Origin of the sequence: Kurthia senegalensis (assembly GCF_000285595.1) — a bacterium.
GTDB lineage: Bacteria > Bacillota > Bacilli > Bacillales_A > Planococcaceae > Kurthia > Kurthia senegalensis.
The window spans coordinates 1-44,957 of record NZ_HE611074.1 but is presented as its reverse complement, the minus strand read 5'-3'; the positions used below and the strand labels follow the sequence as shown (position 1 = coordinate 44,957).

The 44,957-nt window shown below is 38.8% G+C and carries 44 protein-coding genes, 2 tRNA genes and 3 pseudogenes; 45 read left to right on the top strand and 4 right to left on the bottom strand.

The annotated features are described in order from the left end of the window. The first annotated feature begins 220 nt into the window (after window positions 1-220). Genes tmk through rsmI form a run of 9 tightly spaced genes read left to right on the top strand, consistent with a single transcriptional unit; the run spans window position 221 to window position 5,875 of the window. Complete coding sequence (tmk, locus tag KSHG_RS15230; RefSeq protein WP_010309185.1) at window positions 221-853, top strand: dTMP kinase; 633 nt, start codon at window positions 221-223, stop codon at window positions 851-853. A gap of 54 nt (window positions 854-907) precedes the next feature. Beyond that, complete coding sequence (locus KSHG_RS15225) at window positions 908-1,237, top strand: cyclic-di-AMP receptor (RefSeq protein WP_010309181.1); 330 nt, start codon at window positions 908-910, stop codon at window positions 1,235-1,237. A gap of 18 nt (window positions 1,238-1,255) precedes the next feature. Continuing rightward, on the top strand, window positions 1,256-1,693 hold the full coding sequence (locus KSHG_RS15220; RefSeq protein ID WP_010309178.1) for a YaaR family protein: 438 nt from the start codon (window positions 1,256-1,258) through the stop codon (window positions 1,691-1,693). A gap of 49 nt (window positions 1,694-1,742) precedes the next feature. After that, window positions 1,743-2,750, top strand: a complete 1,008-nt coding sequence (gene holB / locus KSHG_RS15215; protein WP_010309175.1) for a DNA polymerase III subunit delta' — start codon at window positions 1,743-1,745, stop codon at window positions 2,748-2,750. Then, on the top strand, window positions 2,743-3,558 hold the full coding sequence (locus KSHG_RS15210) for a PSP1 domain-containing protein (protein WP_010309171.1): 816 nt from the start codon (window positions 2,743-2,745) through the stop codon (window positions 3,556-3,558). The genes holB and KSHG_RS15210 overlap by 8 nt, the downstream gene beginning before the upstream one ends. Window positions 3,559-3,581: 23 nt before the next feature. Further along, window positions 3,582-3,956 carry a DNA replication initiation control protein YabA gene (gene yabA / locus KSHG_RS15205; RefSeq protein ID WP_026022631.1) on the top strand — a complete coding sequence of 125 codons (375 nt, stop codon included), beginning with the start codon at window positions 3,582-3,584 and terminating at the stop codon, window positions 3,954-3,956. Between the two features lie 51 nt (window positions 3,957-4,007). Beyond that, a complete protein-coding gene (locus tag KSHG_RS15200) occupies window positions 4,008-4,757 on the top strand; it encodes a tRNA1(Val) (adenine(37)-N6)-methyltransferase (RefSeq protein ID WP_010309165.1) in 750 nt (249 codons plus the stop codon). Beyond that, window positions 4,741-5,037, top strand: a complete 297-nt coding sequence (locus KSHG_RS15195; RefSeq protein ID WP_010309163.1) for a GIY-YIG nuclease family protein — start codon at window positions 4,741-4,743, stop codon at window positions 5,035-5,037. Before KSHG_RS15200 ends, KSHG_RS15195 begins: the two co-directional genes overlap by 17 nt. Further along, window positions 5,009-5,875, top strand: a complete 867-nt coding sequence (rsmI, locus tag KSHG_RS15190; RefSeq protein ID WP_083844914.1) for a 16S rRNA (cytidine(1402)-2'-O)-methyltransferase — start codon at window positions 5,009-5,011, stop codon at window positions 5,873-5,875. Before KSHG_RS15195 ends, rsmI begins: the two co-directional genes overlap by 29 nt. A 253-nt stretch (window positions 5,876-6,128) precedes the next feature. Here the strand turns inward: rsmI and KSHG_RS15185 are convergent, their stop codons facing one another. Continuing rightward, window positions 6,129-6,407, bottom strand: a complete 279-nt coding sequence (locus tag KSHG_RS15185) for an AbrB/MazE/SpoVT family DNA-binding domain-containing protein (protein WP_010309155.1) — start codon at window positions 6,405-6,407, stop codon at window positions 6,129-6,131. Window positions 6,408-6,769: 362 nt separating this feature from the next. On the opposite strand from KSHG_RS15185, the gene metG reads away from it, so the two are divergent. From metG to mfd, 18 genes and pseudogenes are all read left to right on the top strand, one after another. Next, the gene (gene metG / locus KSHG_RS15180; RefSeq protein WP_010309151.1) at window positions 6,770-8,740 is read left to right on the top strand and encodes a methionine--tRNA ligase; all 1,971 of its coding nucleotides are present in this window, start codon (window positions 6,770-6,772) and stop codon (window positions 8,738-8,740) included. A gap of 295 nt (window positions 8,741-9,035) precedes the next feature. After that, a pseudogene (locus KSHG_RS17200) lies at window positions 9,036-9,817 on the top strand (TatD family hydrolase). A 132-nt stretch (window positions 9,818-9,949) separates the two neighbouring features. Further along, window positions 9,950-10,666, top strand: a complete 717-nt coding sequence (locus tag KSHG_RS19035; RefSeq protein ID WP_010309143.1) for a 3D domain-containing protein — start codon at window positions 9,950-9,952, stop codon at window positions 10,664-10,666. Between the two features lie 157 nt (window positions 10,667-10,823). After that, a pseudogene (gene rnmV, locus KSHG_RS17195) lies at window positions 10,824-11,386 on the top strand (ribonuclease M5). Then, complete coding sequence (gene rsmA, locus KSHG_RS15160; protein WP_010309134.1) at window positions 11,379-12,257, top strand: 16S rRNA (adenine(1518)-N(6)/adenine(1519)-N(6))-dimethyltransferase RsmA; 879 nt, start codon at window positions 11,379-11,381, stop codon at window positions 12,255-12,257. The pseudogene rnmV and the gene rsmA overlap by 8 nt, the downstream one beginning before the upstream one ends. 137 nt (window positions 12,258-12,394) lie before the next feature. Beyond that, window positions 12,395-12,655, top strand: a complete 261-nt coding sequence (gene veg / locus KSHG_RS15155) for a biofilm formation stimulator Veg (protein ID WP_010309131.1) — start codon at window positions 12,395-12,397, stop codon at window positions 12,653-12,655. A gap of 180 nt (window positions 12,656-12,835) precedes the next feature. Further along, window positions 12,836-13,690: a 4-(cytidine 5'-diphospho)-2-C-methyl-D-erythritol kinase gene (ispE, locus tag KSHG_RS15150; protein ID WP_010309128.1), complete on the top strand. Its 855-nt coding sequence runs from the start codon at window positions 12,836-12,838 to the stop codon at window positions 13,688-13,690. 67 nt (window positions 13,691-13,757) lie between these two features. After that, entirely contained in the window at window positions 13,758-14,585 is an 828-nt protein-coding gene (purR, locus tag KSHG_RS15145) for a pur operon repressor (RefSeq protein ID WP_010309126.1), read from the top strand. Window positions 14,586-14,588: 3 nt separating this feature from the next. After that, the gene (locus KSHG_RS15140; RefSeq protein ID WP_010309123.1) at window positions 14,589-14,963 is read left to right on the top strand and encodes a RidA family protein; all 375 of its coding nucleotides are present in this window, start codon (window positions 14,589-14,591) and stop codon (window positions 14,961-14,963) included. A gap of 194 nt (window positions 14,964-15,157) precedes the next feature. Next, window positions 15,158-15,454 (top strand): septation regulator SpoVG, encoded by a 297-nt coding sequence (spoVG, locus tag KSHG_RS15135; RefSeq protein ID WP_010309120.1) that lies wholly within the window; start codon window positions 15,158-15,160, stop codon window positions 15,452-15,454. A 460-nt stretch (window positions 15,455-15,914) separates the two neighbouring features. Further along, window positions 15,915-17,270, top strand: coding sequence for a bifunctional UDP-N-acetylglucosamine diphosphorylase/glucosamine-1-phosphate N-acetyltransferase GlmU (gene glmU / locus KSHG_RS15130; protein WP_010309115.1), 1,356 nt, complete (start codon window positions 15,915-15,917; stop codon window positions 17,268-17,270). Between the two features lie 39 nt (window positions 17,271-17,309). Further along, window positions 17,310-18,269: a ribose-phosphate diphosphokinase gene (locus KSHG_RS15125; protein WP_010309111.1), complete on the top strand. Its 960-nt coding sequence runs from the start codon at window positions 17,310-17,312 to the stop codon at window positions 18,267-18,269. Between the two features lie 151 nt (window positions 18,270-18,420). Further along, a complete protein-coding gene (locus tag KSHG_RS15120) occupies window positions 18,421-19,053 on the top strand; it encodes a 50S ribosomal protein L25/general stress protein Ctc (protein ID WP_010309108.1) in 633 nt (210 codons plus the stop codon). A gap of 267 nt (window positions 19,054-19,320) precedes the next feature. Beyond that, on the top strand, window positions 19,321-19,752 hold the full coding sequence (locus tag KSHG_RS18160; protein WP_328285320.1) for a YceG family protein: 432 nt from the start codon (window positions 19,321-19,323) through the stop codon (window positions 19,750-19,752). After that, window positions 19,727-20,235, top strand: a pseudogene (locus KSHG_RS17190) (TerD family protein); the annotation flags it as partial. The gene KSHG_RS18160 and the pseudogene KSHG_RS17190, both read left to right, overlap by 26 nt. A 71-nt stretch (window positions 20,236-20,306) precedes the next feature. Continuing rightward, a complete protein-coding gene (locus KSHG_RS15100) occupies window positions 20,307-21,050 on the top strand; it encodes a TerC family protein (RefSeq protein WP_010309098.1) in 744 nt (247 codons plus the stop codon). 142 nt (window positions 21,051-21,192) lie between these two features. Next, window positions 21,193-21,756: an aminoacyl-tRNA hydrolase gene (pth, locus tag KSHG_RS15095; protein WP_010309094.1), complete on the top strand. Its 564-nt coding sequence runs from the start codon at window positions 21,193-21,195 to the stop codon at window positions 21,754-21,756. Window positions 21,757-21,833: 77 nt separating this feature from the next. Then, on the top strand, window positions 21,834-25,352 hold the full coding sequence (gene mfd / locus KSHG_RS15090; protein ID WP_010309091.1) for a transcription-repair coupling factor: 3,519 nt from the start codon (window positions 21,834-21,836) through the stop codon (window positions 25,350-25,352). A gap of 61 nt (window positions 25,353-25,413) precedes the next feature. Here mfd and KSHG_RS15085 read toward each other — a convergent pair whose 3' ends face one another. Beyond that, the gene (locus tag KSHG_RS15085; RefSeq protein WP_010309087.1) at window positions 25,414-25,689 is read right to left on the bottom strand and encodes a hypothetical protein; all 276 of its coding nucleotides are present in this window, start codon (window positions 25,687-25,689) and stop codon (window positions 25,414-25,416) included. 101 nt (window positions 25,690-25,790) lie between these two features. Between KSHG_RS15085 and KSHG_RS15080 the strand changes: the two genes are divergently transcribed. The 5 genes from KSHG_RS15080 (at window position 25,791) to KSHG_RS15060 (ending at window position 30,297) form a co-directional block, all read left to right on the top strand. Further along, window positions 25,791-27,389, top strand: coding sequence for a putative polysaccharide biosynthesis protein (locus tag KSHG_RS15080; RefSeq protein WP_010309082.1), 1,599 nt, complete (start codon window positions 25,791-25,793; stop codon window positions 27,387-27,389). Window positions 27,390-27,407: 18 nt separating this feature from the next. Beyond that, on the top strand, window positions 27,408-28,862 hold the full coding sequence (gene yabN / locus KSHG_RS15075) for a bifunctional methyltransferase/pyrophosphohydrolase YabN (protein WP_010309078.1): 1,455 nt from the start codon (window positions 27,408-27,410) through the stop codon (window positions 28,860-28,862). Beyond that, entirely contained in the window at window positions 28,862-29,152 is a 291-nt protein-coding gene (locus tag KSHG_RS15070; RefSeq protein ID WP_010309074.1) for an RNA-binding S4 domain-containing protein, read from the top strand. Before yabN ends, KSHG_RS15070 begins: the two co-directional genes overlap by 1 nt. A gap of 175 nt (window positions 29,153-29,327) precedes the next feature. After that, window positions 29,328-29,717: an FtsB family cell division protein gene (locus tag KSHG_RS15065; RefSeq protein ID WP_010309070.1), complete on the top strand. Its 390-nt coding sequence runs from the start codon at window positions 29,328-29,330 to the stop codon at window positions 29,715-29,717. A 142-nt stretch (window positions 29,718-29,859) separates the two neighbouring features. After that, the gene (locus KSHG_RS15060) at window positions 29,860-30,297 is read left to right on the top strand and encodes a S1 domain-containing RNA-binding protein (RefSeq protein ID WP_010309066.1); all 438 of its coding nucleotides are present in this window, start codon (window positions 29,860-29,862) and stop codon (window positions 30,295-30,297) included. A gap of 99 nt (window positions 30,298-30,396) precedes the next feature. Here the strand turns inward: KSHG_RS15060 and KSHG_RS15055 are convergent. After that, window positions 30,397-30,468, bottom strand: a tRNA-Glu gene (locus KSHG_RS15055). A gap of 5 nt (window positions 30,469-30,473) precedes the next feature. Next, window positions 30,474-30,550, bottom strand: a tRNA-Met gene (locus KSHG_RS15050). Window positions 30,551-30,769: 219 nt separating this feature from the next. Here KSHG_RS15050 and tilS point away from each other — a divergent pair. The 13 genes from tilS (at window position 30,770) to lysS (ending at window position 44,502) form a co-directional block, all read left to right on the top strand. After that, window positions 30,770-32,170 carry a tRNA lysidine(34) synthetase TilS gene (gene tilS / locus KSHG_RS15045; RefSeq protein WP_010309062.1) on the top strand — a complete coding sequence of 467 codons (1,401 nt, stop codon included), beginning with the start codon at window positions 30,770-30,772 and terminating at the stop codon, window positions 32,168-32,170. 29 nt (window positions 32,171-32,199) lie between these two features. Beyond that, entirely contained in the window at window positions 32,200-32,742 is a 543-nt protein-coding gene (hpt, locus tag KSHG_RS15040) for a hypoxanthine phosphoribosyltransferase (RefSeq protein WP_010309059.1), read from the top strand. Window positions 32,743-32,874: 132 nt separating this feature from the next. Then, window positions 32,875-34,917, top strand: a complete 2,043-nt coding sequence (gene ftsH, locus KSHG_RS15035; protein WP_010309056.1) for an ATP-dependent zinc metalloprotease FtsH — start codon at window positions 32,875-32,877, stop codon at window positions 34,915-34,917. A gap of 149 nt (window positions 34,918-35,066) precedes the next feature. Then, window positions 35,067-35,969, top strand: a complete 903-nt coding sequence (gene hslO / locus KSHG_RS15030) for an Hsp33 family molecular chaperone HslO (RefSeq protein WP_010309053.1) — start codon at window positions 35,067-35,069, stop codon at window positions 35,967-35,969. 178 nt (window positions 35,970-36,147) lie between these two features. Continuing rightward, a complete protein-coding gene (gene cysK / locus KSHG_RS15025) occupies window positions 36,148-37,086 on the top strand; it encodes a cysteine synthase A (RefSeq protein WP_010309051.1) in 939 nt (312 codons plus the stop codon). Window positions 37,087-37,231: 145 nt separating this feature from the next. Then, window positions 37,232-38,647: an anthranilate synthase component I family protein gene (locus tag KSHG_RS15020; protein ID WP_010309048.1), complete on the top strand. Its 1,416-nt coding sequence runs from the start codon at window positions 37,232-37,234 to the stop codon at window positions 38,645-38,647. Beyond that, window positions 38,628-39,206 carry an aminodeoxychorismate/anthranilate synthase component II gene (pabA, locus tag KSHG_RS15015; protein ID WP_010309043.1) on the top strand — a complete coding sequence of 193 codons (579 nt, stop codon included), beginning with the start codon at window positions 38,628-38,630 and terminating at the stop codon, window positions 39,204-39,206. Before KSHG_RS15020 ends, pabA begins: the two co-directional genes overlap by 20 nt. Continuing rightward, window positions 39,207-40,037, top strand: coding sequence for an aminodeoxychorismate lyase (pabC, locus tag KSHG_RS15010; protein ID WP_010309041.1), 831 nt, complete (start codon window positions 39,207-39,209; stop codon window positions 40,035-40,037). A 20-nt stretch (window positions 40,038-40,057) separates the two neighbouring features. Then, window positions 40,058-40,861 carry a dihydropteroate synthase gene (folP, locus tag KSHG_RS15005; RefSeq protein WP_407635309.1) on the top strand — a complete coding sequence of 268 codons (804 nt, stop codon included), beginning with the start codon at window positions 40,058-40,060 and terminating at the stop codon, window positions 40,859-40,861. Between the two features lie 10 nt (window positions 40,862-40,871). After that, window positions 40,872-41,237 (top strand): dihydroneopterin aldolase, encoded by a 366-nt coding sequence (folB, locus tag KSHG_RS15000; protein ID WP_010309036.1) that lies wholly within the window; start codon window positions 40,872-40,874, stop codon window positions 41,235-41,237. After that, a complete protein-coding gene (gene folK / locus KSHG_RS14995) occupies window positions 41,238-41,753 on the top strand; it encodes a 2-amino-4-hydroxy-6-hydroxymethyldihydropteridine diphosphokinase (protein WP_010309033.1) in 516 nt (171 codons plus the stop codon). A 106-nt stretch (window positions 41,754-41,859) separates the two neighbouring features. After that, complete coding sequence (gene dusB / locus KSHG_RS14990; protein ID WP_042232350.1) at window positions 41,860-42,840, top strand: tRNA dihydrouridine synthase DusB; 981 nt, start codon at window positions 41,860-41,862, stop codon at window positions 42,838-42,840. Between the two features lie 177 nt (window positions 42,841-43,017). Then, complete coding sequence (gene lysS / locus KSHG_RS14985; RefSeq protein WP_010309027.1) at window positions 43,018-44,502, top strand: lysine--tRNA ligase; 1,485 nt, start codon at window positions 43,018-43,020, stop codon at window positions 44,500-44,502. The last annotated feature ends 455 nt before the right edge of the window (window positions 44,503-44,957 follow it).

Sequence of the window (44,957 nt, the reverse complement as noted above, 5' to 3'; positions counted from 1 at the left end):
CTAGGCACACTAAACACCGACTGTTGGTCGGTGTTTTTTTATTTTCTTTCTTTCCTTTCGTTATTTTTGTTACTATTAAGAGGAGGGAGAAAATGAAAAGAACGATAAAAAGCATTTTCGCTGTAGCTTTATTAATTGTAGGGTTATTTATAAAACCAAGAAAAGTAAAATAAGGGTATACTAATAATAGATTAACTTGAAATTGAAAGAGGTTTAACGAATGAAAACGACACCATTTATTACATTTGAAGGTCCAGAAGGCGCCGGGAAAACGACGGTTTTAAAAGAGATTGCTCAAAAACTACAACAATTGAACATTGACGTTTTGACGACGCGTGAACCTGGGGGGAGTGTGATTGCTGAGAAAATCCGGAATGTTATTTTGGATAAAGCTCATACAGAAATGGACCCTAGAACAGAGGCTTTATTGTATGCAGCTGCAAGAAGCCAACATTTTGCTGAGAAAGTAGAACCGGCTTTAACTGCCGGAAAAATGGTTCTTTGTGATCGTTTTATTGATTCATCATTAACGTACCAAGGTGTAGGACGTAATTTAGGAATTGATGCTGTAAAAGCAATCAATGAGTTTGGAATCGGTGATCGTATGCCGAATGTGACAGTATTGTTTGATTTGGAGCCTGCTGTTGGACTAGCACGTATTGAGGCGAATACAGGACGAGAAGTGAATCGTTTAGACAAAGAGAGTTTAGCGTTCCATGAGTCTGTACGCCAAGCTTATTTGCAACTTGCAGCACGTTATCCAGAGAGAATTTGTATTATTGATGCAAGCCAACCATTAGAGAAAGTAGTGGAAGCAGCATGGGAATGTATCGAACCCATTGTTAAAGGGTGAAGCCTGTTTTTACTTTATGATATAATAATTTAAAACAATCAGGAGTGAGTGCCGATGAAACTAGTAGTTGCAGTAATACAAGATCAAGATAGTAACCGTCTTTCAAATGCTTTAACGAAAAATAATTTTCGTGCAACGAAATTAGCGAGTACAGGTGGATTTTTAAAATCTGGGAACACGACTTTTTTAATTGGGACAGAAGACTCACTCGTACCGAAAGCATTAGACGTTATTCGTGATAACTGTCGCTCTCGTGAACAAATGGTTGCCCCGATTTCACCTATGGGTGGAAATGCAGATTCGTATATTCCATATCCTGTAGAAGTAGAAGTTGGCGGCGCAACAGTGTTTGTATTACCTATTGAACAATTCCATCATTTCTAGAGTGGAGGAGTATTGTAAGTGAAAATTAATCAAGACTTGCACGTCGGACGTAATCAACCACGCACGCAACATATTCAACAACAACCGGCGAATAATTTCGGGAGTCTTGTTGTAAAACAAGGTCAGAAAATGCAAACAGAGCAATTAACACGCTTGTTAGGAGATATATCAAGTGCTGGAGAGAAAATTGTAAAGTCTCGTAATTTACGTGATTTAGCAAAATTTAAAATGCTCATTAAACGGTTTTTAAAAGAGTCGGTTTCATTCGGAATGGAATTAAAACAGTCTCATACGTGGAATCGATTCGGTGAAGGTCGTCGTTTGAAAATTGTTGATACAATTGACGAAAAGCTAATAGAATTAACGGAAGATCTTTTAAATGAAGAAAAGGATTCTGTCGAACTGTTAGCGAAGATTGGGGAGATTAAAGGTTTATTAATTAATCTCTATACTTAACCCGTGTATTCGTTTAACGAATCACGGGATTTTTTAAAAAGGTGATTAAATGGAAAAAACAGTCGAACAACTTAAACAACTTCAACCGATTGTCATGCAGCAATTACAAAGAATTGTTCGTAAAAATAGAATCGGACAAGCGTATATTTTTGAAGGTAGTAACAAAGCAGCCGTAGAAGATGTTGCGTTGTTTTTTGTGAAGGTCGCCTTATGCGAAAATCCAATAAATGAAGAGCCTTGTAATGAATGTCGCAACTGTCATCGAATTGATAGCGGTAATCATATTAATTTGCATCACGTACATCCAGAAGGCCAATTTATTAAAGTAGCAGCGATTGAGCAACTACTTGATGAGATGGTCAAAAAAGGGATGGAGTCGGGGCGTAAAATTTATATTATTCATGAAGCTGAGCGAATGAATCCGAAATCAGCTAATAAAATACTGAAATTTTTAGAAGAACCTGAAGGCTCTGTCACAGCTATTTTGATTACGAATAATAGCAATGCGATTTTGCCGACAATTCGTTCTCGTTGTCAGCACGTTGCATTTCAGCCGATTCCTCGCCATCTTTTGTTAGCTCAACTGAAAGAAACTGGAATTAATAGCTCTATGGCTGCGACAGTTAGTGCAATCACAACGGATTTTGAAAAAGCAATTGCACTCTCAGAAGCAGATGAGTTTGCACATGCTAGAAAAACAGTGTTAAAATTAGTAGAAGCCATATTGTCTAAAAATATTCATGAAGCTTTGTTAATTGTTCACGATGAATGGCTTCCAAGTTTTAAAGAAAAAGACCAAATGGAATTAGCATTAGACCTGTTATTATTTGCTCTGCGTGATATCGTAGCAGTGAAGGCCAATCCACAAGCAACGTGTACGTATCCAGATATGATTCCATTTTTCACATCGATAGGATTACGTTTAACTTACGGTCGTTTATCGAATATGTTACAACACGTATTGCACGCACGCAAAGTGCTGTACAGTAATATGAATCGTACGCTGTTAATGGAGCAGCTAATGTTGAATTTGCAGGAGGGAAAATCCTTTGTATAAAGTCGTAGGAATTCGCTTTAAAAAAGCGGGTAAAATATATTATTTTGATCCTGGTGACGAACAACTAGAGCTAGGTCAATACGTGATTGTAGAAACAGCAAGAGGTATCGAATACGGAAAAGTTGTCGTACCTATTAAAGAGGTAGATGAAGAAGATGTCGTACTTCCACTTAAAAAGGTCGTACGTGTTTCAACAGATCGTGACCACGTTCAAGTGTCTCAAAATATTGAGGATTCAAAACGTGCGTTTGAATTAGCAACAGAAAAAATTGTGTTTCATAAGCTTGAAATGAAACTCGTCGATGTAGAGTATACATTTGATCGTAATAAAATTATTTTTTACTTCACAGCTGAAGGTCGTGTCGACTTCCGTGAGTTAGTAAAAGATTTAGCGTCGGTTTTCCGTACGCGTATTGAATTACGCCAAATCGGTGTACGTGATGAAGCGAAAATGTTAGGTGGGATTGGTCCATGTGGTCGAATGTTATGCTGTTCAACATTTTTAGGTGATTTTGAACCGGTGTCTATAAAAATGGCGAAAGATCAAAACTTATCATTAAATCCATCGAAAATTTCAGGTTTGTGCGGTCGTTTAATGTGTTGCTTAAAATACGAAAACGATGAGTATGAGGAAGCACGTGCGAAACTTCCAGACATAGGTCGTACAATTAATACACCAGATGGTAAAGGGAAAGTCATAGGTTTAAATATTTTAGAATACTTACTACAAGTCGAGTTATTTGAAGATCATCGTGTGTTAGAATATACATTAGGTGAGATCGAAGACTTTGAAAAAAGTTCAGTCTAATAGGGGAATATGAGGTGGCTTGCGTGAAGGACCGTAATTTCTTAGATACAGTTATGGAATTCGAACAGCAACTTGAATCCATGCAAACGCAATTTGAAGCGTTGAAAAAATTCGTTGCGCTAATGATGGAAGAACATCAAACGCTACAAATGGAAAATCATTATTTGCGTACACGTTTAGAAGAAGTGCTGTCTCAACAAGAAACATTACCTGCATTAGCGACATTGAATGCAGCAGAAGAACATAAAGAAGAAGTTATTGACGTTGGAGAAGGATATGACAATTTAGCTCGTTTGTATCATGAGGGCTACCACGTATGTCACGTACATTTTGGTACGTCTCGAAAGGGTGAAGATTGCTTATTCTGTCTATCGTTTTTTGATAAACAAAATGACTAAAAGACTGTCCCACTTTGTGGCTCAGTCTTTTAGTTTGTCGGAGGGTAATTTATGGAACAATGGTTAAAAGGTGATGAACGCCTGGATTATTTACTTGCGGAGGAATTACGCATTATACAAAGTCCGTCGGTGTTTTCATTTTCACTGGATGCCGTATTGCTGTCACGTTTCGTAAACGTGCCACATCATAAAGGAAAAATCGTGGATTTATGCGCTGGCAACGGGGCGATTCCTTTATTTTTAAGTGCACGAACGAAGGCAAATATTGTCGCTGTTGAGTTGCAAGATCGCTTAGTTGATATGGCGACTCGTAGCGTGGCATACAACGAGTTAGAACAACAAATCCAAGTGATTCAAGGAGATGTTCGTACAGTTTCAAATGAATTAGGTGTAGAGAAGTATGATGTCGTTACGTGTAACCCACCGTATTTTCTAGCGCATGAAGCAAGTGATAAAAACTTGAAAGAACATGTGAAAATTGCACGTCATGAAATTTATTTGAAATTGGATGAGATGATTTATACGTCGAGTCGACTTTTAAAACAAGGCGGTAAAGCAGCGTACGTACATCGTCCAGAGCGTTTATTAGACATCGTTACGGCGATGCGTGCGAATCGAATTGAACCGAAACGTATGCGCCTCGTCTATCCGAAGATGGGGAAAGAAGCGAATACACTTTTAATAGAAGGTATTAAAGATGGGAAGCCAGGATTGAAAATATTACCTCCTCTTTACGTATATGATAATCAGAACGAATATACAGATGAAGTGAAAGAGATGCTGTATGGCGACAACGAATAGAGAAGTAATGTATGTGTTACGTTGTAGCGATGATACATTGTACACGGGGTATACGAACAATCTTGAAAAAAGAATTGCGACACACAATGCAGGAAAGGGAGCAAAGTATACGAAAGCGAGGCTACCTGTTGAATGCATTTACGTCGAAACATTTGAAACGAAGCATGACGCGATGCGTGCGGAGTATTATTTTAAAAAAAGAACGCGCAAGCAAAAATTAGCCTATATAGAAGAAAGGGGACAATACAATGATTCAATCACAAATGAGCGCTCAACATGAAACAGGGGCACTTTATTTAGTCCCAACACCGATCGGCAATTTGGAAGATATGACGATGCGTGCATTACGTATTTTAAAAGAAGCGGACGTTATTGCAGCAGAAGATACGCGTAATACGAAACGTTTATGTAACTACTTTGAAATTGAAACACCTTTAACGAGTTATCATGACTTTAATCAAGAGCAAGGTGGCGAAAAGCTACTGCATTTATTGAGAGAAGGAAAAACCGTTGCACTCGTAAGCGACGCAGGAATGCCTTGTATTTCAGATCCAGGGAAAGATATTGCGATGAAAGCGATGGCAGAAGGCTTTGCAGTCGTACCATTACCAGGTGCAAATGCAGCTTTAACGGCTTTAATCGCATCAGGATTACCTGCACAACCGTTTTTATTTTATGGATTTTTAAGTCGTCAAAAGAAAGAGCGTAAAGAAGCGTTAGAGAAGCTTGCAAAACGTCATGAAACAGTTATTTTTTATGAAGCACCACACCGTTTGAAAGATGCTTTGAAAGATATGCAAAGTATTTTAGGCAATCGTCAAATCGTATTAGCACGTGAATTAACGAAGAAATTTGAAGAATTTTTACGTGGTACGATTGAAGAAGCATTAGAATGGGCTACGGAAAGTGAAGTTCGTGGAGAATTTGTTGTCATTGTTGAAGGTGCAGATGAAAGTGTTGTAGAAGAAGAAACGACATGGTGGTCTGCGTTAACGGTCGTCGAACATATTGAAAAACTAATCGAACAAGGTCAAAGTTCGAAAGAAGCGATTAAAGAAGTATCAAAAGCACGTAAATTATCAAAACGTGACGTGTATCAAGCATATCATGTTGGATAATGAAGCGAACGAACAGGCGATGAGTTGTATGCTCGTTTTTTATTTAAATAAGAAGAAATATGAAAAAAGCAACCGATCAATTTAGTTCGGTTGCTTTTTTACATAACGTAGCCCCGACGAATCGGCGAAAATTCATCGGGGCCTCTATTTATAAAACTCACATGTCATACAGTTAAATGGTGTTAATTAAATTTATTTAAGGGTTTTGGGAAATGGGATATTTTATTTGGGATTGTTGTTTGTTACTCTATTACTATTTAGAAAGTTTGCTTTGAATTTCTTTAACAAGAATTTGTGCACCTTCAGGGCTAAGGATTAAGTTACCGCCTGCTAAACGGAAGTTATCATCAGATACTTCACCAGTAACTGCACAAGTCATGTTTGGTAAATATTTTTTCAAGATGATTTTGTCATCATCCACATAGATTTCTAAAGCATCTTTTTCTGCAATTCCTAATGTACGGCGTAATTCGATTGGAATAACGACACGTCCTAATTCATCAACTTTACGTACGATACCTGTAGATTTCATTGTAAAATTCCTCCTAGTTGTAATTGTAATTTATATGGTAGTTCGTCAAAATTCGACATCATTTCTTTGTCTGGAAATAATCATACCAACTAATACCATAAACGTCAAATATTTTTGTCTCCTAAAAACAAATTTTTTTTGCAGAATTTGGTTACATAAAGGTATTTAATGCACATTTTTTTTGATTTAATTAGCCATATAATGTCTTTTTCGACAGTTTTCATGCTGAATAAAGTAAAAACTGCTTTTTTGTATATTCGACAAAAAAAGACATGAATTTCGACATAATAAACTTTCATTGCTTCAAATTACGTACTTAGATAGAATAGTAAGTATACTGTATAACACTGGAGGAAGTTTTCGTGAATAATAAAAAAGAAACATTTTATATCACAACACCAATTTATTACCCTAGTGGCAAGTTTCATATTGGCACGGCCTACACAACCGTAGCTGCTGATACGATGGCTCGCTACAAACGTCTTAAAGGATTTGATGTGCGATTCCAAACAGGTATGGATGAACACGGTCAAAAAATTCAAGAGAAGTCAGAAGAAGCGGGATTAGCCCCAAAAGCTTATGTAGATGAAATTGCTGTAGCTGCTAAAAAATTATGGGAACAAATGGATATTTCATACGATGACTTCATTCAAACGACTGAAGAACGTCACACGAAAGCTGTTCAAAAAATCTTTAAAAAATTCGTCGATAATGGTGATATTTACAAAGGTGAATACGAAGGTTGGTATTGTACACCTTGTGAATCATTCTTTACTGAAACACAATTAGAAGATGGCAACTGTCCAGACTGTGGTCGTCCAGTGCATAAAGTGAAGGAAGAGTCTTACTTCTTTAATATGAAGAAATACGCAGATCGCTTATTAGCATATTATGAAGAAAACCCAGGTTTCATCGAGCCAGAATCTCGTAAAAACGAAATGATTAACAACTTCATTAAACCAGGTCTTGAAGACTTATCTGTATCACGTACGTCATTTGATTGGGGTATCCCTGTATTAGGCGACGAAAAACACGTAACATACGTGTGGGTTGATGCATTAACGAACTACATTACAACATTAGGTTATGGCACAGATAACGATGGTGAATTCCAAAATTACTGGCCTGCAAATGTGCACGTTGTCGGTAAAGATATCGTTCGCTTCCATACAATTTACTGGCCAATTTTCTTAATGGCACTTGATTTACCATTACCTAAAAAAGTATTTGCACATGGATTCATTATGATGAAAGATGGAAAAATGTCTAAATCAAAAGGGAATGTCGTATATCCTGAAATGTTAATCGAACGTTACGGCTTAGATGCGACACGTTACTTCTTATTACGTGAATTACCATTCGGATCTGATGGTGTGTTCTCACCAGAGTCATTCGTCGAACGTACGAACTTTGACCTTGCTAACGACCTTGGTAACTTATTAAACCGTACAGTGTCTATGATGAATAAATACTTCGATGGTGTTATTCCAACAGAAGGTTTAGTCGCAACGGAATTCGATACGGCCCTTGAAGAAACAGCGAAAGAAGCCTTAACAAAATTCGAAGAAAATATGGAAAAAATGCAATTTAGCGTTGCGTTATCTGATATTTGGACGCTCGTATCACGTACGAACAAATATATTGATGAAACGTCACCATGGGTTCTTGCGAAAGATGAAGCACTTAAACCACAACTTGGTACAGTAATGTACAACTTAGCGGAAAACCTTCGTCGTGTGGCTGTAATGATCCAACCGTTCATGACACAAGCACCGAAAGAGATTTTACGTCAATTAGGTTTAAGCGAAGAGCTTCTTGCTTGGGATACGTTAACAGCAGGAAATGTTATTCCAACGAATACGAAAGTAATCGAAAAAGGGGAACCAATTTTCCCTCGTTTAGATAACGAAGTAGAAGTTGCTTACATTCGTGAGCAAATGCAAAGTTCTGTGAAGACACCGCAAGTTGAAGAGAAAAAAGAAGTTGTTGCGGAAGACGTTGAACATGAAGAAGAAATCACAATCGATGACTTCATGAAAGTTGAACTTCGTGTCGGGACAGTATTAGCAGCTGAAAAAATGAAAAAAGCAGATAAGCTTTTAAAAATTCAAGTAGACCTTGGCTATGAACAACGTCAAGTCGTTTCAGGCATTGCTGCTTATTACACACCTGAACAATTAGTAGGTCAAAAAGTGATCGTCGTTGCAAACTTAAAACCAGTTAAATTACGTGGTGAATTATCACAAGGTATGATTTTAGCAGGTAGCGTCGGCGACACATTGAAACTTGCACAAGTTGATCCAACTTTAGAAAACGGCGCGCGCGTACGTTAGTTTCTTCTATATAAAAACAACGAGAGTGTAGCAGGTAATTAAACTGTCGCACTCTCGTATTTTTTTGAAAAAACACGCAAAAAAATAATAATTATTAATATTCTAACGATTAGTAAAGTAGGAATAAAAGATTAATAAATAATACTTAAGTGAGTTAAATATAAGTATTAATCATTAAAAATGAGTATATAAATAAACTTATTTTAATATTTGTAACAAAAATGTAATTTTAACGTTATTCATGAAATCATTTTAGTAGGTAAAATAATTTTTACGAAGAATAGGAGCATGTCCCATGTTTATTGACACACACGTACACTTAAATGCCGAACAGTACAACGAAGATTTAGAAGCGGTAATCGAACGCGCTTTAGAAAATGGTGTGAAGCAAATGATCGTTGTCGGTTTTGACCGTCCGACGATTGAGCGCGCTTTGGAACTTGTTGAACAATATGATTTTTTATACGCTGCGATCGGTTGGCATCCTGTTGATGCGATTGATTGTACGGAAGAAGATTTAGTTTGGATAGAACATTTAGCGATGACGAATGAAAAAGTCGTCGCAATTGGTGAGACAGGATTAGATTATCATTGGGATAAATCACCGAAAGATATTCAACAACGTATTTTTCGTCAACAAATCCAATTAGCAAAACGTGTTAAACTCCCGATCATTATTCATAATCGTGAGGCAACAGGAGATTGTGTACAAATTTTAAAAGAAGAACATGCAGAAGAAGTGGGCGGTGTCATGCACTCGTTTAGCGCAAGTGTTGAAATCGCACATGATATTATAAATAAATTGAATTTTTACGTCGGTTTAGGTGGTCCGGTAACGTTTAAAAAATGCCAAAACACCAAAAAAAAGTGGCGACTGAAATTCCACTTGAACATATTATTTTAGAAACTGATGCTCCGTACTTGGCACCTCACCCAAATAGAGGTAAAAGGAACGAGCCGTCATACATCCCCCTAATCGCACAAGAAATCGCCGATTTGAAAGGGATTAGCCTTGAAACAGTTGAGCGTGTAACGACTGAAAATGCACAACGTTTTTACAAAATAAAATGTGACTAAAGGACCAAAACCTCAAAACTCGCTGAAGTATTGATATGAAGGGGTTTTACATTTTATGTCATTATAGAACTTTGTTGACAACTATCGACGAGGCTCTATATAATCCAACGAGTGAATAAGGAGGTATTTTTCATGAACTTCAATAGCATGAAAAAATTGTTCCCGGAATCATTTAAAAATTCTAAAACGTATATGCTTTTAGCAGCATGTACAGTTATGATTGCGTTAGTAGTTGCCACACTGTGGACGACTACAACTAATGAACAAGCAAGCAAAAATACAACAGAACAAAAATATAAAGACGATCAAAGTTATGCAAATCGTTTTGCTGGTGAAAGCATCTCAACAGTTGCTTCTAAACGTACTTATAAAACGACAGCATCTTTAAATGTTCGTACAGGTCCAAGTGTTAAATATCGCATAAAAACTAAAATTCCTAAAGGCAAAAAAGTTACATATTTAGCTAACAGCAAAAATGGCTGGGCAAAAGTATCGTACAAAGGTAAAAAAGGTTATGTGAATAAAAAATATTTAAAAACAGTTAAGAAAGTAAGCGATAGCGGTTCATCATTTTACGTGACTTCAACAGCTTACACAGCTTACTGTGCAGGATGTTCAGGACGTACAGCAACAGGCATTAACCTACGTGCTAACCCATCTAAAAAGGTAATCGCAGTTGACCCGAGAGTTATTCCGCTCGGTTCACAAGTGTATGTAGAAGGTTATGGTATGGCTATAGCTGGAGATACTGGTGGCGCAATTCGCGGTAAAAAAATCGATGTATTCATGTCATCAAAATCAAAAGCTTTAAACTGGGGACGTCGTACAGTTAAAGTAACGGTTTATTAATAAGCAAGATGAATAATGAAAAGGAGTGCTACATTTTAATGTGGTGCTCCTTTTTTCATGAAGAGAAGAGAAACTTTCTATTTTCGTTAGGACATATTATAATAAGCATATTGATTATTTTTAGACCGTAGTAAAAAAGAAAAGAGGCTTCCCATAAGTGGATATTAAAGAAATCATTGTCGTGGAAGGCAAAGATGATACGACCGCAATAAAACGTTCTGTCAACGCAGATACGATCGAAACGAACGGTTCTGCTATTTCGGCAGAGTGCCTACAACGTATTCAGCATGCACAAGACGTAAGAGGTGTTATCGTATTCACAGATCCAGATTATCCAGGACGTCGTATTCGTGCCATTATCGAAGAGCGTGTAAAAGGAATTAAACATGCTTTTTTACCGAAGAAAAAACAATTGCTAAAAACGGTAAAAGTTTAGGCATTGAGCATGCGAAACCAGAAGACATTCGTTATGCGCTTGAAAATGTCTATACAGCTCAAACAGATGCACCGGCATGTACGATTACGTTAGATGATTTATTAGCAGCGCGTTTGATGGGACATCCATCAGCTAAACGACGTCGCGATCGCTTAGGTGAAATTTTAAATATAGGTTCTACGAACGGCAAACAGCTCGTAAAACGTTTAGAAATGTTTCAAATTACAGAGCAACAATTCGGCGCAGCTATTGCGCAACTAAACCAGGAGGAACAGGATGCATAAAGATATTGCTACACCGATTCGTACACAAGAGATTTTAAAGAAATATGGTTTTTCATTCAAAAAAAGTTTAGGGCAAAACTTTTTAATTGATCCGAACATTTTACGTAATATCGTTGGTCATGCTGACTTAACGAAAGAAAGCGCAGCGATTGAAGTAGGACCTGGTATCGGCGCACTAACGGAACATTTAGCTCGCCAAGCAGGGAAAGTAATGTCGTTTGAAATTGACCAACGTTTATTACCTGTACTAGAAGATACGTTAAGCCCCTACGACAACGTAACAATCGTTCCTTCAGATGTTTTAAAAGCAGATGTTAAAACGCTTTTAGAAACGGAATTAGCAGGTTATAAAGACATCATGGTTGTAGCGAACTTACCATATTACGTAACGACACCGATTTTAATGAAATTATTAAACGACCAATTACCATTGCGTGGGTTTGTCGTTATGATGCAAAAAGAAGTAGCGGATCGTATTTCTGCAAAACCAGGTACGAAAGCATACGGTTCTTTATCGATTGCTGTTCAATATTACTGCACAGCTGAAGTAGCGATGATTGTACCGAAAACGGTATTCATGCCACAACCGAATGTTGATTCAGCTGTCTTAAAATTAATTCGTCACGATCAACCTCCAGTAACAGTGAAAGATGAGAAATTCTTCTTCGAAGTGACACGTGCTTCTTTTGCACAACGTCGTAAAACATTGTTGAATAATTTACAATCACAATTGCCAGAAGGAAAAGCAAAAAAAGCCCAAATTTTAGAAGCTTTGGAATCTGTAAACATTGAACCTTCTCGTCGTGGGGAAACGCTATCAATTGCGGAATTTGGGGCTTTGGCGGATGCTTTACTGCCATATTTCGGTTAAAAGGCGATTTTATAAAAAAACAGCTCAAAAATGTTAGAAATTAATTGACATAGAAAAAATAGATTGTTAAAATGTATATTTATGTTGACGAAATATCAAAAATTTGGTATACTGTATTACAGTGAGGTGTAAGCATAATGCCAAAGACATTAGCAGACATTAAGATTTTATTAGATAGTCATTTAGGTCAACGTATGCAATTAAAAGCAAACGGTGGTCGTAAAAAAACGATCGAACGTGTAGGCGTATTACGCGAAACTTATCGTGCAGTATTTGTCGTAGACCTCGATCAAGAAGAAAACGCTTTTGAACGCGTTTCATACAGCTATACAGACATTTTGACAGAAGCAGTAGAAATTACATTCGAAGACGACACGAAATTAGCCGTTGCCGAATAACTTGTAATTATATTTATTTTTCGGGCACTTATAAAACTTTCTTTCGTTAAAGACAGTTTTATAAGTGTTTTGTTTTGCCTATAAATTTTACGTGTTATTTTCTATCGCATCCGAACCGATGTGGTAAAATAATATTCAGTGATAAGGGCAAACTTGCCAGTATGAAAGTGAGGTATGCATATGCTTTACGTAAAAGCACCTGCAAAGATTAACTTAACGTTGGATGTATTACATAAACGTCCGGACGGTTACCATGAAGTGGAAATGATTATGACGACGGTTGATTTAGCCGATCGTGTCGGTTTAGAGTTGCGTGAGGATACAGACATTCTCATTCATTCTACTAATAATTTTGTGCCGGATGACCAACGTAACTTAGCATATCAAGCGGCGAAGTTACTACAAGAACGGTTTCACGTAACGAAAGGTGTCGCTATTACAATTGATAAGCAAATTCCTGTCGCTGCAGGCCTTGCTGGAGGTAGTAGTGATGCAGCAGCTACATTTAAAGGGTTGAATGAGTTGTGGGAGTTAGGTTTAACGATTGATGAATTAGCAGAGCTTGGAGCTGAAATCGGCTCAGATGTGTCATTTTGCGTTTATGGGGGAACGGCAATTGCACGTGGTCGAGGAGAGAAGATCGAACATATTTCAGCACCGCCGAGTAGCTGGGTAATTCTTGCGAAACCTTCTATTGGGGTATCAACAGCGGCCGTATATGGCGGGTTGAAGTTAGAAGACGCTAAACATCCAAATACCGCTCGTATGGTAGAGGCAATTGAGACGAATGATTATGATAAAATGTGTGGTACACTAAGCAATGTATTGGAAAGTGTCACGTTACAATTACATCCCGAAGTATCAAGCATTAAAGAACAAATGCAACGTTTTGGAGCAGATGGTGTATTAATGAGTGGAAGCGGCCCTACGGTGTTTGCACTCGTTCAAACAGAAGCTCGTACGACACGCATTGTCAATGGACTTAAAGGTTTTTGTGATGAAGTATATGCTGTACGTTTGTTAGGCGATCGATAGTGCTTGCTTAAAAGCGTATATTTATGGTATTTTTTGTATAAAACATTCGTATTTAGGAGAGGATTTCATGAAATGGAAGCGTAGTGAACGTCTTGTAGACATGACGCATTATTTATTGGAGCATCCACAACAATTGATCCCCCTTACATTTTTCGCTGAATCATATCAATCAGCTAAATCTTCTATTAGTGAAGATTTATCGATTGTGAAAGATACATTTGAAGAAAGAGGGATTGGTCATTTAGTTACGGTCCCGGGTGCGGCAGGTGGTGTGAAATACATCCCGAAAGTTCCTGAAGTAGCAGCTAAAAAGGTCATTGATGAATTAATTTCAGAATTAAGTCATTCAGATCGCTTGTTACCAGGTGGATACTTATTTATGACAGATTTACTCGGAAACCCTGAGTTAATGAATAAAGTCGGAAAAGTATTTGCTTCTGCTTTTTGTAACCAAGAAATTGATGTTGTGATGACGGTCGCAACGAAAGGTATTTCAATTGCACATGCAATTGCACGTCATTTGAACGTACCAGTCGTTGTCGTACGTCGAGACAATAAAGTAACAGAAGGTTCCACTGTAAGTATTAATTATGTTTCAGGTTCTTCTCGTCGTATTCAAACGATGGTATTATCGAAACGTAGTATGAAGAGTGGACAACGTGTTTTAATTACCGATGACTTTATGAAAGTTGGCGGTACGATGAACGGGATGAAAAACTTATTAGAAGAGTTTGATTGCACATTAGCAGGGATTGCCGTGCTAGTAGAAGCAGAACATCCTGATGAGCGCTTAGTGGACGATTATTATTCACTTGTGAAGTTAAAAGACGTAAGCGAAAAAGATCGCACGATTGAGTTAACGGAGGGTAATTATTTTTCGAAAGGTGGAAACTAAGTAATGAAAGAAGTAGCAACGAAAAATGCACCAGCGGCCATTGGACCGTATGTACAAGGCGTCATTGTGAACAATCTTTTTTATAGCTCAGGTCAAATTCCATTAACAGCGGAAGGCGACTTAGTTGAAGGTTCTATTACTGAACAAACAAACCAAGTCTTCGAAAATTTAAAAGCCGTTCTTGCGGAAGCAGGTTCTTCTTTAGACCAAGTCGTGAAAACGATGGTATTCATTTCAGATATGAATGAATTTGGTAAATTAAACGAGGAGTATGCACGTCATTTTGGTGCGCATAAACCTGCACGTAGCTGCGTAGAAGTTTCACGTTTACCGAAAGATGTAAAAGTTGAAATCGAAGTTATTGCACTCGTGAAATAAATGAAAAATCGCCTTAATGGCGATTTTTTTTATGCGTAAAATTAAAATGAGTAGATTGCATTTTCTTTCTACGTTATATTTTTTTAATATTTCGAAAATATTTTAAAAAAAGAAGGAAAATAATGGTTTTAAGCCGAATATAAGAGTAGGAAATAGTTTATTTTGTGCATCTTAGAGAAAAGGCGGTGGAGAATATGGAAATTACAGACGTAAAAGTACGTCGGGTCCAATCAGAGGGACGTATGAGAGGAATTGCTTCAATTACATTTGATGGGGAGTTTGTCGTTCATGACATTCGTGTAATTGAAGGGAACGAAGGGTTTTTCGTAGCGATGCCGAGTAAAAAGACGACGACTGGAGAATTCCGCGATATTGCGCATCCGATTAATTCACACATGAGAAATAAAATTCAATCGGCTATTTTAGAGCAATACGAGCAAACGGAATTAATTGAGGAAGTTGAGCAAACAGCGACACCAGTTGGTGAGTAATTTTTACGCATACTCCGTATCAGGCAAAGGAAGTACATAATCTGTGCGGGAGCACGATTAAATCCATAGGAGGTAGATGCCAGTAGGTATTTGCTTCCTATGGATTTTTTCATATGTCTAAAGCCTTTTGAAAGGGGGAATGAAAAAACAACATCGTTGTTTCGACATCGTCCGTATGAATGTATAGTTACGTTATTTTTAGATGGCTGAAAATAAAATTCTATAGATGGATAAAGTTCATAAAAGTTTAAAAGATATGAAATATTTCTTTAATGATAGAAAATATGTACTTGAAATACTGATAGTATCCGTTTTTTATTGAGAGAAAAGGATTAAAAAAACAAAAGGATTTAATTTTATGATGTATGACATCTTTTTGTCAAGTCTTAAAGCCTTGAAAAGTAACGAATTTTGCTATATAGTCATAAGAGAAAATCAGCAAACTGGAGGACTTAATGTCATGACAAATATTTATGCGGTTATTTTGGCTGCTGGCCAAGGCACACGTATGAAATCCAAATTATATAAAGTTCTTCATTCTGTATGTGGAAAACCAATGGTAGAACATGTAGTAGACCACATTCAAACGCTAGATGTCACACGTACAGTTTCAATCGTTGGACACGGGGCAGAAAAAGTAAAAGAACAACTTGGTGATAAGAGTGAATATGTATTACAAGCCGAACAGCTTGGTACAGCTCATGCCGTTCAACAAGCTGAGCCTTTACTTGGCAACCTTGAAGGAACGACGATTGTTATTTGTGGGGACACGCCATTGATTCGTCCAGAGACAATGGAAGCGTTAATTGCCCATCATGAAGCTCAACAAGCAAAAGCAACGATCTTAACGGCAATCGCTGAAGATCCGACTGGTTATGGACGTATTTTACGTTCGGAAGACGGTCAAGTTTCTCAAATTGTTGAACATAAAGATGCGACAGAAGAACAACGTTTAGTCACTGAAATTAACACAGGTACGTACTGCTTTGATAACAAAGCGTTATTCGCTGCATTGCAATTAGTCGGCAACGACAATGCACAAGGTGAATATTATTTACCAGATGTTATTGAAATTTTAAAAAATCAAGGAGAAGTAGTCGCTGCATCTGTATGTGACGATTTCTCTGAAACACTTGGTGTCAATGATCGTTTCGCGCTTTCTCAAGCTGAAACGATTATGCGTGCGCGTATTAATGAAAAACATATGCGTAATGGCGTGACAATTATTAATCCTGAAAACACATATATCGGTACAGACGTAACGATTGGTTCTGACACGATTCTTTTACCAGGAACAATGTTAGAAGGAACTGTGTCAATCGGTGAAGATTGTCTAATCGGACCGAATACACAAGTGAGCGATAGCCAAATTGGCGACCGCACATCTGTGAAAAATTCGGTTGTAGAAGAAAGTACAATTGGAGACGACGTTGCAGTCGGTCCTTTTGCACATATTCGCCCTGCATCGAATGTATTAAATAAAGCGAAAGTCGGCAACTTCGTTGAACTGAAGAAAACGACTTTAGGTGAAGGTAGTAAAGCGTCTCACTTAACTTATTTAGGTGACGCTGAAATTGGTTCTGACGTTAATATCGGTTGCGGTACAATTACAGTAAATTATGACGGTGTGAACAAGTTCAAAACGATCATTAAAGACAAATCATTTGTCGGCTGTAATGCAAACTTAATGGCACCTGTTACATTAGGTGAAAATTCATTAATTGCTGCAGGTACTACCGTGCACAAAGACGTACCAGACAATGCGCTTGCTATTGGACGTTCTCGTCAAGAGAACAAAGAAAACTACGTGAAATAATTAAAATTAAAATAATTTATAACTAAACAGGAGGCCATCATGCCGTATCAATATGCTAACTCAAATTTAAAAATCTTTTCTCTAAATTCTAACGAACCACTTGCTTCTGCGATTGCAGAGGAAATGGGTGTAGAGCTAGGTAAAAGCTCTGTAAAACACTTCAGTGATGGAGAAATTCAAATCAGCATTGAGGAAAGTATTCGTGGTTGTGACGTATTTATCGTGCAGTCTACTTCAGCTCCAGTAAATGAAAACCTAATGGAGTTATTAATTATGGTTGATGCTGTGAAACGTGCTTCTGCACGCACAGTAAATGTAGTAATGCCTTATTATGGCTACGCTCGTCAAGACCGTAAAGCACGTTCACGTGAACCAATTACGGCTAAATTAGTAGCAAATCTTTTAGAAACAGCTGGCGCTACTCGCGTCGTTCTTTTAGATTTACATGCTCCACAAATCCAAGGTTTCTTTGATATTTTAATCGATCACTTAGTAGGTTCTTCATTACTATCTGATTACTTCAAAGAAAAAGGTTTTGAAGGCAATGACTTAGTCATCGTATCTCCTGATCACGGTGGTGTTACTCGTGCTCGTAAAATGGCTGAACGTCTTAAAGCCCCAATTGCGATTATTGATAAACGTCGTCCAAAACCAAATGTTGCAGAAGTTATGAACATCGTTGGTAATGTAGAAGGCAAAACGTGTATCTTAATCGATGATATCATCGATACTGCAGGCACAATTACAATCGGTGCTGCTGCCCTTAAAGAAGCAGGCGCTAAAGAAGTTTACGCTTGCTGTACTCACCCAGTACTTTCTGGTCCAGCAATCGAACGTATCGAAAACTCTGTTATTAAAGAATTAGTCGTTACAGATTCAATTCAATTATCAGAAGAGAAAAAATCACCAAAAATTCACCAACTTTCTGTTTCAAAATTATTAGCTGATGCAATCGTACGCATTTACGAAAACAAATCAGTAAGTAAATTATTTGATTAATATATAAACGTATTTTACGAAGGGAGCGTGGGCATTTGCCTACGCTCTTTTTGTCTGTTTATGTTTAAATGCTACTCATTTAGGGAATTAATTATTTGTAACACAAAAAGATAAATGTTTTTTGAGACGTAATTTGAAAGGGGAAATTTTCATGGGAACATCAGTAACAGCAAAAGTACGCGAAGCGCACAAGCGTTCAATTAAAACGGAACTGCGAAAGTCGGGGTACGTGCCAGCAGTTGTCTACGGTTTCAAAACCGATTCTACCCCAATCGCAGTCGATGCAAAACAATTAGAAAAAACGATCCGTATCGAGGGTCGTAATGCGATCATTACACTCGATGTTGAGGGCAAAAATGTGAATGCAGTATTAAAAGAAGTACAAAAAGATCCGGTACAAGGCAAACTGGTCCACTTAGACTTTTTAGCAGTAAGCATGCGTCAAGAGTTAGAAGTAGAAGTGCCGGTCGTTACAGTAGGCGTATCGCCAGGCGTTAAAGAAGGCGGCGTATTACAACAACCAATCCGTGAAATTAAAGTATCAGCTAAACCAAATGATCTTCCTGAATCTGTGGAAGTAGACATTTCTGCGTTAGCTATCGGCGATACATTAACTGTTGGTGAAGTACGCGATAAATCAAAATATACGATTCTTAATGAAGATGAGGACGTATTAGTAACTGTTTCTGCACCAGTATCAGAAGCAGAACTAGAAGCTGATTTAGAAGCGACTGAACCAGTAGCCGATAACGGAACTGTGGAAGATGAGGACAAAGCAGAATAAGTTGCATAATTGAAAGAGCATATTTTCAATTTGCACTTTTATACATGCGCAGTAGCGCTTAAACGAAAAGGACTTGCTTCGGCAAGTCCTTTTTCTTTTGTTGAAACATATAGTTTGAAAATAGCTACCATGTTAAAATCCATTCACCTCTTTTTGTATGAAATGTATACGGATTCGACTAGTTTTTCACGTAGAATGCTTTTTATAGTTTTACGAAAAAATTTCAATACTATATAACTAAAGGAACTACGAAAAATAATAGCACGAATGATTTGTATAAAGCATATTCGTATTGGGGTGTCGAACATGCGTTTAATTCCACATAATTATGAAGAAGGTACGAAAAAGTGGCAAGAAGTCATAAATGACAAATTATTTATGCGACCAGTTTATATAAAAGAACAACAGTCCATTGAATATTCTCGTGTAGCGAAACAAATTTTAGGTGTTTATACGACAGCGTATGATATGCAAGAATATTTGGATACGTTAACGAATTCGAGCATACAATGGACGTTGCTTTTTGAAAATTTACCGAAACAAATTGATGCGACGAAACGGACGGACATCGTGAATATTTTGCAGATGCACCGAGAAAATCCGATTTCTTTAAATCGTTTTATGGCATTTTTTGCAGGGAAGCAACTTTTGCCATTAATGGACACAAAATATCGTAATCGGTTTAGGCTGGGACGTTAAAACATTCGATGGAGGGCCGAGTTTGATTTAGACGCATCTGCATTTCTTTTAAATGACCAAGGCAAATGTCGCCAAGATTTAGACTTCATTTTTTATAACAACTTAGTAAGTACAGATGGTTCTGGTGAGCATACGGATGATAACCGTACCGGAGAAGGAGACGGCGATGATGAACAAATTAAAATTCATCTGAATAAAGTGCCAGCAGACGTTCAACGAATCGCGATTACTGTCACGATTCACGATGCGGAAGCACGTCACCAAAACTTCGGTCAAGTTGAAAATGCATTCGTTCGTTTACTGGATGAAGACCAAGGCAGTGAAGTGTTACGATTCGATTTAGGAGAAGACTTCTCGATCGAAACGGCTGTCGTATTTTGTGAGCTTTATCGCAATAATGGCGAATGGAAATTCAATGCAGTCGGTTCAGGCTATCAAGGTGGTTTAGCATCACTCGTTTCAGCATACGGCCTATCTGTTTAGTGAAAGCAAAATAGCGTTGCGATTCGGTTTTATTCCGAGTAGGTAAGCTAGAACGTTCTGGAGGAACATATATGGAAATATTACAAAATATACTTAACACATATGCTCTATTTTTTGACTGGCAACATTGGGTCGAGGTTTTATCGAATCCAGTCAACTGGGGATTAATTTTATCATTAGTTGTCATTGAAGGATTACTTTCAGCAGATAATACACTTGTCCTTGCAGTACTCGTAAAACATTTACCAGAAAAGCAACGTAAGAAGGCATTACTTTACGGGATGATCGGTGCGTACGTATTCCGCTTCATCTTCATCGGCATCGGCGTATACTTAGTTAAATTCTGGTTTATTAAACTTTTTGGTGCCCTTTATTTAGGGTGGATTTGCTTATCATTCTTCTTGAAAAAACAAGAGGAAGACGAGGCGAAAGAGTTCAAAAAAGATACGTGGCTCGTACGCGTATTCGGAACGTTTTGGGCAACGGTCGTTATGGTGGAGTTAATGGATATCGCTTTCTCAGTCGATTCTATTTTAGCTGCATTTGCCGTATCTTCAGAAGTGTGGGTACTACTAGTCGGTGGTATGCTCGGTATTTTAATGATGCGTACAATCGCAGGTGTATTCGTTACATTAATTGATAAAATTCCAGAGTTGGAAACGACAGCATTCGTTTTAATCGGGATCATTGCGATTAAAATGTTATTAAGTGTATTCCATATCGAAGTATCACATTATTTATTCTTCCTTGTTTTAATTTTGGCGTTCCTTGGAACATTCGTCGTCCATTATCGCAATAAGAAGAAAGAAGCATAGTGAAAAGAGGGAGCCGTTCAAAGGCTTCCTCTTTTTTAGTGTGCTTTTATAAAGGAAGCGGAAGTGTCATTTTCGCCAAAGAATACCCTCTATGATAGAATATAAAATGATTAGCAACTCAAAAGGAAGAGGTCTGAGCTTTATGAAATTATTTATTGGCCTTGGAAATCCAGGGAAACAATATGAACATACACACCACAATGTCGGTTTCGATACGATTGATGCATTAGCTGATAAGTGGGGGATGACATTGAATCAAGAGAAATTCAATGCTGCCTATGCGACAGCGCATCGTCCAGAAGGAAAAGTAATGTTAATGAAACCATTAACATACATGAACATCTCAGGAGAAGCAGTTCGTCCGATGATGGATTACTTTGATATTGATGTAGAAGACATCGTCGTAATTTATGATGACATGGATTTAGATAAAGGGAAGTTACGTTTACGCCAAAAAGGAAGTGCCGGTGGACATAACGGAATCAAATCGTTAATTCAACATTTAGGTACACAAAACTTTAACCGCGTGCGCGTCGGTATTAGCCGCCCACCTCAAGGAATGAAAGTGCCAGATTACGTATTATCTCGCTTTTCAAAAGAGGAAATGCCTGCGATGCAAGAGGCTTTTTCTACAGCAGCAGATGCGTGTGCTTTCTTTTTAGAAAAACCGTTCGCAGAAGTGATGAACAAATACAATCAAAAATAACATATCGGAGAAATGAGCTTTGGCCACTAGAAGCGGTCAGAGCCTTTTTCTGTATTTAGAACTAGGAGGTACACAAGATGGAGGCATTACGTAATTTACTCGTACAAGATTCACATATGAAAAATTTCATAATGGATTTGTCAGAAGGAATGACAGAAACACTCGTGACCGGTTTGTCGGGTAGCGCGCGTCCAGCGATGATCGAAACGATGTACCATGAACTGGAAAAATCGATTTATATTTTGACGCCGAACTTATTACAAGGGCAAAAAATGTACGATGATTTAGTGAAATTAATTGGAGAACAGGACGTTCATTATTATCCAGCAGACGAATTCATCGCAGCGGATATGGCAGTAGCAAGTCCAGAATTACGTTCAGCGCGTATCGAAACGTTGGATCATCTTGTGCAAGGAGAGCGCGGCATTTATATTATTCCGATTGCGGGTATGCGCAAAATGATGCATTCGAAAGAGCAATGGTTGAAATTACGTGTCACAGTTGAAGTGAGTGAAGATGTCGATATTGATGCACTACTTCAACAACTTGTCGTAATGGGCTATGAACGTAGCGATATGGTGACGACGCCAGGAGAATTTGCGGTACGTGGAGGCATTATCGATGTGTATCCACCGTATATGGAAATGCCTGTACGAATTGAATTATTCGATACGGAAGTGGATTCAATCCGTACGTTTTCTGCAGACGACCAACGTTCAATTGATACGCTTGAAAAAATTACGTTATTACCAGCAGCTGAATTTATTTTGACTGTGGAAGAACGTAAGTCGTTAGCGACTCGATTAGAAACGGCATTAGCAGCAAGCTTGAAAAAAGTGAAGAATGAAGAAACGAAACAATTGTTAGTCGAAAATATTCAAGGGGATATCGCTTTATTACAACGAGGCGAACTACCGGAATATACGAATCGTTACGGTTCTTTATTGTATGAAAATCCAGTGTTTTTAGGCGATTACTTTGATGCGAATGGACTCGTTTTATACGATGAACTCGGTCGTGTACAAGAAGTGATGGAAGCGTGGAGTAAAGAAGAAGAGGAATGGTTTTTATCATTAATCGAAGACGGTAAAATGGTGCATGCGGTGAAACCTTCCTTCACATTAAAAGAAATTATGGCAAACATTTCGCAACAAACGCTGTATTTCACATTGTTTGCGCGTACGTTTTCTGGTGTGCGTTTTCATAAAACGGTTGCTTTTTCATGTAAACCGATGCAACATTTCCACGGACAAATGGCGATGTTGCAAAATGAAATGGAACGTTGGCTGAACAGCAGCTTTACGGTTATGTTCATGACGGAAGATGCGGAACGCTTACCGAAAATCCAATCGATGTTTGAAGATTACGATTTACACGTGCAGCTAGGTGAACCGAAAGGCACGGGCATCTTTGCGGTTGCTGGTAATTTATCAGCTGGTTTCGAATTGCCATTGCAACGCATCGCAGTCGTGACAGAGGAAGAATTATTTAAACAAAAACCGAAGAAAAAAACACGTCCTCAAAAAATGACGAATGCAGAACGAATTAAAAGTTATACGGAAATTAAACCAGGTGACTACGTCGTTCACGTTCATCACGGGATCGGTAAATATATCGGCATCGAAACATTAGAAGTCGGGGGTAAACATAAAGATTACTTAAACATCGTTTACCGTGCGGATGATAAGTTGTTCGTTCCTGTAGATCAAATTGATTTGATTCAGAAATACGTAGCAGCGGAAGATAAAAAGCCGAAGCTACACAAACTCGGTGGCACAGAATGGCAAAAAACGAAACGTAAAGTATCGTCTGCCGTACAAGATATTGCGGATGATTTAATTAAATTGTATGCGAAGCGTGAAGCGGAAGTAGGCTTTGCTTATTCACCGGATAGCGATGAAATGCGTCAATTTGAACTCGCATTCCCTTATGAAGAAACGGACGATCAATTACGAACGATTCGTGAAGTGAAAGCGGATATGGAACGAGCACGTCCAATGGATCGCCTCGTTTGTGGTGACGTAGGATACGGGAAAACGGAAGTAGCTATTCGTGCGGCGTATAAAGCGATATTAGATGGTAAACAAGTAGCCTTTTTAGTGCCGACGACTATTTTGGCACAGCAACATTTTGAGACGTTACAAGAACGTTTCCAAGACTTTGCTGTAAATGTTGGGATGCTTAGTCGTTTCCGTACGAGAAAGCAACAAAATGAAACGATTAAAGGATTAAAAGAAGGTACGGTAGACATCGTCGTTGGGACGCATCGTCTCTTATCGAAAGATGTTATTTATCAAGATTTAGGATTGCTTATTGTCGATGAAGAACAACGTTTCGGCGTGACGCATAAAGAGCGTATTAAAACATTACGTACGAACGTCGACGTCTTAACGTTAACCGCGACACCAATTCCTCGTACGCTGCACATGTCGATGGTCGGTGTGCGTGATTTATCTGTCATTGAAACACCACCCGCAAACCGCTTCCCAGTCCAAACGTACGTTATGGAATATAACGGTGCACTCGTACGCGAGGCTATCGAGCGTGAAATGGCTCGCGGTGGGCAAGTGTTTTACTTACACAATCGCGTAGATGATATGGCTCGTGAAGTAGAAAAAATTCAAGCACTCGTACCCGAAGCCCGCGTTGGACATGCACACGGTAAAATGACCGAACGAGAGTTAGAATCGATGGTTTACGGCTTTTTAGAAGGTGAATACGATGTGCTCGTGACGACGACGATTATTGAAACGGGTGTCGATATTCCGAATGCGAATACGCTGATCGTGAACAATGCAGATCATATGGGGCTTTCTCAGTTGTATCAATTGAGAGGGCGCGTTGGACGTTCAAATCGTGTCGCGTATGCGTACTTTATGTACAAAATAGATAAAGTGTTAACGGAAGTATCAGAACAACGCTTACAAGCTATTAAAGAGTTTACAGAGCTAGGCTCAGGATTCAAAATTGCGATGCGTGATTTATCGATTCGTGGTGCAGGGAACTTACTCGGTGCACAACAACATGGTTTCATCGATTCTGTCGGTTTCGACTTGTATTCTCAAATGCTTGAAGAAGCAGTGAAAGAACGCCAAGCAGAAAGCAAAGGCGAAGTCGTTGTGAAAGAAATTGATCCAGAAATCGTGTTACCTTACGATGCTTATATTCCAGACGAATACATTCCAGATGGCTATCAAAAAATTCAAATGTACAAACGAATTAAAGCGATTGACGGAGAAGAAATGTATACGGAAATGCTCGATGAATTACACGACCGCTTCGGTGATATGCCGAGTGAGACAGAGCGTCTAATGCGCATTGCTTTAATGCGTGCGTATGCGATTCAAGTGGGTGTGGAATCAATTAAAGAGAAAAACAAAATCGTTCGCATTCAATTTTCAAAAGAAGGCACGAACCAAATCGACGGAGCGAAAATCGTTTCCGATTCGATGCAATTTGGTCGTGCAGTCGGCTTTTTATATGAAGGCAATCAGTTAGCATTGACAGTCGATGAACGCAAAATAACAGGATTGTTGCCATTTGATTTATTAGAGAAATTAATGAAATCGTTACCAGATGCTTTAAAAGAAAAATAAATGCGTATAAAAAAGAAGGCAGTTCGCTCTAGGCGATGCCTTCTTTTTTTTCATGAAGATGTTACTTTTTATAATTCATTTCGTTTAATAAGTCTAAGTTGTGATTACGTTTTGGCAGTTGTTCAAACGATTCATCGCGCTCTTCTGAAAGAAGTTCACGACGCCCATCGGGTAGTAACCGATATCGACGAATGTAGCCATCTTTCTTCTCTGTAATAATACGAGAGGCACTAGCCGCTTGTAAAGAGGCGGCGAATACGTTGGACGATTGGCGATTTGAAGCTGTACGGTTATACGAAGTCGTATTTTGAAAAGAACTTACTTTTTGAAGACGCATATACATCACTCCTTTTCTTACACTATCGGCAACGACACTTATTTTTTCAGACGAACATGATATATTATAAGGACGAATCTTTTTTAGAAAGGAACGACATTATGGCACAACAATCGGGGATGAAAAGCTATGTTAGTGGCGTCGCTTTATTGACGCTCGCGATGTTATTCGTGAAAGTGTTAAGCATGGTGTACCGCATCCCGTTTCAAAATTTAGTTGGAGATGAAGGGTTTTACATTTATCAACAAGTGTATCCGTTCGTCGCATTTTTTGTAACGTGGACGGCGAGCGGTCTTGCGATTGCTGTCTCGCGTATTTTGGCGGAAAGTCCACACACGTCTAAAACGCTTATTCCGATTATTTTCCGTTATTTAAGCGTCGTTGGCATCGTGCTATTCATTTTATTATTTAGTTTTTCTTCACTTTTTGCGGAAATGATGGGCGATTTACAATTGATGCCGCTGTTGAGAATCGGTAGCTTCGTCGCGTTAACGATTCCATTTTTAGCAGTTTATAAAGGGATTGCACAAAAAAATGGTGATATGAAAACACTCGCGACGTCACAAGTAGTCGAACAAACCGTTCGGGTCTTCCTTATTTTATGTAGTGCCTACGCGTTAGTATATTGGCATCAATCACTTTATACGGTAGGAGCTTTTGCAACGTATGCGACCGTATTAGGCGAAGTTGTCGGTATTTTATGGTTGATTTGGTACGTACAAAATAAGCAAACGACGGATCAAAAACAACGTCTTCCTCGAAAAGAAAAATTACATATCGTGAAGCGATTAACGATTTATAGTATTGGTATTAGCTTAAGCAGCTTACTATTGATTTTATTTCAACTCGTCGACTCTTTCACGGTTTTTGAGCAGTTAAAAGACTCAGGGATGGCGATAATAGAAGCAATGGAAACGAAAGGCATATACGACCGCGGACAACCGCTCGTGCAAGTCGGTCTCGTCCTTGCTTCATCATTAGCGATGGCAGTTGTACCGCTTATTACGATTGAAATGAAGAGACGTCGCGTACGAGAAGCAGAAAAATATATGCGTCTGACATTTAATGTGTCCGTGATGATTGGGGTTGCAGCCACTGCAGGATTAATCGCTGTTATGCCGTATATGAATACGATGATGTTCAAAACAGATGTGCTTTCAGGCGTCCTTAGTTTATTCGTAGTACAAATTGTTTGGCTATCGATTATTATGCCGATGATGGCGGTTCTGCAAGGTTTAGGTTATACAAAACATCCTTCTCTATTGCTCATTGCCGGTTTAATCGTTAAACTTTTATGTAATGAACTATTTGTAGCATCGTTTGGAATTATCGGTGCCGCTGTTGCGAGTAACCTCGGATTAGCGCTTAGTGCAATCGGGTTGTTGTTGTTTTTGAAAAAAGTAACGACCGTGCAATTTTTACAAAAATCTTTCGTCATAGGATTAAGTATTGCTACAGTTGGCATGTTGATTTCCGTCGGTATTTGGGAGATGCTTAGCATTTATGCAACGAATCAACTCGGAATGCACGAACGATGGCAAGCGACAATCGTGGCGTTAAGCGGCGTAGGCATTGGCGCATTCGTATTTTTACTCATTGCTACAAAAAGGGAAGTATTATCTGTACGTGACTGGTTTGTACTACCGTTTGGTAGGAAAGTAGCTGCCTTCCAGCTTTACGTCAATCGCAATAAAAAATAGAGAAACAGGTGAATGAATATGCATCAAATTACAGTTATAGGTTTAGGAGCAGGGGATTTTGAACAATTACCGATGGGCGTTTACAAAACATTAAAAAACGCTGAGAAAATTTACGTTCGTACGAAAGAACATCCCGTGTTAGATGAATTAGCAAAAGAAGGCGTAGCGTTTGAAAGCTTTGATTTAATTTATGAAAAACACGATGAATTTTTACCCGTTTATAAAGAAATCGTGGATACATTAAAAGGCTACGCGGCTCATGATGATGTAATTTATGCCGTTCCCGGACATCCACTTGTTGCAGAAATGACGGTTGAGTTGTTAATTGAAGAAGAGAAACAAGGCAATGTTCAGCTGAAAATAGAAGGTGGACAAAGCTTTTTAGACGCTGTTTTTGCAACGCTTAAAATTGATCCGATTGATGGATTCCAATTAGTCGATGGCGCGACTTTTTCAATCCACCATGTGAATATGTACAATCATTTATTAATTGCACAAGTGTACGATCAATTCAGTGCTTCTGAAGTGAAGTTAACGTTAATGGAAAAATATGCACCAGAATATCCGGTTACAATCGTGACAGCTGCAGGTTCAAGTGCAGAAGAAGTCATTACGGTACCGCTACATGAGTTAGATCACGTGGCGAGCATCAGTAACTTAACGACGGTATACGTACCACCTGTGAAGGAGCGTAAAGAAGCGCTTCGTGAGTGGTCTACTTTCCGTGATATTATGTCGACAATGCGCGGTGAGAACGGCTGTGATTGGGATAAGGCACAAACGCATGAAAGTATGAAACGTTATTTATTAGAAGAAATGCACGAAGCAATCGAAGCAATTAATGAACAAGATGATGAGCATATGATTGAAGAATTCGGCGATTTATTAATGCTCGTATTCATGCTTGCACAAATTGGCGAAGATGATGGTTACTTCAACTTAGAAGATTTACTTGAAGGAGCTGCTTCGAAAATGATGCGACGTCACCCACACGTATTTGGTGATGTCGTCGTAAATAGCGTGGAAGAAATCAATGCAAACTGGGAAAAAATCAAAAAAGAAGAGCATGCGAATGATGATACGGCAACACCAATTTTAGACGGTGAATACCGTGAAGCATCGTCTCTTCAAACGTCATACAATTACCAACGACGTGCGGCAAAACTTGGATTTGAATGGCCAGAAGAAAATCAATTTTGGTGGAAATTCGAAGAAGAGTTAAGCGAATTTAAAGAAGCAGTAAAAAATGATACGAATAAAGTAGAGGAGTTTGGCGATGTGTTAATGACATTAGTAAACGTTGCTCGACTTTACAAAATATCAGCAGAAGATGCGATGTTATTCGCAAATGCAAAATTTGCAAAACGTTTCGGTGCACTTGAGAAAAAAATTCAAGCAGAACAAAAGCAATGGGAGGACGTTTCAATTGATGAAATGTTAGAACTATGGGCAATTGTGAAGGAGGAAAAATAATGCGTTTAGATAAGTTTTTAAAAATATCTCGTTTAATTAAACGTCGTACACTTGCGAAAGAAGTGTCAGAGCAAGGACGTATTACGATCAACGATAAAGTAGCGAAACCGAGTACGAAAGTAAAAGCCGGTGACGTATTAGCGATTCGTTTCGGTCAAAAAATCGTGACGGCTCGTATTGAAATGTTGAAAGATATCGTGAAAAAAGACGAAGCACATTTGATGTACGAAATTTTAAAAGAAGAAAAGTTAGAAAAAGTAGAAGTTGCTTTTATTGACGACGAAGATTAAAAAAGATGAACCCGATTATACGTAATCGGGTTTATTTTTTTGTAGAAACGGGAAAAACATAAAAAATATGAATTTTAGACACAATTCATATTTCCTATTTTTACAAATTTCATTGATGATACTTAAAGTTTTATATATTATCCGATATAATGATTGCGAAAGAGAGTTGATACATATGACGAACAACAAACAACAAAAAAAACCTCAACCATTGCACCCGGAATATGTGAAGAAGCAACAAAAGAAAGCTAGGGGCGAAAAGAAACAATTTCATATCGTACGAAACCGTTTAGCTGTCATGCTTGGGTTGTTTGTTGTCATCATTGCAACGCTCGGTTATTCATGGCATGAGCAGAAACAAACATTAGAGCAAAAAGAGCAACAAAGAGTAGCTGTTGAGCAAGAATTAAAAGACCAAAAACAGCAAAAAGAAGAGCTTGAAAATGAAATTAAACAATTAAATGATGATGAATATATTTCACAATTAGCACGTGAAAAGCTATTTTTATCTAAGAAAGGTGAAGTTATTTTCACCCTTCCTAAAGATGATGGAAAGAAAGACTAAAATTTAAATTCAGTAAATTCGTGTTGTTGACACGCTATTTTTGTTAGTTATAATTAGTAGGTAGTTGTGTATAATACACACAAAAACGATTATATTGATGGACTTACGAGTCGCTTAAATTCTAAGGAGGAGCATTTTTTTTATGTCAATCGAAGTAGGCAGCAAAGTACAAGGTAAAGTAACAGGTATTACAAATTTCGGAGCGTTCGTTGAACTTCCCGACAAATCAACAGGTCTTGTGCATATTAGTGAGGTTGCTGACAACTATGTAAAAGACATCAACGACCATTTAACAGTTGGTGACGTAGTTGAAGTTAAAGTGATGAACGTAGAATCAGATGGCAAAATTGGTCTTTCTATTCGTAAAGCAAAACCAGAATCAGAACGTCCGCAACGACCAGAACGTCCACAACGATCACGTAACAACAATCGTGGGGGTAACCGTAATGAACACCGCCCACAACAAGAAAACTTTGAGCAAAAAATGGCACGTTTCATTAAAGATAGTGATGAACGCTTAGCTACTTTAAAACGCGCAACAGATTCTAAACGCGGTGGCCGTGGCGCTCGTCGTAGCTAATAATTAAATAAATTTTACTGTGAAGTTATGACTTCACAGTTTTTTTATACGATAAAATCAAAAAAAGAAGCACTTGCGTGAGCAAGTGCTTCTTTAATATGACCCCTACGGGATTCGAACCCGTGTTACCGCCGTGAAAGGGCGGTGTCTTAACCGCTTGACCAAGGGGCCGTTATTGGTGGCGGCCGAGGGGATCGAACCCCCGACCTCCCGGGTATGAACCGGACGCTCTAGCCAGCTGAGCTAGGCCGCCATTAATAACAACAAAAATAATATTACAAGAGAAACGAAATGACGTCAATTGTTTTTTGAAAGAAAAAATATTTTTTTAAATCAATGGGTATTTTTTTACATTTATTAGGGTATTAATGGCGTAACGAGCGACTTTATCACATGAGATAGGATCGATACGTAGCCATATGAAGATGATTTTCTGAATAAATGCTAGAATGGTAGCGAGGTGAAGAGAGTCATGAAACTTGAAAAGCAAGCGTATGAATACGTGCGCCAATCTCATTTACTACAACCGAATAAATCGGTTGTAGTCGCTTGTTCTGGCGGAATCGATTCCATGGTTTTGCTACATTTCTTACTTGAGAATAAAGCACTCTTTCAAATTAAACATGTAGCAGCGATTCATGTGAATCACATGTTGCGCGGAGAAGATTCGATGCGCGATGCACAATTTGTAGAAGCGTTTTGTGAACGGGAAAATATTCGTTTTTATAAAAAGGCTATTCCGATTCCTCATATCGTTTCGAAAGAGCAAGGAAACGTGGAGGCGATTTGTCGCAGAGAACGCTATGGCTTTTTTGAGGAAGTGATGAAAACGAATCAATACGATTATTTAGCGATGGCTCATCACGGAGATGATCAAGTTGAAAATGTATTGATGGCTTTGACGAAAGGGTTACATAGGAATGGTATTTTAGGTATGCCGAATGAACGTCCATTTTGTGAAGGAATGTTAATTCGACCATTTTTATCGTGTACGCGTCATCAAATTGAGGAATATGCAACGCGTCATCAAATTGCGTTTCAAGAAGATTATACGAATTCAGAAGATGAGTATTTACGCAATCGTATGCGCCATCACGTCGTTCCATTATTAAAGAAAGAAAATCCAAAAGTAGTCGAAGCGATTCAAGTGTTCACCGAACGTAAAAAGGAAGATGAGCATCTTTTACAACAGCTTGCGATGCAAAAATATCATGAATTGATATTCACTCCGAAAAATGGAATGCTCGGAATCCATTTAATTGGCTTCAGAAGGCAACCCGTTGCTTTACAAAGGAGAATCATTCAACTACTATTAAATTATCTTTATAAAGATATTGCGATTGTACAAAGTTATACGTTAACGGAAAATATTTTACAACTTGCCATGATCGTGGAAGGCAATAGTACAATTCATTTGCCGAAAGACTTCAAGATGCATCGTCAATATGATCAACTCATTATTGAAGCATCTCAAGAGGAGCCACAAGCGACTTTGTTGCCGACAGTTTCTTTTAATGAATGGATTTCACTGCCACATCATTTAAAACTATACATAGCGACCGAGCAAAAGGTTTCTTTTGCGGAGGGACGCATGTATTACGCAAACTCATCAGAAATTGGCCGCGCATTTCAAGTTTGCACTCGTCAAGAAGGTGATCGAATCGTCGTATTAGGCATGACGAAACCAAAGAAAGTTTCTCGTATTTTAATCGATGAAAAGATTCCGGAAGCAATGCGTGATACGTGGCCAATATTGAAAAAAGAAGATGGCGAGATTATCGCCGTCATCGGTTTGCGCGTGAGTCATTATTTTTCGAAAACAAAGCGACCGACAGACGATTTATTGTTAGTTGTCGACCGTGACACTTTGTAATGCTATATACAATCAAGGAGGAACAGACAGTGCTTCAAAACGACATTGAAGAAGTATTAATTTCAGAAGAACAACTGCAAGAAAAAATTCAAGAATTAGGTGCGCAATTAACAGCGGAATATCAAGATAAATTCCCTCTTTTAATTGGTGTATTAAAAGGTGCTATGCCTTTCATGACCGATTTAATGAAACGTATTGATGCATATGTAGAAATCGACTTCATGGATGTTTCAAGTTACGGTAACGCAACTGTATCATCAGGCGAAGTAAAAATCTTAAAAGATTTAAACACAAGTGTTGAAGGTCGTGACATCGTCATCATTGAAGATATCATCGATAGCGGCTTAACTTTAAGCTACTTAGTAGAACTATTCAAACACCGTAAAGCAAAATCAATTAAAATCGTAACATTATTAGATAAACCAACTGGACGTAAAGTAGATCTACATGCTGATTTCGTCGGCTTTGATGTACCAGACGCATTTGTAGTTGGTTACGGATTAGATTATGCAGAACGCTATCGTAATCTTCCATATATCGGTGTACTTAAAAAATCTGTTTACTCATTCTAATAAAAGAATGTGACGGATAACGTTCAATTGCTTGAAAGTTCGCGATTTTGAGAGCTTTTCATTTGTACGTAAAAATCGGCATATGATAAGATTTATTATAGTTTTTCTGTTTACCTTATGAGGAGGCTAGGGATGAATCGAATATTTCGATACACCATACTTTATTTATTAATTTTCCTTGTGATTGTTGGTATTTTTGGGACATTTAACAACAAAAATCAACCGACGAAAGAATTATCATATCACGAGTTTGTAACGGCATTAGATAAAGGACAGTTGAAGGAAGCGACTATCCAACCAGACAATTTAGTGTACGTTGTTAAAGGTACGTTAGAAGGATATTCAAAAGGTGAAAGCTTCGTAGCGAACGTCCCTGTAGACGATCAAGGCTTAATGGATGATATCCGTAAAGCAGCGAAAGACAACACAAATATTGACTTCGAGCAAGCACCTGAAACGAGTGGTTTTGTTCAATTCTTTACTGGGATTATCCCATTTGTGATTATTTTTATTTTATTCTTCTTCTTAATGAACCAATCTCAAGGCGGTGGAAACCGTATGATGAGCTTTGGGAAAAGCAAAGCAAAACTGTATGACGATCAGAAGAAAAAAGTTCGTTTTACAGACGTTGCAGGTGCAGATGAAGAAAAACAAGAACTTGTCGAAGTTGTTGATTTCTTAAAAGATCACACGAAATTTGAAAAAATCGGTGCACGTATTCCGAAGGGGATCCTATTAGTGGGCCCTCCTGGTACCGGTAAAACATTACTTGCACGTGCTGTCGCTGGTGAAGCTGGCGTACCATTCTTCTCGATTTCAGGTTCTGACTTCGTGGAAATGTTCGTCGGTGTCGGCGCAAGTCGTGTACGTGACTTGTTTGAAAATGCTAAGAAAAATGCACCATGTATTATTTTCATCGATGAAATCGATGCTGTCGGTCGCCAACGTGGCGCCGGTGTTGGTGGTGGTCACGATGAACGTGAACAAACATTAAACCAATTACTAGTTGAAATGGATGGTTTCGGTCCGAACGAAGGGATTATTATTATCGCTGCGACGAACCGCCCAGACATTTTAGATCCAGCATTGCTTCGTCCAGGTCGTTTTGACCGTCAAATTACGGTTGGACGTCCAGACGTAAAAGGTCGTGAAGCAGTACTTAAAGTGCATGCTCGCAAAAAACCTTTAGATGAAACAGTTGATTTGAAAGCAATTGCCCAACGTACACCAGGTTTCTCTGGTGCTGATTTAGAAAACTTACTAAATGAAGCAGCACTCGTTGCAGCACGTAGTAATAAAGAAAAAATCGACATGGGTGATATTGATGAAGCAACAGACCGCGTCATTGCGGGTGTTGCGAAAAAAGGTCGCGTCATTTCTAAGAAAGAACGTAATATCGTTGCGTATCATGAAGCAGGACACGTTGTTGTCGGTTTAACGCTTGATGAAGCAGAAAAAGTTCACAAAGTTACGATTGTTCCTCGTGGACAAGCGGGTGGTTATGCAGTAATGCTTCCGAAAGAAGATCGTTACTTTATGACAAAACCAGAATTACTTGATAAAGTAGCTGGTTTACTTGGTGGTCGTGCAGCCGAAGATATTACTTTCGGCGAAGTATCAACAGGTGCACACAATGACTTTGAACGTGTGACAAGTATTATTCGCTCAATGGTTACTGAGTACGGTATGAGTGATCGTATCGGTCAGTTGCAATATACGAGCAAACAAGGGGCTGGCGGTAACATGTTCCTAGGTGGGGACAGTAGCTCAGCATTCTCGGATGCCATTGCAAAAGAAATTGACGAAGAAATGCAACGCATGGTTAAAGAACAATATGCTCGTACGAAAGATATCTTAATAGAGCGTCGCGATTTACTTGAACTAATCGCTCAAACGTTGTTAGTTGAAGAAACATTAGATGCTGAACAAATTGAACATCTTGAAAAATATGGTAAATTACCAGAACGCACATATTCAAGCACGCACACAGTAAACTCTACGAAAGCAGATGAAGTGAAAACAGAGTCTACTGAAGAAGATGTTACAGGTGGCGAAGTCGTAACAGAAGATCAAGTGACTCTTACGAAGAAACCTGATCCTTCTGTGAAAGACTTACCGAAAGAAAATGATGCTACTGGAACAAATAATAACGGTATTCAAGAAGAACGAGATTAATTAGTACGTTGAAAGCGACCGAGACGTTAGCGTCTCGGTCGCTTTTTGTATGAAAGGTTTGCTCAAACAGTTTCTTTTGTAATGAAAAGAAATTATGATATGATTCATTCAGAGTTTACGTAATTCTTATAGAAAAGAGGAATTTTAGCATGTCAGATTATTTAGTAAGAGCTTTAGGCTTCGGTGGTAGCGTTCGTGCATTTGCCGTTCGTACAACAGATACTGTAGGTGAAGCTCAACGACGCCATGATACATGGCCAACAGCATCAGCAGCCCTTGGTCGTACGATGACCGCAGCGGCAATGATGGGTGCGATGCAAAAAGGTGAAGACCTTTTAACGATTAAAGTACAAGGCAATGGAGATATGCGTGGCATTGTCGTCGATGCGAACGCAAAAGGTGAAGTTCGCGGTTACGCTGTGAATCCACACGTTCATTTCGATTTAAATGCACAAGGTAAATTAGACGTACGTCGCGCAGTCGGTACAGAAGGTACATTATCTGTCGTGAAAGATACAGGTTTACGTGATTATTTTACAGGACAAGTTGAATTAATATCAGGTGAACTAGGCGAAGATTTTGCTTACTATTTCACAAAATCAGAACAAACACCATCAGCAGTAGGTCTTGGTGTTCTTGTAAATACAGACGATTCAATTCTTGCAGCAGGTGGCTTTATCGTTCAAGTAATGCCAGGTGTTGATGATGAAACAATTACAAAAATTGAAACCGCATTATCTAATATTGAACCCGTTTCAAAAATGATTGAAAAAGGTTATTCGCCAGAAGAGATTTTGAATGCCGTATTAGGTGAAGACAATGTCGACTTTTTAGATACATTACCGATTTCATTCAATTGTTCTTGTTCAAAAGAACGTTTCGGAGAAGCTTTATTAAAAGTCGGAGAAGCTGAAATACAATCAATGATCGATGAAGATCACGGCGCTGAAGCAGAATGTCATTTCTGTATGGAAAAATACCAATATTCAGAAGCTGATTTACAAGAACTTATTGATCAAATTCACGTATTAAAAACGCAACAAGCGGAATAGTTATTTTCAAAAAAGATGCCTTCGTTTTAAGAGCGAAGGCATCTTTTTTTGCTATTTTCTAATAATACAGTTCTTATCAGAGAATTCGTACTTTTCCGTTGACAATTATAAAAGTGCAGAGTAGAATTGAAATATATAAAACCTATTACATTACTAGGGATTAGGAGTGGAAGAAAAAATGACAAACAAAATTGTAAATTCAGTTGCTGATTTAGTAGGGAACACACCGTTAGTAAAATTAAACCATGCTACAGGTCCAAACGATGCAAACGTATACGTTAAATTGGAATACATGAACCCCGGCTCATCTGTTAAAGACCGTTTAGCATTAGCAATGGTTGAAAAAGCGGAAGAAGAAGGTATCCTAAAAGCAGGTAGCACATTAATCGAACCAACTTCAGGTAACACTGGTATTGGTCTTGCAATGATTGCTGCAGCAAAAGGCTACAAATCAGTTATCGTAATGCCAGATACAATGTCTTTAGAACGCCGTAACTTATTACGTGCTTACGGTGCACAATTAATTCTTACTCCTGGAGCAGATGGCATGAAAGGTGCAATCGCAAAAGCGGAAGAATTATCTAAAGAAAATGGTTGGTTCTTACCACAACAATTCGAAAACCCAGTCAATGCAGTAATGCACTATAATACAACTGGTCAAGAAATCGTAAACGCATTTAAAGAAGAAGGTCTTTCAGTAGATGCCTTTATCGCAGGTGTTGGTACTGGTGGTACAGTATCAGGCGTTGGTAAAGCATTAAAAGAAAACTTCGATGGCGTTGAAATTATCGCTGTTGAACCTAAAGATTCACCAGTTCTTGAAGGTGGTAAACCAGGTCCGCATAAAATCCAAGGAATTGGTGCAGGTTTCGTACCAGCAACGTTAGATACAGACGTTTACGATTTAGTAATCGGCGTTGAAAATGAAGATGCTTTCGAAACATCTCGTCGCGTAGCAAAAGAAGAAGGTATTTTAGGTGGTATTTCTTCTGGTGCAGCAATTTGGGCTGCTGTTGAAACAGCTAAAAAATTAGGTAAAGGTAAAAACGTTGTTGCGGTACTTGCATCTAATGGTGAACGTTACTTATCAACTCCTCTATACCACTTCGACGATTAATCATCCGTCGTTTTCAAAAAATGGGTCGTGCTCAAGCGCGATCCTTTTTTTATGTAGGAAAACAGTATTCATCGAAGTCTTTTATGTTATATGATGCACGTATGTAAGAAAAATAATAGAAATTTATTGTTGGAGGTAGCTAGACTTGAGTATCGTGCAATCAAAAGCCTTTTCATTAACGCCTGACGCCTTTTTTTACGGATATCAAAAACAAACAGAAAATCTGACACATCATCTTTTTTTAGAAAGTGGTCGTGGAGGGAAGCAGTCGATCGCCGCTTGGAATCCACTCGCTGTCGTGCAATCGATAGAAGGGGGCATTCATATTAAGTGGCGCGATGGACAAGAAGAAGTGAAGTACGGCGAACCACTTCAACTCGTAGAAGATTTAGTCGCTATTTACGGAACGACGTGTCCACACGATTATTTTTACGGTGGGGCATTGGGATTCATTAGTTACGACTACGTTCGCCAAATCGAAAACATTCCGTCGATTGCGAAAGCGGATATCGCCGTACCGGATCTTTATTTTTACATCGTCGATCATTGGGCCGTACGAGACGTTACGACGAATGAGACCCGTGTGATGAAACTAGCAACGTGTACAATCGACGTTGAACGAGTAGCGCAGTCGTATGAAGAAGCGGCAGCGAGTGGTTTAGCAATACGTAAGTTTCATACGTCACACGCTCTACCTGTTGAAATGGACCAACGTCGCTTAAAATCGATGTCTGGAAAGCAGTTTGAAGAAGCGGTACTAAAAATCCAACAATACATTACGGCGGGCGATGTATTCCAAGTGAATTTATCTGTGCGCCAAGAAGAAAAATTACGCGCATCGTCGATGGACGTATATGAAGCGCTCCGTACGTTCAACCCGTCGCCGTATATGTGTCATATGGCATCACCGTTATTTTCGATTGCATCAGGTTCTCCTGAATTGCTCATTCAAAAATACGGAAATGCTTTATCGACGCGCCCAATTGCAGGAACCCGTCCTCGAGGTGCGAATGATGAAGAAGACTTTGCGCTAGCGAAAGAATTAATTGATAACGAAAAAGAACGGGCAGAGCATGTCATGCTCGTAGATTTAGAACGGAATGATTTAGGACGCGTATCGGAGTACGGCTCTGTGCATGTCGATGAATTCATGGTTATCGAAAAATATTCCCACGTGCAGCATATCGTATCGAATGTAAGAGGAACCGCACGAAAAGATCAAACGAATGCCGACCGAATTCGTGCTGTTTTCCCAGGAGGAACGATTACGGGTGCACCGAAAATTCGTACGATGGAAATTATAGAAGAATTAGAACCAGTCAGAAGGGGTTTGTATACCGGTTCGATTGGCTGGCTCGGCTTTAATGGTGATTTTGAAATGAATATCGTCATTCGAACAGCGTATATTCAAAATGATACGGCATACATTCAAGCGGGTGCAGGTATCGTTATTGATTCTAAGCCGGAAAAAGAATATACGGAATCTCTCAATAAAGCGAAAGCGATGTGGCAAGCAAAACAAATGGCGGAGGTAGTAGACGATGATTTTAATGATCGATAATTACGATTCTTTTACGTACAACTTAGTGCAATACTTCGGCGAACTCGGACAAGAAGTACGCGTCGTACGAAATGATGCGGTAACGATTGAAGACATAACGACACTTGCGCCAGATATGCTCGTCATTTCGCCAGGACCTTGTACACCGAATGATGCGGGAATGAGTTTAGAAATTATTAAAACTTTTGCGGGGTGTATTCCACTGTTCGGCGTTTGTTTAGGGCATCAAGCGATTGCGCAAGTATTCGGAGGAGACGTCGTTCGAGCAGATACGTTAATGCACGGCAAGACGTCCCCGATTTTTCATGAAAATAAAGGCGTACATAATGGCTTGAACAATCCGTACAACGCAACGCGCTACCATTCGTTAATCGTGAAAAAAGAAACGTTGCCAAAATGTTTAGAAGTGACGGCTTGGACGAAGCAAGGAGAGATTATGGGCATTCGTCATAAACAAATGGCAGTCGAAGGTGTTCAATTCCATCCGGAGTCGATTATGACAGAAGGTGGGAAAGCATTATTACAAAACTTTATTGAAACGTACGTGGAGGGGAATTAAATGTGGTGTTTTCATAATGGGGATTATGTAAAAGAAGAAGATTTGCGTATTTCACCGTTTGATCACGGTTATTTATATGGATTAGGTATATTTGAAACGCTTCGTACGTATGATGGCATACCACTTTTATGGCATGAACATTTTATACGTATGGAAGAAGCATTAAAGGCATATCGCATTCAACTCCCTTACACGGAACAGCAACTGCGAGATGTTATAATAGAATTAAATGTGCGAAATGGTACAGAAGACGGTTATTTTCGTGTGAACGTTTCAGCTGGAGAGGCGGGAATTGGACTTGCGCCAACAACGTATCCGTCGCCGAACGTCATTATTTTTCAAAAACCACTTCATTTGCCACCACGTGGTACAGAAAAAGAAGCGGTTTGGCTTGAAACGGTACGCAATTCGCCTGAACAAGCAACGCGCTTCAAATCACATCACTATGCGAACAATGTCGTTGCTCGATTTGAAGTTCCTTCACTTGCAGACGTCGAAGGGTTCTTTTTGAACGAGGACGGGCTAATCGCAGAAGGAATTACGTCTACGATTTTTTGGGTGAAAGATAGTATCGTGTATACACCGTCTCTTTCGATGGGGATTTTACCGGGCATAACGAGAGCGTGTGTGATGCAATTAGTTGATGTCGTCGAAGGTGAATTCCACAGAGAAGCGTTACTCCAAGCGGATGAGTGTTTCATAACGACGTCGATTCAAGAATTGATTCCGATTCGTCGGTTAGGAACGAAGCAGTTCGCCGGGAATCAAGGAGCGGTTTATCAAAACCTTCATGCACGTTATATAGAATGGATAAAGGGGTCTTCATTTTGAATTTACAACACTATAAACGAATGACAATCGATGGACATCTCCTCGATTTTGGGAAAGAAACGTACGTAATGGGTATTTTAAATGTTACACCGGATTCATTTTCAGACGGTGGTCAATTTAATACGGTTGAGAAAGCCGTTGCTCATGCGAAACAAATGGTTGCGGACGGTGCGAAAATTATCGATATTGGCGGGGAGTCAACACGCCCTGGACATACGCCGATTACAGCGGAAGAGGAAATCGCACGAATCATACCAGTTATTCGAGCGATTCGTGCAGAACTCGACGTTTTATTATCGATCGATACGTTTAAAGCAGAAGTAGCGCAAGCAGCTGTTGAAGCGGGTGTCCATATTATTAACGATATTTGGGGTGCACAAAGAGATCCTGCAATTGCGAAAGTCGCTGCTGATCAAAAAGTGCCGATTATTTTAATGCATAATCGAGTAGACGAACAGTACGGGGACGACTTTTTTGCGACCGCGCAAGCAGATTTACGAAAGAGTATTGAAATTGCGAAGCAAGCAGGTGTTCAAGATGAGTACATTTGGCTCGACCCAGGTATCGGCTTTGCAAAAACGCGTCAACAAGATTTAGAAATGATGCGTCATTTAGAACAATTGTGTGAGATGGGCTATCCGGTATTGTTAGCGACTTCCCGTAAACGTGTTATTGGGGAAGTGCTAGACTTACCGAAAGAGGAACGTATGGAAGGCACAGGTGCAACTTGCTGTTATGGCGTTGCAAAAGGTTGTCATATCGTACGTGTTCATGACGTATTGCCAATTGCGCGTATGATGAAAATGATGGATGCATTGAAATAGGAGGAGTAACATGGATTATATTCACATTAAAGATATGGAATTTTACGGCTATCACGGCGTACTCGAGCAAGAAACCGTTCTTGGACAACGCTTTCGTGTCACGCTTGCAATAGCAGTTGATTTACAACATGCAGGAGAAACGGATGATTTAACGGATACGGTTAGCTATGCGGAAGTATTTGAGATTTGTCAAAAAATCGTAGAAGGCAAACCATTTCAATTAATTGAAGCAGTCGCAGAGCATGTTGCAAAAGCGGTTCGCGAAGCTTATCCGACAGCGGTGAAAGGTATTCGAGTAGAAGTGATTAAACCTGATCCGCCAATTCGTGGGCATTACCGTGAAGTAGCGGTTGAAATAACGAGAGGTGATTTTTAAATGGTAACGGCATACATTTCTCTTGGCTCCAATATGGGCGATAAAGAACAAGCGCTGCAGCACGCTGTTCAACTACTGCAAAAGAACGAATACGTTAACGTAACAAAAGTTTCTTCCATATATGATACGGATCCGGTTGGATACGAAGACCAAGATGTTTTTTTAAACATCGTTATTGAAGTAGAGACGACGTTGAGTGCACAGCAACTACTCGTTACTTGCCAAGAAATTGAACAACAATTAAAACGTGTACGCATTATTCGTTGGGGTCCGAGGACCATTGACCTTGACATTTTGTTATATAATCATGAAAATATTGAAACAGAGACATTAATTGTGCCGCATCCACGTATGCACGAACGCGCATTTGTTCTCGTACCTTTAATGGAAATCGCAAAAGACGCCGTATTACCTACAACAGAGCGCACTGTCGCAAGCTATTTAGAAGAAGTAGGGCATGCGGGCGTCCGCGTATTTAAAGAAATTGATGATGTAGAAGGTTTTATTCATTCATAGGACGCAAGAAACATTGTTTTTTTGCTTGAAACAATAGATGTACTCATTTTGAGGAGGAACTAGTTTGGCTTTAAATCAAACGCCATTTAAGATTGGCGATATCGAAATGGATAATCGTGTCGTACTAGCCCCGATGGCTGGTATTTGTAACTCGGCTTTCCGTTTAACGGTAAAAGAATTCGGCGCAGGTCTCGTTTATGCGGAAATGATTTCCGATAAAGGAATCGTGAAACGTAACAAAAAAACGATGAGCATGCTTTATATTGATGAACGTGAAAATCCACTATCTTTACAAATTTTCGGTGGAGATAAAGAAAATTTAGTAGAAGCAGCTAAGTATGTAGATCAACATACGACAGCGGACATTATCGATATTAATATGGGTTGTCCTGTTAATAAGATTATTAAATGTGAAGCGGGCGCTAAATGGTTGCTTGACCCGAATAAAATTTATGAGATGGTATCTGCTGTTACGGATGCTGTAAGTAAACCTGTATCTTGTAAAATGCGTATCGGCTGGGATGAAGATCATTTATTCGCAGTTGAAAATGCACAAGCTGCAGAGCGCGCAGGTGCTTCTGCAATTGCGATGCACGGTCGTACACGTGTACAACAATATGAAGGAAAAGCAAACTGGGATATTTTAAAAGAAGTAAAAGAAAATATTACGATCCCATTTATCGCAAATGGGGACGTTGAAACACCAGAAGACGCCCACCGCATTTTAGAACATACAGGTGCAGATGGCGTTATGATTGGACGTGCTGCTTTAGGGAATCCATGGATGATGTACCGCACCGTTCAATATTTAAAAACAGGTCAACTCGTAGCAGAACCAGGTATTCGTGAAAAAATGAACGTATGCTTATTGCACTTTGAACGCCTAATGGCACTAAAATGTGAAAAAGTAGCGGTACTTGAAATGCGTAACCACGCATCATGGTATTTAAAAAATCTTCGTGGTAACGGGAAATACCGTAAAATGATTAACAGTGCACAAACAGAAATCGAATTCCGTGCAATTATTAATCAAGTTATTGAAGAAGGCGAAAAAGCAGAAGCAGAAGGAACATTATATATCAGCTAATGTTTTTTAGAGAAAAGGACGCAAGGCGATAGTGGCGACTTTTTTCATTTCTGCTATTATAGAGTAGTCAGACTTTCAAATAATTTAGTCAGAAACAGTGAATATACACCGTTTATTGTGTACAATAATAAATATTATGGACTGTTTTTTGGAACAATACTAAGGAGTGAAATAATCGTGGCAGAAGAAATCAACGACCAACAACAGGTTCGACGCGACAAAATGGATGAAATCCGTTCACAAGGCATCGATCCGTTCGGCCATCGTTTCGATCGTACACATTTAACTAGTGAAGTACGTGAACAATACGCTGAAACAACACAAGAACAATTTGAAGAAAATCCTGTAGAAGTAGTATTAGCAGGACGCATTATGACAAAACGTCGTAAAGGGAAAGTAACATTCGCAAACATTAAAGACTTCGGTGGACAAATTCAAATTTACGTACGTAAAGATGTAATTGGTGAAGATCCTTACGAAATCGTGAAAAAAGCAGACTTAGGTGATATCATCGGTGTGAAAGGGAACTTATTTAAAACACACGTAGGTGAATTAACACTTCGAGTTACTGAATTCACATTCCTTTCTAAAGGTTTACGCCCATTACCAGAAAAATTCCACGGCTTACAAGATGTTGAACAACGTTACCGTCAACGTTACTTAGATTTAATTACGAGCGATGAAAGCATGAAAACTTTTGTAACACGTACACAAATCATTAGTGCAATCCGTTCATTCTTAAATAAAAAAGGTTTCTTAGAAGTAGAAACTCCAATGCTTAATGCTGTTGCAGGTGGTGCAGCTGCACGCCCATTCGTGACGCACCACAATGCATTAGACGCTCAAATGTACATGCGTATCGCAATCGAACTATACTTAAAACGTTTAATCGTTGGTGGTATGGAAAAAGTTTATGAAATTGGTCGCGTATTCCGTAACGAAGGTGTATCAACTCGTCACAACCCAGAGTTCACACTTCTTGAGTTATACGAAGCATATGCAGATTACGAAGACATAATGAACTTAACAGAAGATTTATTCGTACATGTAGCTGAAGAAGTACTTGGTACAACTCAAGTACAATACGGCGAAGATATGATTGATTTATCTAAAGGTTGGAAACGTCTACACATGGTTGATGCTGTTAAAGAAGCTACAGGCGTTGACTTCTTCCAAGAAATGACGAAAGAAGAAGCACAAGCTTTAGCGAAAGAACATGGTATCGCTATTAAAGATACGATGGAAGTTGGTCATATCATTAATGAATTCTTCGAACAAAAAGTAGAAGAAACATTAGTACAACCAACATTCGTTTACGGTCATCCAGTAGAAATTTCTCCATTAGCGAAGAAAAACCCTGAAGACCCACGCTTTACAGACCGTTTCGAACTATTCATCGTTCGTCGTGAACATGCGAATGCATTCACAGAGTTAAACGATCCAATTGACCAACGTCAACGTTTCGAAGCTCAAATGGTAGAAAAAGAACAAGGCAACGACGAAGCACATGATATGGATGAAGATTTCTTAGAAGCTTTAGAATATGGTATGCCGCCAACAGGTGGTCTAGGAATCGGTATTGACCGTATGATTATGTTATTAACAAATGCACAATCAATTCGTGACGTACTATTATTCCCATTAATGCGCCAACGCGGTTAATTCATATGTAGGAAAGAGGAAACCTTTAAAGGTTTCCTCTTTTTTTAATAGATCGATTCTAGTTATATAGAAGGAAATGAGAAGTTAGAAGTGGGGGAATGAAACGTTTTGTTAAATAGCGAATATACTTGTGGAAATAGCAATAAAAGACATAAAGATTTGTTGCATTTTACGTATAATTACATTAAAATAATATTTAGTCGCCAAGAGAGTTTTAATAGTTGAAACATTCCTGTGTGATGTGTATAATAAAAAAGTTGCTGAAATAAGCACTTAAAAATATTTTAAAAAGTTGTTGACTTTATTGTTCCTACTTGATATAATATTTAAGTCGCTAAGAGGTGACGCTAACTTAATTAAAAAACTTTTAAAAAGAAATGAAAAAAGTTCTTTACAAAAGAAAAAAGTTATGTTAGAATAATTAAGTCGTCAAGTAAACGACTTAAAAAATGAAC

Bases quoted from the DNA above. Each gene is read 5' to 3' on its own strand.
- KSHG_RS15085 (WP_010309087.1), bottom strand. From the start codon at position 25,689: ATGCGTCTTCAAAAAGTAAGTTCTTTTCAAAATACGACTTCGTATAAC.
- KSHG_RS15225 (WP_010309181.1), top strand. From the start codon at position 908: ATGAAACTAGTAGTTGCAGTAATACAAGATCAAGATAGTAACCGTCTT.
- dusB (WP_042232350.1), top strand. From the start codon at position 41,860: ATGGATAATCGTGTCGTACTAGCCCCGATGGCTGGTATTTGTAACTCG.
- spoVG (WP_010309120.1), top strand. From the start codon at position 15,158: ATGGAAATTACAGACGTAAAAGTACGTCGGGTCCAATCAGAGGGACGT.
- KSHG_RS15140 (WP_010309123.1), top strand. From the start codon at position 14,589: ATGAAAGAAGTAGCAACGAAAAATGCACCAGCGGCCATTGGACCGTAT.
- holB (WP_010309175.1), top strand. From the start codon at position 1,743: ATGGAAAAAACAGTCGAACAACTTAAACAACTTCAACCGATTGTCATG.
- veg (WP_010309131.1), top strand. From the start codon at position 12,395: ATGCCAAAGACATTAGCAGACATTAAGATTTTATTAGATAGTCATTTA.
- yabN (WP_010309078.1), top strand. From the start codon at position 27,408: ATGCATCAAATTACAGTTATAGGTTTAGGAGCAGGGGATTTTGAACAA.
- pabC (WP_010309041.1), top strand. From the start codon at position 39,207: ATGTGGTGTTTTCATAATGGGGATTATGTAAAAGAAGAAGATTTGCGT.
- hslO (WP_010309053.1), top strand. From the start codon at position 35,067: ATGTCAGATTATTTAGTAAGAGCTTTAGGCTTCGGTGGTAGCGTTCGT.
- folP (WP_407635309.1), top strand. From the start codon at position 40,058: ATGACAATCGATGGACATCTCCTCGATTTTGGGAAAGAAACGTACGTA.
- pabA (WP_010309043.1), top strand. From the start codon at position 38,628: ATGATTTTAATGATCGATAATTACGATTCTTTTACGTACAACTTAGTG.
- tmk (WP_010309185.1), top strand. From the start codon at position 221: ATGAAAACGACACCATTTATTACATTTGAAGGTCCAGAAGGCGCCGGG.
- KSHG_RS15200 (WP_010309165.1), top strand. From the start codon at position 4,008: ATGGAACAATGGTTAAAAGGTGATGAACGCCTGGATTATTTACTTGCG.
- pth (WP_010309094.1), top strand. From the start codon at position 21,193: ATGAAATTATTTATTGGCCTTGGAAATCCAGGGAAACAATATGAACAT.
- KSHG_RS15185 (WP_010309155.1), bottom strand. From the start codon at position 6,407: ATGAAATCTACAGGTATCGTACGTAAAGTTGATGAATTAGGACGTGTC.
- KSHG_RS15120 (WP_010309108.1), top strand. From the start codon at position 18,421: ATGGGAACATCAGTAACAGCAAAAGTACGCGAAGCGCACAAGCGTTCA.
- folK (WP_010309033.1), top strand. From the start codon at position 41,238: ATGGTAACGGCATACATTTCTCTTGGCTCCAATATGGGCGATAAAGAA.
- KSHG_RS15080 (WP_010309082.1), top strand. From the start codon at position 25,791: ATGGCACAACAATCGGGGATGAAAAGCTATGTTAGTGGCGTCGCTTTA.
- ftsH (WP_010309056.1), top strand. From the start codon at position 32,875: ATGAATCGAATATTTCGATACACCATACTTTATTTATTAATTTTCCTT.
- tilS (WP_010309062.1), top strand. From the start codon at position 30,770: ATGAAACTTGAAAAGCAAGCGTATGAATACGTGCGCCAATCTCATTTA.
- KSHG_RS15195 (WP_010309163.1), top strand. From the start codon at position 4,741: ATGGCGACAACGAATAGAGAAGTAATGTATGTGTTACGTTGTAGCGAT.
- KSHG_RS19035 (WP_010309143.1), top strand. From the start codon at position 9,950: ATGAACTTCAATAGCATGAAAAAATTGTTCCCGGAATCATTTAAAAAT.
- KSHG_RS15060 (WP_010309066.1), top strand. From the start codon at position 29,860: ATGTCAATCGAAGTAGGCAGCAAAGTACAAGGTAAAGTAACAGGTATT.
- mfd (WP_010309091.1), top strand. From the start codon at position 21,834: ATGGAGGCATTACGTAATTTACTCGTACAAGATTCACATATGAAAAAT.
- ispE (WP_010309128.1), top strand. From the start codon at position 12,836: ATGCTTTACGTAAAAGCACCTGCAAAGATTAACTTAACGTTGGATGTA.
- cysK (WP_010309051.1), top strand. From the start codon at position 36,148: ATGACAAACAAAATTGTAAATTCAGTTGCTGATTTAGTAGGGAACACA.
- KSHG_RS15070 (WP_010309074.1), top strand. From the start codon at position 28,862: ATGCGTTTAGATAAGTTTTTAAAAATATCTCGTTTAATTAAACGTCGT.
- folB (WP_010309036.1), top strand. From the start codon at position 40,872: ATGGATTATATTCACATTAAAGATATGGAATTTTACGGCTATCACGGC.
- glmU (WP_010309115.1), top strand. From the start codon at position 15,915: ATGACAAATATTTATGCGGTTATTTTGGCTGCTGGCCAAGGCACACGT.
- KSHG_RS15100 (WP_010309098.1), top strand. From the start codon at position 20,307: ATGGAAATATTACAAAATATACTTAACACATATGCTCTATTTTTTGAC.
- rsmA (WP_010309134.1), top strand. From the start codon at position 11,379: ATGCATAAAGATATTGCTACACCGATTCGTACACAAGAGATTTTAAAG.
- KSHG_RS15125 (WP_010309111.1), top strand. From the start codon at position 17,310: ATGCCGTATCAATATGCTAACTCAAATTTAAAAATCTTTTCTCTAAAT.
- KSHG_RS15065 (WP_010309070.1), top strand. From the start codon at position 29,328: ATGACGAACAACAAACAACAAAAAAAACCTCAACCATTGCACCCGGAA.
- purR (WP_010309126.1), top strand. From the start codon at position 13,758: ATGAAATGGAAGCGTAGTGAACGTCTTGTAGACATGACGCATTATTTA.
- KSHG_RS18160 (WP_328285320.1), top strand. From the start codon at position 19,321: ATGATTTGTATAAAGCATATTCGTATTGGGGTGTCGAACATGCGTTTA.